The organism is Companilactobacillus sp. FL22-1 (assembly GCF_043951805.1).
Lineage (GTDB): Bacteria > Bacillota > Bacilli > Lactobacillales > Lactobacillaceae > Companilactobacillus.
In genome coordinates this window covers 57,672-115,342 of the sequence record NZ_JBINJY010000008.1, presented here as the reverse complement: position 1 = coordinate 115,342, position 57,671 = coordinate 57,672, and the positions used below count along the sequence as shown (strand labels likewise).

Sequence of the window (57,671 nt, the reverse complement as noted above, 5' to 3'; positions counted from 1 at the left end):
CGATCTTTGATTCATCTTTGATTACTAATCTTAGACGAGTGGCACAATGTGCTGCAGCTTGGATGTTGTTTGACCCGACATCAGCAAGTACACGCTTAGCAACTTCTTTGTGGTTCATAATATCACTCCTCAAAATAATTAATTGAAAACGCTTCCGGCACAATCATAATAACAAGTTTAAAATATTTGTCAAGCGTTCGTCAAAAAATATTTTGAAAGATATGTCAACTAAAACAGAGATTGTAAGCTAGTGGCAAATTGAATTGACATAAAATTAAAATAAATTGTCATACGTTTGACAATTATATGTAAGCGGTTTTATAATATACTTAACAAGTTAAAGAACAAAGAGGATCGAACATGATTTGGACGAGAGAAAAAAGATATGCACCATATGCAAATTGGTCCCAGGAGCAATTACAGGACTTAGAACAACAAGTAAGTACATCTAAGTGGAGGATGAATCATCACATTCACCCTAAGTCAGGATTATTGAACGATCCTAACGGTTTTTCTTACTTTAATGGTCAGTGGCACTTGTTTTATCAAACATATCCGTTTGGAGCGGTTCATGGTTTGAAGTCTTGGGTTCATTTGACTTCAAAGGATTTAGTTCACTGGCAAGATCATGGCCTGGCAATTGAACCTGATTCGAAATTCGACTCTCATGGTGCCTATACTGGTACGGCTTTACCTATTGATCAACGCTTATTCATCATGTACACCGGTAATGTTCGGACAAAAGATTGGCAAAGACAGTCCTATCAGATTGGGGCTTGGATGGATGCCAACAATCAAGTGACTAAGTTAGAGCAACCTTTGTTGACCAACGCCCCTAAAGGTTATACGACTTCGATTCGTGACCCTTATTTGATTAAAAAAGACGATCAATATTTTGCAATTATCGGTGCTCAGACTGATCAAGAAAGAGGAGCAGCCTTAGTTTATCAATCTAATGACCTCAAAACCTGGAACTTTGTTGGTCCATTAAACATTCCCACTAAAAAAACAGGCTATATGGTGGAATGTCCCAATCTGATCTTTGTTTCCAATCGTCCCGTCTTTTTATATTGTCCTCAAGGATTACCGAAATCAGTCTTTGATTACAAGAATATCTATCCAAATTTATATATGATTGGTGATCAAGTCGATTTGAAGACGGCCCAGTGGTCGGGAAGCACAAAATTGTATCAATTAGATGATGGCTTTGACGTCTATGCAACTCAAGCCATCAACGCACCTGATGGAAGAGCCTTGGAAATCAGTTGGATCGGTTTACCAGAAATAGATTATCCTACTGACACCCAAAATTGGGCTCACTGTTTAAGCGTGGTAAAAGAATTAAGTTTAAAAGATGATCATTTGTATCAAAATCCCGTCGCCGAAATGAAATCACTTCGTAAAACTAGTTACTTGATTGATAAGCAAACCGAAGAAATCAATTTATCTAAGACAGGCAGCTTTGAGATTGAATTGACCATTCCTAAGGATAGTCAATTAACACTTTCTATCAGTAATCAGCAACAGCATGGCAGTTTAAAATTTTTCTTGGACGCCGATCAAGGTACAGTTACCGTTGACCGACAAAATACAGGGCGGGCTTTTGGAGAAAAATATGGCCAGCAACGCAAGAGCCAAGTAGCAGCACATCAAACTCTCAAGATCAGACTGATCATAGATGTGTCGGTCTTTGAATGCTATATTAATGATGGATACTCAGTCATTACCGGGAGATTCTTTTTAGATGACCGACCTGATAAGATCAGCTTACAAGGTCAGCCAAAACAAGTCAGTGGTAAAGTCTGGGAATGGTAAAAGTTAATTATTGAGGTAGACCAATGAAACCAAAATTAGAAGATGTGGCTAAGTTAGCCAACGTTTCACCCACAACAGTTTCGCGCGTGATCAACAACCATGAACATTTAAGTCAGAAGACCAAGGATAAAGTATATTCAGCAATGAAAGAGCTAAATTATCAACCAAATAATTTGGCTCGCTCCTTACAAGGTAAAAATACGAAATTGATTGGAGTTATTTTCTCTGATATTAAAAATCCTTTTTTCGGTGAGTTAGTTTCAAGAATTGAAAAGATTTTATCGACTAAAGATTACAAGATGATTTTATGCAATAGTGCTGATGATCCTGAAAAGGAGCGGGCTTATTTGTGGATGTTGATGGCCAATCAAGTTGATGGAATTATCGCTGGTGCCCATAATTTGGGAATTGAAGAGTATCAACAGTCAGGTTTGCCAATTCTTTCCTTCGACCGCTATTTATCTGACAATATTCCCATCGTCAGTTCTGATAATTACCAAGGTGGGACTTTAGCAGCCCAAGCTCTATATCAAGCTGGAGCTCGAAAAATCGCCATCTTTTCTGGGAAAAATCATCAGGATTCTCCAACGAATGGTCGTTTATTAGGTTATCAAGCTTATTTGCAAAAGCAGGGCTTGCCAACGCATATTCACGAATTGCCTTTTGAGTTATCGCCCAATATGAAGAGTATGGAAATCAAAGCCATCTTAAATAAAATTGATTATGATGGTATTTTTTGTACCGACGACTTGACCGCCACGATGACGATCAATTTGGTTCGAAAATTAGGGAAACAAGTCCCTCAAGATTTGAAAGTGGTCGGTTATGATGGTACCGGTTTGATTCAAGATTATTTTCCCGATTTAACTACGATTGGACAGCCGCTTGCTGATATAAGCTCGCTATTGGTCTCGTTATTGTTACAAAGAATTGAAGATCCCGATTGTACATTAGAAAAAGAATATATCTTGCCGGTTAAATTGATTAAAGGAATTACAGCTTAAGGAAAGGGATTTTATCATGGATTCAGCAGCAATCGAGTGGTGGCAAAAAGCGGTAGTATATCAAATATATCCACGTAGTTTTCAAGATACTAATAACGATGGCGTCGGTGATATTAAAGGAATTATTGAACATCTAACTTATTTGAAACAATTGGGAGTCGATGTTTTATGGTTAAACCCAATTTATAAGTCGCCTAATGATGACAATGGTTATGATATTAGTGATTATCAAGCAATTGCCAGTGATTTTGGTACGATGGACGAGTTTGATGAATTACTGAAAAAAGCCCATCAAATTGGTTTGAAGATCATTATGGATCTTGTCGTAAATCATACTTCCGATGAACACCCTTGGTTTAAGGCTAGTAAAGCTAGTTTGGACAACCAATATCGTGATTTCTATTTTTGGAGAAGCGGTAAAGATGGTAACCCACCTAACAATTGGGATTCAGCCTTTGGTGGGACAGCTTGGAAATTTGATCCGACGACGAAACAATATTACTTGCACACCTTTTCCACAAAACAGCCTGACTTGAATTGGGAGAATCCCCAGATGCGGCAAAAAATTTATCAGATGATGAATTGGTGGTTGGATAAAGGAATTGATGGTTTTCGTATGGATGTTATTAATCAAATTTCTAAACGTCCCGGATTACCAGATGGTCCACTGAAGCCACACAGTAAATATGGGGATGCGCGAGTTACTAATGGTCCCAAAGTACATGAATATTTACAAGAGATGAACCGAAAAGTCTTGTCTCGCCCAAATATTATGACTGTAGGTGAGACCCATGGGATTACACCTCAAGACGGTTTGAAATACGCCGGTTTTGACCGCCATGAATTAAATATGGTATTTGAGTTTCAACATTTACGTTTAGATAATAGTCAGCATGGCTTTGGTAAATGGAGTACCCGTCGGGTTCCCTTAGTAGAATTGAAGCAAGTTTTTAATAAGTGGCAAGTTGAATTGCATGGTAAAGCTTGGAATAGTCTTTTTTGGAACAATCATGATACACCACGTGTCGTTTCCAGATTTGGCAATGACAGTCCACAATATCGAGAACTATCTGCTAAAATGTTGGCAACTTGTTTACATTTAATGCAAGGAACTCCCTTTATTTATCAAGGTGAAGAGTTAGGAATGACTAATGCCCATTTTCAGAAACTGAGTGATTATCGGGATATTGAAACCTTAAATGCTTATCAAGACAACGTTGTTCGTGATAATTTATTGGAACAATCCGATATGATGGCACGTATCCAAGCTAACTCGCGTGACAATTCCCGAACGCCAATGCAATGGAATGGAAAGAAAAATGCTGGCTTTTCACAAGTTGATCCGTGGATTGACGTTAATTCCAACTATCAACAGATCAATGTTGAAAAAGCTTTAGCAGATCGAAATTCGGTTTGGTACTATTATCAGAAATTGATTGAATTGAGACATGATTTTCCAATCGTTACACTAGGTGACTTTCATTTGTTACTGGCAGACGATCCTAATCTTTTTGTTTATCAACGAAATTGGCAAGGAAAAACTTGGTTAGTTATTTGTAACTTTACTGAAAAGACGCTGACTACTTCCTTGAAAATTTCTGAACAGTCAAAAACGATCATCAGTAATTATGCTGATGACCGAGGTAATGTGCTTCGTCCTTATGAAGCTAAAGTTTATCAGGTTTAAAAAATCCCAATTTAATCTAAAAAACGCTCGCTGATTCTAAATTCTAAAATCAGCGGGCGTTTTTTTCAGTGCAAATATTTAATTATTAATAACGATTCAACAAGTCAACATAGGCGTCGACAATACTTTGTAAGAAACCAACAGTACCTTCTGCAACATTGCCGTTCTCATCCAAGACATTTGTAACATTACCAATGTATGCTTCTGGTTGTTGTAAGGTAGGCATGTTCAAGAAGACTAATGATTGACGAAGAGCATGGTTAGCACCAAATCCACTGATGGCACCAGGTGAAACGCTGACAATAGCAGCAGGTTTTTTATCCCAAGCACTTTGGCCATAAGGACGTGAACCAACATCGATTGCGTTTTTCAAACCACCAGGGATTGAACGGTTGTATTCAGGTGTTACGAATAAAACTCCGTCAGCTGCTTTGATTTGATTTCTGAATTCAGTATATTCTGCTGGTACACTTTCAGGTGTATCGATATCCTCGCTATAAAGAGGCAAATTACCAATTTCAACGAAATTTACTTCATAATCGCTAGGGAATAACTTCATCATATTCTTAGCAATTTGTCTTGAAAATGATCCTTTTCTAAGACTACCAACTAGTACGGCTACTTTTTTTGACATTTAAAAATTCCTCCAAATCTTTCGATGATTCTAAATTAGCACAAAACATTTTATACACCAAATATTTGTTCTCGCAAACAAATATTTTTCATGAGAGCGAATTCAACAATTTTGTGCAAATCAACATAAAATTTGTGCATTGACGGTTTTGCTCATATTGTGAAAGTATAATTATAGTTAATTGACAAAAGTTACAGAAGTATTACAAATAAAGTCTCTATCCGAATTTTCTTATTGTTCATGTAATCTGTTTGTTATATTCATCTTGTATAGTGTCATCTGGTAAACATACAACCGGGGAGAGATTAGTTGCTAAAGCAAATTAAATTAGATGCATTACTTATCATTGGTTTGATAATTACAGGGGGAATGGGATATACAGTTGCCTATGCTTCAGATTCATCAGCACAACAAGTAAGTAATACAACAGATTTTCAAAAGACATTATCTAACTTAGAATCGAATAATTTAGATAGTGGCGATGCTTATACACTAAACAAAAAAGTATCGTTATCAGACAGTAAGGAATTTATGCCTGGTATCAGTCACAGTGAAAAGGACCCAAATATGGAGGATGTGACTTCAGAAACTCCAGAAGTTGATCACGCTCCAGTCCAAGATTCACAACCTGAACAAATTGAAGCTTCACAGCAAGCTATTACACAAGCTGCTGCCGAACCACCAGTTGAAATGCAATCAACAGGTAAAAATGTTGGGACATTTAAAATCAGTTTTTATGATCCAGCTGTTTTAGGATCAGATATGGGTTATTCAGGAGTTGCCACAAATTTAAGTGTTATTCCACGTGGGTCACGTTTAAAGATCACTACAGCTCAAGGAGATGTCTATTATCGAACAGTTAACGATACAGGGACATTTGCCTATGACAATCCATACCAAATCGACATGGCAATGCCAAATAGTATGATTCCTTCATATGGAATTACTAGCGCCACTGTTGAGATTTTAGGTTAATACATTCGAATAGTTTTCACTGACTTCTATATTGATAGAAGTCTTTTTTTTTAAGTTTGAAATGATTGTTGTAGAATAAAATTAAATTGAAAAAAGAAGGGTATAAAATGAAGGCATTTGGTGTTACGAACAGGCAACTCGACAGTTTTCAACAATTTGACAAAGAAAAAGAACTTCCTACAAAGCGTGATCTGTTAGTTAAAATTGAAGGTATTTCAGTTAATCCGGTTGATGTTGCTACCCGTAAGGGCATTGCAGAGGAATTAAGCAGACCCAAAGTTTTAGGATATGACGGTTACGGAGTGGTCGATGCAGTTGGACCAGAAGTAAAGAACTTTCAAGTTGGTGAAAAAGTTTTCTTTGCTGGAGATTATACTCGAGATGGTTCAAACCAAGAATATGAATTGATCGATGAAAGAATCGTAGCTCATGCTCCAAAGAAAACTTCATTAGAGCAAAGTGTCGCCATGCCATTGGTTACTTTGACGGCTAGTGAATTATTATTTGAAAAATTAGCAATCAATCCGGCCAAAGACAATCGTAATCAGACCATTTTAATTATCAATGGAGCTGGGGGTGTTGGTTCAATCGCAACCCAATTAGCCCATTTGGCGGGTCTGAGAGTAATTGCGACTGCCTCAACTGCTGAAAAAGTGAACTGGGTAAAAGGTTTGGGAGCGGATTATGTCGTCAATCATCACCATGATCTCATTAAACAAGTGCATGATTTAGGAATTAACAATGTGGACTATATTATTGGTCTCAGTGATAATGATCCCCATTGGCCAGAAATTGTCGAATTGATCAAACCGTTTGGAACTTTCGCTACAATTACTAATTTACGTACATCTCAAATCGGTGATTTAAAACAGAAGTCAGTCAATTTTGTTTGGGAATGGATGTTCACCAAAGCTAAATATGGTTTGGACTCAATGGCCGATCAGGGGGCTTACTTAGAGAAGCTAGCTGATGGTTTGGATAGTGGCATGATCAAGTCCACCGTTACTAAGGTCTTTGAAGGCTTTACAATCGCTAATCTTAAGCAGGCAACGGAATTGGTGGAAGCTGGTCATATGATGGGAAAAGTTGTTATTAAAGCTTAATTGAATCGAGGCGTTTGAAATGAAGAATGTTTTAATTACTGCAAAGATTCCCCAGGCGGCAATTCAAATTTTGCAACAAGCAGGGCTCAATGTTGTCAGTTATAGTGGAGAAGATTTGATCACCAAAGCAGAACTATTAAAGTTGATTGTTGATAAGGATTATTTGATTACTCCTTTGTCTACGCAAGTTGATCAAGAGGTAATCGATGCTGATCCTAAATTACAATTTATTGCCAATTTTGGTGCCGGGTTTAATAATATCGACGTGAAGTATGCTCGTCAAAAGGGAATTCCCGTGACTAATACGCCAAAAGTTTCAACAGTTTCCACTGCTGAAGTCACGACTGGTTTGATTATTTCCCTGACTCATCGAATTGTCGAAGGTGATCAATTGATGCGTTCTACAGGCTTTTCAGGCTGGGCACCACTATTCTTCTTAGGTCATGAGTTAGCCCGCAAGACGTTAGGCATTTTGGGAATGGGACAAATTGGTCAAGCGGTAGCTAAGAGAATGGCAGCCTTTGATATGAAAATCATTTATACTCAGCGTCATCAATTAGCCCCAGAAATTGAAAAAGCGTTGAATGCTCGATTTGTTTCGATGACAGATTTGATTTCACAAAGTGATGTCTTAACTTTGCACGCACCATTGACTCCGGAAACTCACCATATTTTAGGAGCTGAACAATTTTCCCAGATGAAAAATTCAGCTTATCTGATCAATGCTTCACGAGGACCTGTGATTGATGAAAAAGCACTCTTGGCGGCCTTACAAAATCATCAGTTAGCTGGAGCAGCATTAGATGTGTATGAGCAGGAACCAGCAGTCGCAACCGGTTTTAAAGAATTAAAGAATGTAATTTTAACACCTCATATCGGTAACGCCACAGTTGAGGCTCGGGATGCGATGGCTAAAATTGTGGCTGACAATACGGTGTTGGTCGCACAAGGCAAAGCTCCGCAATATATTGTGAACTAAGAATTTTGAATATAATAAATACCAAAAAAAAACGTAATTTCTAATCGATAGTGACTAGAAATTACGTTTTTTGAATTAAATCAAATTAAAATGTTTCAAACCGTTAACAATACCACCGTTAACGTTTTCAGTGGTAATATAAGTAGCAGCCTCTTTAACTGAATCTATACCATTGCCCATTGCAACACTGTAATCGGCAAATTTGATCATTGGTAAGTCGTTTGTTCCATCGCCAAAAGCATAGGTTGGTTTATCTTCTAAGCCTAAATCTTTCAAGAGGTGCTTAATGCCACTCATCTTGGAAACGCCTTTTGCTACAGTATCAACCGAATAATAGCCAGTATTGTAAAACTGCAATTCAGGGAATTTAGCTTGATAGTCTGCACCATCGTCAGGAGTCAAGATGACAAACATCGGAATGTCATCTTTCTTATAGAAATCAGGATCTATTTCTGGGACTTCTAATTTGAGAGTGTGAAAAAACTCGTCGATAAAGGGAGTTTCATTACTTAGAAAATTACGTTCCGGTGTATGCATAAACAATGAATCGCCTAAATCATTGGCCATATCACTAACTTTTTTAATCAAATCTGGTTTAAGATTATTTTGATAAATAATTTTATCTTGTGATTGGACAAATGCGCCATTTAAAGTAATATAAGTATCGATACCGGTTGTACTTGTGACAGCGTCAATTTCGATTGGTGCCCGACCAGTACAGATGACAGGTAGATAATTATTAGCTTCAAGTGTTTTAACTGCTGAAGCCACTGAATCATCGACTTGAGATTCCGCATTCAAGAGGGTTCCATCTAGGTCAAAGAAGACAGTGCCACGATAATTTTTTTGCAAAAGATCACCAACTTAACTTTATTTTGTATACTATATGGTAACAATTATTTCGTTAACGAGGTAGTCATAACCACAAATTCTTTATTATAAATTTGGAGTGATATTAATGAAAATCTTAATGATTGAGGACAATAAATCTGTTTCGGAAATGATGGGGATGTTTTTTCAAAAAGAAAAATGGGAAGCAAGTTTTGCTTATGACGGTAATGAAGCGGTAGAAATGTTTAATGAAGATCCCAACAAATGGGATATGATCACTTTGGATCTGAACTTACCCGGCAAAGATGGCATGGAAGTAGCCAAAGAGATCCGTAAAGTTTCAAAAACTGTTCCTATTATAATGTTAACTGCCCGAGATACGGAAAGTGACCAAGTGCTTGGTTTGGAGTTTGGTGCAGACGACTATGTTACAAAGCCTTTCAGTCCTATCACGTTGATTGCTCGAATGAAAGCAATCCACAGACGTGATGAAAATTTAGCCGAAAAATTAGCTGAAAGTACGCCAGTTGTTGCCGAAGTTGAGGAAGCTGACGATGGCTTCGACATCAATACCGGCTTCTTTAAGTTGAACTCAAGCACTCGTGAAGCCTATTTAGATGGTAAGGAAATTCCTGATTTAACACCTAAGGAATTTGACCTCTTAAAGACTTTAGCAAGTAAGCCTAAGCAAGTTTTCTCACGTGAACAATTACTTGAACAAGTTTGGGATTACGACTACTTTGGTGAAGAAAGAACGGTTGATGCACATATCAAAAAACTTCGTCAAAAGATCGAAAAAGTTGGACCACAAGTTATTGAAACTGTTTGGGGCGTCGGTTACAAATTTGATGATTCAGGAGCAAAAGCTAAAGCCTAATGAAATTAATTTATCAAAATATGCTGAGTTTTTTGATCGTTATTCTGACGACACTTGGGATTATTTTGTATTCAGTAACTAGTGCCTCAACTAGTTGGGAATATAATCGTACCTATAAAAGTTTGGAAAGTTATGCTGGGAATCTCGAGAAAATTGCCTTGAAGACCGATCCCAAAACGGGACAGATTCACAATATTACCGGTGATAATATTCGGACTGTGGAGCAAGTTTTATCGGAGCGTAACGTCCAATTTGCGATTTTTGATTACAATAATAATCAAGTTTATCCAACACCACCAACGAATGTTAAGTTGCATTTGAAGCAGTCGTATTGGAATAAATTGAAGCAAGGTAAAACAATCCGTAACGTTCAGAAACCGCAGAATACCTCTGGCAATCCACGGTTGCGAAAAGATGATAATCGCAGTTATGTATATGTGCTAACGCCTTGGTTCCAAAATGGAAAAATGATTGCTGCAGTTTGGGCTGGTTCAGATGTTTCAGAATTGCAATCAAATATCGGTGAGATTAATCGACGCTTATACTTTGCTTTATTGATTTCACTGTTGGCAGCAGTTATTTTGAGTTTCTTACTCTCAAGATACCAAGTCAATCGAATCAATCGTTTACGAGGAGCCACTAAAAGGGTTGCTAATAATGACTTTTCAGTCCATATCGAAAGTAAAGGCCGGGATGAATTGGATGATCTGGCAGATGATTTCAACCAAATGGTTAAATCATTGGAAGCTTCAGATACAGAAATCAAACGTCAAGAACAACGCCGAAAGGAATTTATGGCCGATGCTTCACATGAAATGAGAACACCTTTGACAACCATCAATGGTCTTTTGGAAGGATTAGCCTATGATGCGATTCCTGAGGAGTCCAAAGGTCAAAGTATTCAATTGATGCGCAACGAAACTAAGCGTTTGATTCGATTAGTTAATGAGAATCTTGATTATGAAAAAATCAGAACTAACCAGATTACGATGGCTAAACGAATTTTTGATGCTAATAAGCCTTTGCATGATATCACCTCACAATTAGAGAAGAAAGCTAAGTCGTCAGGTGATGAATTGATTTTGAAACCATATGATGGTGAATTGAAGACTTATGCTGACTACGATCGGTTTGTTCAAGTCATGTTCAATATTATGCAAAATGCTATTCAATTTACTAATGATGGTAAGATTTTTATTAGTGGTATGCGTAATGAAGAACGCCACGCCGCCGTCTTTACAGTTTCAGATACTGGTATTGGAATGTCAGAAAACCAAGTGAAGAATATCTGGGATCGTTATTATAAAGCCGATCCTTCACGAAAGAATCGTAAGTATGGTGAGTCCGGTCTAGGTCTATCAATCGTTCACCAGTTGGTAGAAAATCATGGTGGTGAAATTGAAGTTAAGAGTAAGCTCAACGAAGGAACTACTTTCATCGTGACACTATTCGACGAAGGTTATGAACATAAACCAGAAGAAGAAAAATAACTTGTTTTCTCATTGAGGAGGAAAATTGATGAAGTATGAATGGCGCAAGCAAGACGTTGGTTATGCAACCAAGCAAAAACCAGTCATTTTAACAATCCCTAAACAGAAATATCTTTCTTTGCACGGAGTCGGCAACCCTAATCAGGAGCCATTCCAGCAAAAAGTACAAACGTTATATCCAGCAGCGTATGGTATCAAAGCAGCTTATCGAAAATTCTGTCAAGGTAAGGCAGTGGAGTACGATGATTATGTCGTCTTTCCTTTAGAAGGAGTCTGGTCACTGACTAAAAAAGGTCAACAGTTGGATCATCTCGACAAAGATGAATTCGTTTACGATATTATGATCCGGATTCCAGATTTTGTCCCTGATGAATTGATTCAGCCGACTTTAACAGCGGTCAAAGAAAAGAAGAATATGCCCGAAATCGATCAAATCGAGATCAAGGAATTTCCAGCAATGGAAGTTGGACAAGTTTTACATCATGGTAAATATGATGACGAACCAGCTTCTTTTAAAAAGATCGACCAATTCGTGGCTGAAAATGGGAAGAGCCGAGCTACTAAAATTCATCGAGAAATCTATTTATCTGATGCTCGACGTGTGGCACCAGATAATCTCAAGACAATTTTGAGATACCAAATTAAATAATTATCAACAAAAGAGAGGAGTCAGAGACATAACTCCTATTTTTCAAGTAAAGAAGCAATTGCTAATTCCAAATCATGGAATTAGCAATTGCTTCTTTTTAGTTTCATTGTGATGATCTAATAATTTGGTAATTTTTTTTAATGTTAATGGCAATTAGAACTAATCTAATCAGTTTTAACTGATTGAGAGGATAGACAGATGTTTTTATATTTAAAATGATCTAATAATTTAAGATTTCTTTTGATTATTATCATTAATGATAAAGTTTTTATTATTTTAGATTATATGATCAAGTTGGGGAACGACTTGTTGTTAGAAAAATATTCTGAGGACTTGGTACGGAATTAAGTTGTATTTGACTAAATCTATTTATTTCTACGATAAAAAGGGGGAGCTTTACATTTAAAAGGAATGTTCGCTTTTTTAGAAAGGTGGTTCACTAGCTGCACCGATTTTTATTGTTACATTGAACTTTTTAAGCGCTTTCATCACTGCTTTAATAGAAGCTGAAAGGGAAAGGAGGTATTTGAGTATGGGAGTAGTCAAACAAGAATTAACTTTCTCAAAAGTAGATTGTAATAATTCTAATGAAATTATTCATTATTTAGCTAATAAGCTTTTCCAGGACGGCGATGTAACTGCAGATTTTGAGCAAGCAGTAAAGGATCGAGAAAAAATCTATCCTACGGGATTACCAATTGGAAAAGTATCAGTAGCCATCCCACATACGGATGTGAAATACGTAAAAAATTCGTCAATTGCAATTGCAACTTTGGAAAGGCCAGTTGAATTCAAAAACATGGCTAATAATAAAGAAACCATTGACGTTAGTATCGTGGTAATGTTGGCAATGAAAGAACCACATAGTCAAGTAGATATGCTCCAAAAACTCATGAAGTTATTCCAAAATCAAGAATTATTGGAAAAAATTTATAGTTTAAACGATAGCAGTGAGATTTTTGACATAGTATCTAAACAAATTGATTAGTTATGGGGTGAAAATAAAATGAGTAATATTATTAATTTTATTATGTATATTGTTAGTCTTGGACCAACGGTAATGATTCCCATCGTTATGTTGATTTTTGGACTAGCTGTAAAAGTTCCATTTACTAAGGCCTTACGTGGAGGCCTAATGGTAGGTATTGGATTTATAGGGCTTAATGCAACTGTTTCTATTTTGACAGAGGTTATGAATCCAGCTATTAAAAATATGATTTCTGTTATGCATTTAAATCTGCAAGTTATTGACGTGGGTTGGCCTTCTGCCTCTGCCATTGCGTATGGTACTGCTGTTGGTGTAAGTATGATTCCCTTAGGAATTGCAATTAATGTTATTATGTTATTAACAAAAACAACTTCAACAATTGATGTTGATATCTGGGATTTTTGGCATTTTGCATTTAGTGGTTCATTAGTTTACGCACTTACAAAAGATATTTTTCTAAGTTTATTCTTAGCAAGTGTAAATATGATTGTAATTATGGTTATTGCTGATAGAACTGCTCCACTTTCAGAAAAATATTTAGGACTACCAGGAATTTCTATTCCTCATGGATATGCAGGTTCATTTGTCCCAATTGCATTAGTAATCAATTGGATTATTGATAAGATTCCTGGAATTAATAAGATCCATCTTGAAGCAAAAGATTTTAATAAAAAATTTGGCTCATGGGGTGAACCCACATTATTAGGATTCATTATTGGTGTTATTATCGGTATTCTTGCTTATGGCTTTGTTCCTGGTATGACCGTTGCAACAAAGCTTGGAAAAATTATGCTAATGGGTGTCACACTTTCAGCAGTTATGATTATTACTCCAAAGATGGCTGCCTTATTATTGCAAGGTGTTGTTCCAGTTTCCACTAATATTCAAAAATTTACTCAAAAGAAATTTTCAGGAAGCCGTAAGATTTATATAGGTATGGATACTGCCGTTGGTATTGGGAACCTAGTCGTTCTGGCTTGTGCAACATTGATGATTCCAGTAGCACTATTGTTTGCATTTATTTTACCTGGTAATCAATTCCTTCCAACCATCGGCCTGGTTGGATTTGTGTTTATGTTTCCATTAATAGTTGCTGTAACACATGGTGATTTTTTCCGTTCCTTTATTATCGGGGCTGTTAATGTAATTCTTGGTTTATGGATTGGTACTAATTTGGCACCGCTCATTACGAAGAGTGCTCGTGCAGCCCATTTCACAATTCCAAAGGGTTCATCATTAATTTCAAGTATTGATTATGGTTCAAATCCATTTCCATGGTTATTTGTACAAATTGCTACTCATAAGATAATTGCTTATGCAATTGGTATTGTTCTCATTGTTGGTTTAGCTCTATGGAATCGTAAAAAGATTATCGAAGAAGAAAATGCAACGGTCACAACCAAAGAAACAAAATAAAAAGAGATTAGGAGATATTTATTATGAAGAAAATTTTAGTAGCATGTGGCGCAGGGGTTGTTACAAGTACGGCCGCAATGAATAAATTACAAGAAGAGTTGGATGCACGTGGTATTTCTCAAGACGAATATAAATTGGGACAATCATCAGTTGCTGAAGTGGAAAACTTATCGAGCCAATATGATATGGCTATTACAACAACCCAATATGACAACGATGCAATTAAGATTCCAGTGATTAATGGATTACCACTTTTAACAAATATTGGTGTGGATTCCGTTATTGACGAGGTTATCGCTAAATTAGATTTGAAGTGAAATTATTTTAAATAATCAAATCGAAAGATAGTTCTTCGGAACTATCTTTTTTAAAATTATGGATTTAAGGTGATGAGGATGAGAGGTAGTTTGTCTAAAGGTCCAAACAGACTATTAAACTATTTTTTTAAAATAAACAAATATGTAAGTTTAAAAGAAATTATGGGTTTATTTGATATTTCCAGAAGAACGGCGTTTAATTGGTTGTCAGATATAAATGGATATTTAAATGAAAATGATGTAACTGAAATAGAGAATATTCCAAATCATGGATATAAATTACCTGATTACTCAAAAAGAAAACTAGAACATATCGATAGTATTAAAAAAACAAAGAGTAGTGAATTAGATAAAACAGATAGAGTTGCTGAAATAGTATGGTTATTAGTTAGTAATCAAAGTAATATTTCGATAAATAAGTTATCAGAAGAATTTGATTGCTCTAGAAATACAATTATTAAAGACTTTAAAGAGATTAAGCAACGTTTTGTTGGCATTAGCATTGTTAGTTCGAATCGCGGAAGAAGAATTGCTAATAGTGAACGTTATATTAGATTAATGATTTATGAGTTGATACAAAGAAATAATCAATGTATTAAGAGTCATATTGTAAACCTGGGCTATGATTGGGACTCGTACTATAAAATTGTTATCGATAGCCAGAAGTCCCTAGAGATGAATTTCTCTGAAAATTCGACGATATTATTAACCTATTTGCTTATTTTTTCATCCTGGAGAATCAAAAATAGTAATATCATAACGGACGAAAATGGTTATTATTGGATTGCAGAAAATACGCATGGAATACTAACTACAAGTGAGAGAATAGTTAACGATTTGTTTGATAATGTTTATTATGCAGGAGAGATTATTTTTCTTAGTAAAATTGTACTTTGTTCGCAAGTTATGGATATTAATTGTGTGAACTTGAAGCTTTATAGCGATATGGAAGAAATATCTAAAAAGATAATTTTTAGGTATGAAAAATTAACAAATGAAAATTTAATCAATAACTCCTTTGTAAAAATATTGAGTAATCATTTATATGCTACATTCTTCAGAGTTAAGTTTAATATGCCTTACGTATCAAATGAGGTCGATGAAATTAAAAAGAAATATCCAAAACTAATTCAATTTACATCTATTGCTTGTGAACCCTTAGAAGTATATTTAGACGTACCGATTCCTGAAAACGAAATAGCGTTAATTTGTTTGTATTTTGGTTCTGGAGAAGATAATGAATATTCTAATATTGGTGAGAGTGACAGAATTCAAAAAGCGGCTCAGTCAGAAGTACTTTTGGTTTGCTCAAGTGGTATAGGAACGTCAGAAATGCTGTATTCTGAATTGAGCAAAAAGTATCCGTTGATAAATTTTTCTATGCCACTTGAAATTAAAGACTTAGACATGATTTTTAAAATAAAATATCAATCAAAATTAATCATTAGTACGGCCTCCATTGAAGAAAATAGATATCCCATTCCTACAATAAAAGTAAAAGCAATACTGACCAAACATGATCAAATTGTAATTGAAGATGAGTTTAGAAAGTATTTGCCTTTAAAGATTGAACATAATACTGATGTCATAAGTCATTTGATGAGTATAATTGGCGACTATGCGAATATTACAGATCCAGCACATTTAAGAGAAAGCTTAGATGGATTTTTATATCCAAGCGAAGATATAAAGAAAGCCAATTTAAATAAGCCTTCTCTGAGGGAGTTACTTACCATTCAGAATATTAAAATAATGCATACAACCGATAAGACCGATTGGACCGACGTTTTACACACTGGCTGCTTGATGTTGAATCAACGTAATGTGATTGATTCACACTATGAAAACGAAATTATAAAATTAGTGAAAAAATATGGACCGTATATGCTTATATCTGATGATATTTTTCTGGCTCACGCCTCTCCAAAGGAAGGCAGTAAAAAAGTTGGTATATCAATGGTCTTGTTAGATAATCCTGTCACGGTAAATGCAAAAGGACAGAGGGTTGAAATTAGATGCATGTTTGTTTTAGCACCTGGTCTAAACCATGAACACGACCGTGTTCTTGAAGAACTCATTAGTATCGTTCGTAATACAAAAAAATTCAATCAAGTTTTGAACTCGAAAGATAAAAATAAAATTAGAAGGTTAATGTTTTGAGTGTCGAAGTATCAAATGGGAGGAAATAACAAAATGTTAGATTCATTGAAAGAGTATGTCTACAAACAAAATATGCGTTTACCGAAATTAAATCTTGTTAATTTTACATGGGGAAATGTCTCAGCAGTAGATAGAGAACATAAACTATTTGTAATAAAGCCGTCAGGTGTTGATTACGAAAAAATGGGTCCAAGTGACATGGTTGTGTGTGATTTTGACGGTAATGTTGTTGAGGGTAAATTAAACCCTTCAAGTGATACTCCAACACATGCATATTTGTATAGTCACTTCGATAAAATAGGGGGAATTGTGCATACGCATTCACCATGGGCGGTTTCTTTTGCACAGTCAGGAATGGATATTCCCGCTCTTGGAACGACGCACGCTGATACTTTCTATGGTTCAGTGCCAGTATCTGACGCCTTAACTAAGGAAGAGATAGAATCAGCGTATGAATATAATACCGGTAGGGTCATTACTAGGACATTTAAAGAAAGGAATATCGATTATATGGCTGTTCCGGCAGTTCTTGTTCGTCAACACGGTCCTTTCACATGGGGAGTAACTGCAGAGAAAGCTGTTTATAATGCTAAGGTTTTGGAAATAGTCGCTGAAATGGATTATGCATACCATGCAATTAACTAGAAAAGATTGTAAAGTTCCTCAGTATTTGTTGGATAAACATTATTATCGTAAACATGGAAGCAGTGCATACTATGGACAAAAAAATAATCAATAAATTGAAATAGTAAGAGAGATACACATTTGGAATGCTAAAGTGTCTCTCTTTTTTATTTGGGAAACATAAAATAAGTTTATGAATTTTATATGACTTATACCACTTCTTAAAATACATAAAACTGTCGTAAAAATCATAAAGAAACGGTATATAATCATATAGGCCGATTGAAAGCGGATACACATGATTATATGATTGTCTTGTAAAGAGAAATCATATAGATATTTGGAGGCACAGTTCGATGGCTAAAAAAATTAATGAAGTTACAAAGGAAAGTTGGATTTTAAATACATTTCCAGAATGGGGTACATGGCTAAACGAAGAGATTGCTAATACAAAAGTTAAACCTAATACATTCAAAATGTGGTGGTTAGGGTGTACAGGTATTTGGTTAAAGACTGCTGAAGATACAAATATTCTGGTAGATATGTGGTGTGGAACAGGTAAGAGAACACATGGTAACGGTATGATGCGTAAGGGACATCAAATGCAACGTATGAGTGGTGTTCAAAAAATGCAGCCAAATCTTAGAAATCAACCATTTGTAATTGATCCATTTGAAATTAAGGATGTTGATGCTTTGTTTGTAAGTCATATTCATTCAGATCATTTGGATATCAATACAGCTGCAGCTGTGAATCAAAATTGTCCTAAGGCCAAATTCTATGGTCCCGAACAAGTAGTTAAAATTTGGCAAGGATGGGGTGTTCCAGCAGAAAAGACAGTTGTTGTAAAACCAGGAGACGAAGTTAAAATTGGAGAAACAACAGTTAAGGTTCTAGAAGGTTTTGATAGAACTGCATTGGTAACAGAAGATGATCCCAATGTAAAACTAAAGGGTAAGATGCCTCAAGATATGAATAAAATTGCTGTTAACTATTTATTTGAAACAACTGGTGGAAACCTATATCATGCAGCAGATTCTCATTATTCAAACATGTTTGCTAAACACGGGAATGAAAATCATGTTGATGTTGCTTTAGGTGCATATGGCGAAAATCCAAGAGGTATTACAGACAAATTGACATCTTCGGATATTTTAAGAATGGCCGAATCATTAAAAACCAAAGTTATTATTCCCGTTCATTATGATATTTGGACAAACTTCATGACAGATCCTAAAGAAATTATTGATTTATGGAAGTTCAGAAAAGATCGTTTGCAATATAAATTCAAACCATTCATTTGGCAAGTTGGTGGTCAATTCACATATCCAGATGACAAGGACAGAATGGAATTCAACTATGATCGCGGATTCTCAGATACTTTCTCGATTGACAATGATACACCATTCCCATCATTCCTATAGAAATATAAAGAAATGCGGTGCATAAAATATGATGTTAGAAGAAATGCTAAATAAGGACTTAGTTGAAATCACTGATAAAGAACCAAATGATTGGCAAGATGCATTAAAAATTGCGTCGAAGAAGTTAGTTGAGCATAACTATATTAAAGAAGGCTATATTGACGAAATTATTCAGAATGTTAAAGATAATGGACCGTATATAGTCATTGTTCCAGGAGTTGCAATGCCACATGCCAACGCAAAGAGCGACAATGTATTAGGTACAGCAATTGGATTTACTAAATTTAATAAGTCTGTATATTTTGGACCAGAATCTAATGCAAAGTTATTTTTTACCTTAGCTGCAAAAGACCCAAAGGAACATTTGAATAACATCGGTGAATTATCAGATATGTTAATGACAGATGGTTTAATTGATAAATTAATGGATATTCAAACTGTTGATGATTTAAAGAAAATAATTGGATCAGATTAAAGAAGACGGGTGAATAGGATGGATAATTTCTTAGATATTCTTTTGAAAATATGGGATTACTTCGCAACTAATATCTTAACTCAGCCAGCTTATATGATAGGTTTCATTGTTTTACTTGGTTATATCCTTGAAAAGAAACCCATTTATGAATCCATTGCGGGATTTATGAAGGCTGTTATTGGATATATGATTTTAATGGTTGGTTCTGGTGGTTTGGTTAATAGTTTTAGACCCATTTTAGCAGGATTGAAAACAAGATTTCATTTAACTGCGACAGTTATTGATCCATATTTTGGACAAAATGCTGTTACAGAGGGGGTTGTGAAAACTTTTGGTAGAACCTTCGGAGACGTTATGTTATTACTTCTTTTTGCCTTCGTATTTAATATTTTGTTGGTCAGATTCCAGAAATTTACAAAATTACGTTCTGTTTTTACAACAGGTAATGTGCAGGTTCAACAAGCTGCTACTGCGTTTTGGCTTTTGTTATTCTGTTTCCCACAAATGGGAAGGATTGAAGTTCTTTTAGTAATGGGTGTAATCCTTGGATTGTATTGGGCAGTGGGTTCAAATATGACAATCAGATATACACAAGATTTGACTGACGGTGGAGGATTTGCTGTTGCACATCAACAAATGTTTGGTATTGCTTTAGTATCATGGTTATCAGACAAGATAAAAAAACACGATGAAAAGAATCATAAAGAGCCAAAACGATTGGAGGATATTGAATTACCAGGATTTTTAAAGATTTTTAACGAAAACATGGTTGCAACAGGTATTTTGATGTTATTCTTCTTCGGAATTATTATGTTGGTTCTAGGTCGTCCTTACTTTAATGAAATATATGCATCAACTAAAGGCGCTTCAGGTTTAGCGCCTGATGGGAGTTTCTTCTTCTATATTTTAACAACATCATTAGGATTTGCTGTTAACCTTGCAATTCTACAATTAGGTGTCCGTACCTTCGTTGGAGAATTAACAGAGAGCTTTAGCGGTATTTCTGATAAATTATTACCGGGCTCAGTACCTGGTATTGACGTTGCAGCTACATTTGCTTTTGGTGAACCCAATGCTGTAACAATTGGATTTTTATTCGGTGCTTTAGGCCAATTCCTAATGATTGGTGCCTTAATAGTCTTACATTCTCCAACAATTATTATTGCAGGATTTATTCCATTATTCTTTGATAATGCTGCATTCGGTGTTTATGCTAATAAACGTGCGGGTGCTAAAGCTGCGATGATCTTGCCATTTTTCAGTGGATTAATTCAAGTTGGCGGAGCAGCATTGATAGCAAGCTGGGTTGGATTATCTAAGTTTGGTGGATATTTAGGTATGTTCGATTGGGATACCTTGTGGCCAATCTTCACTGCAATTATGAAATTCTTAGGAATTGCAGGTATTGTTGTAGTGGTTATTATTTTGGTAGTTATTCCACAGTTAGAATACCGTAAAGATCCAAAGAATTATTTTTTGATGGTAACAGATTATGATAAATATAAAGAAAGTGTAAATAAAAAGTAAATTAATTACATTTGGAGGTTTATTATGAAAATTTTAGTATCTTGCGCAAATGGATCGGGTACAAGTTTGATGATGATGAGAAGTGTAAAGAAAGCTTTTGAAAGATTAAATATTCCTATTACAAATATTGAACATACAAGTATCGCGGAAGGAACAAGTACGGCAAAGCAGTATGATGTTGTATTTACACCAATGAATTTTGTAAATATGTTTGATGATGCTAAGTCCAAAGGGGTAGTGGTTGTCGGTGTCAAAAATGTTCTTAGTGATAAAGAAATAGAACAACGTGTTCGTGAAGAAACAGAATTTGTTAAATAGGACGGGTAATATATGATTATGAAACCAAATTTACAAGTAGCATTAGATAATAATACTTTGGAAAGTGCTTTGTCTGACGTTAGAGAAGTAGGTAAAATTGTAGATATTGTTGAAGCCGGAACAATTCTTATTCTCCAGGAAGGAACAAAAGCTGTTAAATCATTGAAAGCCCTGTTTCCAAATAAGATTGTTATTGCTGATACAAAATGTGCTGATGCCGGAGGAACAGTTGCGAAGAATATGTCGGAGGCTGGTGCTAATTGGATGACATGTATCTGTTCAGCAACTATCCCAACAATGGAAGCAGCTAATAAAGAGATTGAAGAAATCCAGGTTGAGCTATATGGTAATTGGACAAAAGAAGATGCTCAAAAATGGTTAGACGCAGGAATTTCGCAAGCAATATATCATCAAAGTAGAGACGCCTTGCTTTCTGGTGAAACTTGGGGCAAAAAGGATCTTGATAAAGTTAAAATGCTTATTGATATGGGATTTAGAGTTTCAGTTACTGGCGGCTTGACAGTGGATACTTTGAAATTATTTAGTGGTGTTGATGTTTACACATTCATCGCAGGACGGGCTATTACAAAAGCAGATGATCCAGCTAAAGCAGCGACTGATCTTCAAAACGAAATTAAGCGTATATGGTGTTAAAAAAGATTAGTTTGAGGATGATTGTATGAAAAATTCATTAATTAATGTGCAGGAAAGAAGAAGTCAGCTCCTTGATATAGTTAATAAATACCAATCAGTAACAGTAGAAAAACTGGCGGAAGAGTTAGCAGTCTCTGAAGTTACTATTCGAAGAGACCTAAAAGTGTTATCGGAAATGGGAGTAGTCGATTGGCGCAGTGGTTTAGCAACTGCCATAAATGGGAAAATGTTACCTTCAGATACAGGCGATGTAAAAATTGGTAGCAGAGTGGACCAAATAAAAATGAAAATAGCTGCAGCAGTTCCCAGTTTTATCACAGAATCTAGTACTATTTTTGTTAATTCCAGTACGCTTTGCTGGATGGCTGTTAATCAACTGGCATCAAAGAGATTAACTATTATTACAAATAATGCACATGCAACTGAATCAGTACATCATCCTGAAACGATAATAATTTTGACTGGTGGAGAGATTCGATATCCAAAAGAATCATTAGTAGGTGGAGTAGCCATCGAATTACTATCGAGCATGCAATCTGATTATACTATTATAGGTATTGACGGGATAAGTGAGAGTGGTGGGTTAACAACACAGAATCTATATGAATCACAAGTAAATGCAACGATGGTTAAACGTACAAAGAAAAAAGTTATTTGTTTAGCTGATTATCGCAAAGTTGGCGTCACAAGTAATTATCACGTTGCTGATATTGATGATATAGATATCTTAATTACTGATAGTTTTGCTAATGAAAAGGTTATTAAATCTCTCCGTAAACGCGGAATTCAAGTTGTTCAAATTCAACTTGGTCAGTAGGAGATGTAGTAATGAATTCTCTAGGTATATATGAAAAAGCATTGCCCAAAGATTTAAGTTGGCATGATCGGTTGGAATTAGTCCATAACTTGGGATTTAATTTCTTAGAGTTATCCATTGATGAAAGTGATGAACGGCTGAAACGATTGGATTGGACTAAACAACAACGTGAAGAAGTGAGAAATGCCATTTGGGATACTGAAACAAGAATACATACAATTATGTTAAGTGGTCACAGAAGATTTCCATTAGGCTCGTACGATTCAGATGTTAGAGAGAAATCATTAGAAATGTTGTATAAAGCTGTAGATTTGGCCGTTGATTTAGGAGTTAGAAATATCCAAATGGCAGGATATGATGTTTATTATGATGAAAAGAGTATCGAATCCCGTGAGTATTATATGGAAAATTTAAAAAAGTGTGTTGAATATGCTTCTGGACATGAAGTTATGCTAGATATTGAAACTATGGACGACCCTTTTTTAAATTCAATATCAAAAGTAACACGGATTAAGAAGGAGATTCATAGTCCATGGCTGCAAGCTTATCCAGACTTGGGTAATATTACCGCTTGGCCACAAAACAATATTGGTGATGACTTGGAAGATAATATAGATTCCATTGCAGCTATTCATTTAAAGGATACATTGCCAGTAACCAGGACATCTAAAGGACAATTTAAAAACGTTCCTTTTGGTGATGGAACAGTTGACTTTAAAGGATGCTTATCAGAGCTAAAGAGGTTAGATTATAATGGTGCTTATACAATTGAGATGTGGAGTGAAAGCTCTGACAATCCTATTGCACAGGTTCAACAGGCTAAGAACTTCTTTGATAGTATCTTTAAAGAAATTGGAATAAATCAGGAGGCTGTCGAATGCTTGAAGAATTAAAGGAAAAGGTTTATAAGGCTAATATGCAGCTACCCAAACTTGGATTAGTGACATTTACATGGGGAAATGTCTCAGGTATTGATCGTGAAAAAGGTCTTTTTGTAATCAAACCATCAGGTGTCGATTATGAAACATTGACTCCTGATGATATGGTGGTCATTAATTTAAAGGGTGAAGTAGTGGAAGGAAAATTGAATCCATCGAGTGATACACCAACACATACAGTTCTTTATAATGAATTTCCCAATATTGGTGGAATTGTTCATACGCATTCACCTTGGGCAGTTTCATTTGCTGAAGCTGGATTAGATTTGCCAGCGTTAGGAACAACGCATGCGGATACCTTTTATGGAGATGTACCAGTTTCAGATGCCTTAACTGAAAAGGAAATTAAACAGGATTATGAGAAAAATACTGGGGATGTAATTGTTAGAACTTTTAAAGAACGTAATATTGATCCCGATGCAGTTCCTGGGGTTCTAGTAAGACAGCATGGACCGTTTACTTGGGGCGCAACACCAAAAAAGGCGGTATACAATGCTAAAGTTATGGAAGTTGTTGCTGAAATGGATTATCACGCTTTACAATTAACGCGGGATGATATCCGAGTTCCACAGTATCTTTTGGATAAGCATTATTATAGGAAACATGGTAAGAATGCTTACTATGGTCAAAAGTAAATAAGGTAATAAAGTATGAGCAGGATATAGTAAAAAAATAGCTCTGATTAAATCAAAATTGGTTTAATCAGAGCTATTTTGCTGTGGGTGCAATGAAGATGAAAAAACAATTGATGAATTCCGTTATTATTTGAAATTCTCAATGTCCTTTTTACTTGGAATTAGGAATGTTCCTTCTACCCCCATTGTTGTGTATATGAAAATAAATTACTTTTTGTTCAAATATGACCAGCTATCGATTGGCGTTCGATCGTCTTGCAATTGAACAGCATCTGTATTGTAGAGGTCAGTTGTTGATTTGTCACCGTTTTTGGAATACAGACTAGTTGACTTGCTACCTAGGGTTTTGCGAAGATTTTCCATTTGTTGAACTTGGTTTTGATATGAATAATTGGCAGGATTGACTGGGGTAAAGCCTGCTGGTGTGTAAAAACGTAATAAATTCTTGTTGTTGATATTATCAGAAGTTTTTAGTTTCAAGTCGACTTCTTGAGACCATTTATCAACTTTGTTCAACAATTCTGGATTGTCACGAAGATCAATTTGTTCACCGGTATCATTGGCGTAGACCTGAGTTTTAGAACCGCCATTGCGATAGACCGTATAGTTTGGAGTAATAAAGTCACGGTTTCTAAAAGTTACGATCTTGCTATGTTGATTTGAAAATAGGTCGGTTCCCAATTGAACATATTGTTTAGTATTTACGCCCGCTAAATGCAAAATAGTTGGCTGAACATCAATTTCTCCACCATAAGTGTGATTAATTCCACCTTTGAGTCCATCCATGTGAATCATGAACGGTACACGTTGCATTTGAGTTTCATTAAATTTAGTCCAAGTTTTTGGTGACTTGCCAATCATGCTGGAAAGGTCTTTATGTTGTTCACTGTTGAGGCCGTAATGATCGCCGTATAGTACGACCATCGTATTCTTATCTAGGCCAGAGGCTTTGAGATAGTTGAAGAATTCCTCGACTGACTTATCTAAATAATGAGCAGTTTTAAAATAGGCGTTGACGCGAGGATTAACGTTATCAGATGTTTGAAAATCTCCATTATCCTCATCGGAGAATTGATATTGAACATGGTTGGTAATTGTTAAGAATTTAGTGTAGAACGGCTGTTGCATTTGCTCAAGATACTTGACTCCTTCAGCAAAAAGCAGTTTATCTTTAACACCGTAGCCATTGAGCGACAAGGTGTCAGGGTTCTTGGTGTCGTAATAGCTTTCATCGAAGAAATAGTTATAACCCATGTTCTTATATGTGATATTTCGACCCCAGAAACTGCCGATATTACCATGGAAGACGGCACTAGTATAACCTTTTTGTTGCTGCAAGATGGCCGGAACTGATTGGAAGGTGTTGTCTCCACCTAATTTTTGGAAAAAGGAACCTTCAGACAGTCCGAAGAGGCCAGATTCCAACATCGTTTCAGCGTCACTAGTTCTTCCACCACCAACTTCATTGAAGAAGTTATCGAAAGAAACTGTATTTTGATCATTGTAGAGACTATTTAGAAATGGAGTAACTTCTTGACCATTGATTTTCATTCCAATCAAAAACTGTTCAAAACTTTCCAAGTGGATCACAATAATATTTTTACCACTGGCCTTGCCAAAGTAGTCCGAATTGGGAGCTGCATAGTGATTGTGTGTGTAATCTAGGACTGAATCGATCTCAGTTTCTGTTGCACTAGAACGAACTTGATTATTTTGAATCGAACGGACAGAATCATAAGCTAGAAAACTGTTGATCCCGATATATTTTACGATGTATGAGTGGTCAAAAGTTTTTCCCAACAACTGGGGACGATTGGATTCTGAACCAGCTAAGTCGGCTGCAAAAAGGGCGATTCCAAGACATGTTGTGGCTAAGGCATTAACTTTTCGAAATGGCCGTTTATCAATCTTGATGAAATGGATGGCAAATAAAATAATAATGACGACCAAATCAATGAAGTAAAATAAATCTCCTAACTGCATAGCACCGGCGGTACTTTTTCCAAGTCCTTTAGCAACTTTCGAGACACCAGTAATGATACTTATCGATAAGAAATCGGCGTTTTCGCGAAAGTACAGTACATTGGAATAGATAAAGAGCGTATCGGCAATATATATAATTCCCATCATAATGTAAGACAGTTTTGGCTTGTTAAAATAAAGTGCTAAGCTCAGGAGCAAAACTGTTGTAGCAAAGGGATTGACGATGACAAAAAAGTATTGCCACAAATTATTCATTGTCAATGTGAAGCCTGTAAAATAGGCTAAAACTGACTTATACCATAAACAAAGCGCCAATAAAGCTAAAAATCCGAGTCTCGTGTTTAGGATGGATTGAATTTTTTTCATTTTTTTCCTCATAAATAAATTAGTTCACCGGTTAATGATACGTTATTTGAACAAATAAAAAAAGACTGGCTACCTTTTCAGGCGCTGATCTGAACCCTTAAGTTTGGACATTTAATTATGTTGCTTTTAGAACGGAAAGTTCTCGGTGATTTACTGGTGACTTTCCGTTTAGTTTTGTCTTGGTACGTCTATATCCATATTTCTTTGTGTATTTTGGATCAGATTGTCTAATCTCATCCATTGCTTGAATGATTTTTATCGTAATCAAATACGCGTCCCTTATGAGTCCGTGCGTAATAATATGTATTTCTAGGTATTGAGATAGCTTTCAAAACAACCTTAATTGGAACTTGAAATAATTGCCTTAAATCAGTGGCTATTTTGGAGATTTCTTTTGTGCTGATTTTTTCTGAGCTAAGGGATCTATTTTTTTAAGAATTCATTTTGAACTTTCAATATAGTATTCTCTTGCTTAAGTCTCTTGATTCCTTCGGTTTATTATTTCAACTTTGAACTGAATAGAATAATTTAAATCCATCTTACGTGATTCAAGTCCTTTAATTCCAGTTAATTCAAAATTATGAACCCAATTAAGGATGGTACTCTCTTGAGTGATTCCATGTTTTTTCGCCAATGTTGTGGTTAAGTATTCAGTTACCATTTTGATTTTAAAATCTAAATTAAATTTGACCATAAGAAAAACCCCTTAGTTTGGTTTGTGTCCAAACTAAGAGGTTCACTTCATGACAGTCTTTGGAGAAAAGATTTTGTTATTTAGTTGTATCGTTTTCACCTTTTAAAATGCTGGACCAACTATCGATTACAGTCCGATCGCCGTTTAATTCCGGTGCATCAGTATTATAAAGGTTGGTTGTCGACTTATTGCCGTTCTTCGAATAGACACTAGTTGATTTTAATCCAAGTGAATTTCGAGTCTGAACCAGTTTTTGAATTTCATTTTGATAACTGTAATCTTTTGAATCGATTGGTGTAAACCCAGTTGGGGTATAGAAACGTAGTAAATTTTTGTTATTGATTGTATCGGACATCTTTAGTTTTTGATTGACCATATCTTGCCACTTAGCCACCTTTTTCTTCAATTGCGGGTCCGAATCTAAGTCAATCAGCTCACCAGTACTATTCTTGTAGACTTCAGGGTTGCCATCGCTATCTTTTAGTACTGTATAGTTTGGTGTGATGAAGTTTTTGTTGCGGAAGGCCACGACTTGGCTGTGCTGCTTGGATAATAGGTCACTGCCAAGTTGAACATATTGACTTGTGTTGATTCCCGCTAAATGTAAGATCGTTGGTAAGACATCGATCTCGCCACCGTAAGTGTGATTGATACCGCCTTTAAGTCCTTTCATGTGAATCATAAAAGGAACCTTTTGCATTTGCGAATCATTGAAGTCTGTCCAGCTACTATTGTCTACGCCTAATAATGGTGCTAAAGCGGTATTTTGACTGTCTGAGAGTCCGTAATGATCACCATAGAGGATTATCATAGAGTTATCATAAATGCCGCTAGACTTGAGATAATCGAAGAACTCTTTCAAGGCGTTATCGAGATAGTGCGCCGTTACAAAGTAGTTATTGACAGCACTATTATCGGTATTAGGAGCTTGGAATCCATCGTTATCCTCATCTGGCAATTGGAATGGGTAGTGATTAGTGACGGTGATGAATTTAGCATAGAAAGGTTGTTGCAACTGTTCGAGATATTTGACACTTTCAGAGAGCATCAATTTATCTTTCATACCATATTCCAAGCTAGAATCATCAGTCTTGTTAAAATAACTGGAATCAAAGAAATAATTGTAACCCATATTCTTATAAACATTGTCACGATTCCAGAAACTGCCTATATTTCCATGGAAAACAGCACTAGTGTAGCCTTGTTTTTGACCCAGGATTGCTGGAGCCGCTTGGAAGGTGTTGTCGCTGCCGAGTTTTGAGAAAAGTGAACCTTCGGGCAAACCGAACAAGCCCGTTTCTAGCATATTTTCGGCATCTGATGTCTTTCCTTGACCGACTTCATGATAAAAATTATCAAATGACATGGTATTTTTATCGTTATAAAGACTGTTTAAAAATGGAGTGACTTCTTGACCGTCGACTTTATCATTGATCAGGAATTGTTGAAAACTTTCTAAATGGATGATGATGATATTTTTGCCCTTGGCTTTGCCAAAATAGGCTGGATTGGGCTTAGCATAATTTTGCTTGATGTAAGTAAGCACGTCATCCATGTCAGTACCGACGGCTTCTGAACGGACCTGATTGTTTTGGACTGTTTTGATTGAATCGTAAGTTAAAAATGTATTCAGTCCTAAGTACTTTACAATGTAAGCTCGATCAAAAGTTCGTCCTAACAACTGGGGACGGTTGCTCTCGGCAAGTGTCAAATTAAAAGAGAACAAGAAAATCCCCAAAAAAGTGGTCGCAATTGCGGTCAATTTTCGCATAGGACGTTGATCTAACTTGATAAAACCAGTTAAAAATAACACCCCAATGATGATGAAATCCAGACCATAAATAACATCGTGGACTTGCATCATATTGGCGGCACTGCCACCCAGACCTTTAGAAACCTTCGAGACTCCAGCAATCGTATTGAAAGATAAAAAGTCGCTGAATTCACGATAATAAAGAATATTGCCATAAAGCAAAAGTGATTCTAAAAAGTAAATTACACCCATAACGATGTAAGAAATTTTAGCACGGTTGATGTATAACGATAGACTCAATAAAATAACTGCTGTAGCGATAGGATTAAGGATCAAGATCAAATGTTGTAACGGGTCCGAAACGCCTAATGAAAAATCGAGATAGTAGGCGATGACCGTTTTGATCCAGAGGAAAAAGATTAGAAGACCCATGAAACCTAGTCTTTTGCTCAAAATACTTTTAAATTTATTCATAGAAAATCCCTTGTTTATAAAAATTCTTTAATAATTCTGTAGAAAAGCTAAATAAATTGCTTAATTGTTAGTATAATACGTTATAGGTAAAAAGTGGGAAAGAATGAGTGAAATGATATTTTTAGGACCGTTATACAATTACATATATCAACTATATGCAATGAAAATCAATCATTTTCCATTGATTCGGCTTTCCTTTTATGCTGTTGATAAAGCAATATTATATACCTTATTTTTTATTATCCTAAGGGTTGTATGGGTAAAAATTAAGCACAAAAAAACACATCCAAGCCGAGAAATCGGTTTAGTGGCTTTTGTGTTTTACGTGCTCCTGCTTTTTGCTTTGACAGTTTTTCGGGATGGCTATTTCATTTGGCAATTCAAATTTTATTTCCATCGACCATTATCCGAAATTAATATAGTTCCACTCGTTGAAACCTTTAAATTATCAAAAGGGCAATCGTTAGTAGACTTTTTTTATAATTTATATGGTAATATTGTGTGGTTCGTTCCGATGGGAGTATTTATTCCGGCATTGACCAAACGAAAACTTGGTTTTTCCCAAGTGGTTTTGATCGGTGCTTTGATTTCAACCTCGATTGAAGCTCTGCAGTTCATTTTGAACACTGGAGTAACAGATATTGATGATGTAATCTTTAATACTCTCGGTGCGGCGGTCGGATATTTGGTATATTTTGTTGGAAAATGGATAAAAAGTTCCAGAAAAGTTTGAAATTTTCTTCGAAAATGATTAATATAGTTTTGACGATATATATGGAGGAGAGAAAATGACACAAATTAAATTTGATGATTCAAAATTAGGCAAGTTTGTTCATGAGAACGAACTTGGCGAGATGCAAGCACTTGTTACTGCTGCTGATGACGAACTACGTAAGGGTACTGGTGCCGGTGCTGACTTCCGTGGTTTCATCGACTTGCCTGTTAATTATGACAAGGATGAATTCGCTCGCATTAAAAAAGCTGCTAAAAAGATCCAATCTGATTCAGAAGTATTTATCGGAATTGGTATTGGTGGCTCATACTTAGGTGCACGTGCTGCAATCGATTTTCTAAGTTCATCATTCTACAATGTTAAAAATGAAAAAGATGTTCCCGAAGTTTACTTCTGTGGTAACTCAATTTCTCCTAACTACATTGCTGACTTACTAGAAGTTATCGGTGACCGTGACTTCAGTATCAACGTAATTTCAAAATCAGGTACAACAACAGAACCTTCAATCGCTTTCCGTATTTTGAAAGCTAAGTTGATTGAAAAGTATGGTGTTGATGGTGCTAAAGGCCGTATCTATGCTACAACAGATCGTGCTAAGGGTGCTTTGAAGACTGAATCAGATGCAGAAGGCTACGAAGAATTCGTTGTTCCTGATGATATCGGTGGTCGTTTCTCAGTTCTTACAGCTGTTGGTCTATTGCCAATCGCCGTTGCTGGTATCGACATCGACAAGTTGATGGAAGGTGCTGCTCAATCACGTGAAGACTACTCATCAGCTGATCTTACAAAGAACGATGCTTACAAGTACGCTGCTTTGAGAAATATCTTGTACCGTAAAGGTTACACAACAGAATTGCTAGAAAACTACGAACCAAACGTTCAATACTTTGGTGAATGGTGGAAGCAATTGATGGGTGAATCTGAAGGTAAAGATCAAAAAGGTATCTACCCATCATCAGCTAACTTCTCAACTGACTTGCACTCACTAGGTCAATATATCCAAGAAGGCCGTCGTAACTTGATGGAAACTGTTGTCTTGATCGACACACCAAGACATGACGTTACAATTCCTGCCGAAAAAGATAATCTTGACGGTTTGAAGTACTTGGAAAACAAGTCAATGGACTATGTAAACAAGAAAGCTTACGAAGGTGTTGTGCTTGCACATACTGACGGTGGTGTTCCTGTTATGTCAGTTCATATCGAAAAACAAGATGCCTATAACTTAGGTTACTTGATGTACTTCTTCGAAATTGCTGTTGGTATTTCTGGTTACTTGAATGGTATCAACCCATTCAACCAACCAGGTGTTGAAGCATATAAGAAGAACATGTTCGCATTGCTAGGTCGTCCTGGTTATGAAGAACTTGGCGAAGAATTAAACAAGAGACTATAATTTTTAACTAAAAAAGTCATTTCTGAAATTCAGTAGAATTTTGGAAATGGCTTTTTTGTCGTTACTGGAGATGTTTTCGCTCAGATGTAGCAAGCGAATGCAGAATGCCCCTACTTGACGATGATTTAAAACTAAAACAATAGGGCTGATTAGCATCAGTCCTATTGTTTACTCTTTTGTATAAACGATTTCATGCAATAAACCGAATTTAGTCTGTTCGGCAATCCGATCAGCTGTTTCCTGAAAACCATACATTTCAAAAAAGGCTCGAGCAGATAGATTATTTTTCAATACAATTAAATTAAGTGAATCATAGTCCTTAGACAAAATATCTAAAGCGCTTTGAAATAGTTTTTGACCGATCCCTTGATGTTGAAATTTAGGCAAAACGTAAAATGAATAAATTTCACCAAAGCCGTAATATTTTTGTCTACGAGCGGGCCCAAAGGTACAGACACCAATGGTTTTTTGGTTGTCAGTGGCGATTAAAGTATTGTTCCATCTAGTCTTAGGATTCCAGGTCGTTTTCAGATCTAATTGATCCAAGAGCAATTCAGGAACTAAACCATGGTAGGAATAACGCCAAGTTTGATAGTAGACTTGTTTGATGGCTTCAAAATCAGAACTTCTATTTGTTCTTGATATTTTAATCGAATCAATCATATTAATCACGACTTTCAACCGAGCTGTTTTCAGCAGCAAAGACACCTAATTTACCAAAGACTAAACCAAGCACGAACCCGGCAAGGGTTAATGTGACCCAACCGAGGCCTTGGCTAGCCATTGGCACGTATTGATGATAGAAGTTCAAGGCAGCTTTAACAACGGCTAAATTAGTTACAGCAGCGGGTGAAGTATTTAACATGTCAAAGATAGCAGGTAAAACGGTAAACGCAATTGTCATTTTATAAACGACCCCTGCATATGGTTTGGCATGGACAGTCAATGATACCAGGATCAAGGCAAGTGAAAGTGGGTAGAGGAGCATAAGGACTGGCAATGACCATGCGATGATATTATCAAGTCCAGCGTTGGCAACTACGAATGAAAGAACGGTGGTAGTTCTTAACCAAGCTAAGTAGCTAACTTTAGGGAACAATTTGTGGAAATCTTGTGCGAATGAAGCAACGAGTCCCATTGCAGTTGTGAAGACTCCTAGAGTGACAAGAACGCCTAAGAAGGCAGCTCCAAAGTTACCAAAGTAGTAATTGACGATTTGTGATAAAGCAACGCCGCCGTTAGCAGAGAGAGTTAATTTGCTCAAACTGAAAGCACCTAATAAAACTAATCCAAAATAGACCAATACTTCTAAGGCGATACTCAAAGATCCGGCTTTAGCAGTTAAACCAGATAATTCTCTATCTTTGTATCCTAAATCTTTAACAGCGTGAACAAAGGTAACACTTAAGGCTAATAGCGCAACGGCATCAATAGTGTTGTAACCTTCAAGCAAACCACTGACGGTGGAATTAGTTTGATAAGCTTGAGTTGGCATATGGTTCAAGCCACCCATGGGATGTAAGAAAGCAGCCACAAAGACTACGGCCAATAATACTAAGAAAATCGTATTGAGATATTTTCCAACGTATTTTAATAAGCGATTTTGATGAACGGTCAAAATATAAGCTAGAGCAAAGAATGCAGCCGTAAATAAAAACATCCCGACGGTGTCATATTTTTTAGGCAAAAATGGTTGAACGGCCATTTGAAAAGCTGTCGCTGCAGTACGCGGAGTACCAAAGAAAGGTCCGATAGTTAAGTGGACTAAAACTAAAAACAATGCGGCATAGAATTTTCCAACTGGTCTAGCTAAATCGTATAAACCGTCACTCTTAGTAACGACAACTGCCAAAATGGCTAATAAAGGGAAAAGCGAACCAGAAATTGCGAATCCAAAAGCGGCCGAAAGCCAGTTATTACCAGCTAATTGGCCTAAATGAACTGGAAAAATCAAATTTCCAGAACCAAAGAACATTCCAAAAATTAATGAACTAACTACTAGTAAATGAAGTACCTGTTTCTTATTTGTATTTTTTCCTGATAAATCGTAATTGTCTTCCATAAAAAATCCTCCTAAAAATGGTGTTTCTAATCTGTGTAATGCCACTAATGTCAGAATCCATTTTTAACCACCTCACTTTTTCTTAAAAAACGTAACGAATAACCTCTAAGTTTTGAATGAGAAACATAAGTATTCTTCAACCCTTGCTAATAAAAAAGAGATAAAAAAAGCCCTCTTCCAGCTAAGGAAAAGGGCTCGAGTCGAACGGTACCACCTTTTTTGAGTATTCAAAGAACACTCGCTCGTTTAACAGACAAAGAATCTATCTGCTAGCCAAATAATGGTGGCAACCACGGTAACCTACATTTCGGAACCGAACTCAGAAATGATTTTCGAAATTCTCTTGACGATCACTTTCCACTCGACGTGACTCACTAAGCGTACTTGAGATTTCTACTTTTTTCTTCAACGTTTTATTGGTTCGTATTATAGTCATCTAAATTTTAAAAAGCAAGAGTATTTTTAATCAAATTACATTTTTTATAATTTATGTGGTGTCCGATTGAGAAAATGTTTGGCGCCGTCGATCACGTGAAAATAAGTTGCTAAGCTAAACATGTCAGGATTGAGACTCCGTAAAAATGGCCACTCACGTAGCGAACCTTTAAATAAAGAATTGTTTTGTTCGATAAATTTCTTGCTGACCATTTGCGGTTGGTCCATGAAGAGACCAGATTGATACAAATAGTTTGAATAATCAAAGAAATATTTAGCAGTACGTTGTTCGCCAATGTTATTTCTTAAAATCTTTGTCCGATCACCGATGAAACCTAGTGAGTTGCGGACAACTTGGCGGCTATTGTCGGATTTAGACAAATAAGCAAAGAGCTCTTCAAAGAAATGTTGATAAGCATGAATCTCACCACTACTCAAATAGGCTCGGGGATGATTCTTGAAAGGATATTTCCAATTGTTAAGATTGTATTCCCATTTTTGACCGATCCAAATTGTGAACGGTAATTCGTAGAAAACCTGCGTCATATCTTGTTCAAAACACTCATTGATTATTTCCGAGTAATCATTACCTAAGAGTCGTTTGATTTCATTATTCATGGTTGGATTAATAAATTTAGTTCCATCCGTATCATCGGTTAAATCTAGTAATTGTTGCCAAGTGTCAGGTGTAAATAAGTTTGGCTTGATATTTTGGACGAGCTTCAAATTGATTGGCGCCGAGTTTAAAGTGTAGCCGGCATCAAAAGAATGATCCATCAGTTGTAAAGTTTGAACAAAGTGACCGCCTAAGGAATGACCAATGCCATATATCAGTGACTGGGAAGCAATATGTGACTTTAAATAACGGACAAAGTCACGAGCTACTAGTAGTTGCCGGTCTTCTTTAGTGTTGCCAATCAAAATAGAGTTAACGTTATAATCCCAATCTTTATAATTTTCAAGAATAGAATTTTCAAAACGCTTACTACGGGACTTGATTTTCTTATCGACGCTAGCTTCAGTACCTTTAAAGGCGATGTAACACTCTTTGACACCGTCAATTATTAATTCAAAAGCAATACAAGAGAATCCACATTCTGCCGCCTCAGGGATGATATCGCGTACGTCGTAAGAACGGATATATTCTGGTAAGCGGTTCGTCAAACTGTAAATCAAAAATTTCAAATAATTTTCGGGACGAAATTCTTGATACAAGTAACGATCATAATCGAATTGCAGTAATTTTGTCCGGAATTCTGAATTGTGGAGCAATTCGCCAGCCTGATAAGGTTCATGACGAATGTTCAGTGGCAATAAATTATTTAATAGCAGGATTACATAGATTTGATTTAAATAACCTCGACAAGGATTGATCTGTTCGTCTTCAATCATTTCAATCAATTGTTTAAGTTTATTAATTTTACGATTACGTGAAGGCATCGTGAAATTATTTTGGCTGTGAGTCTGATCTAAGTTTTTAAGTCTCAATGCTTTATCGATCAATTGCGGGTGGATAGTTGAATCCTTTTTAAATTGAGGAGCTCGTAAGTCGATAATTTGGTTAAGAACTAGATTAGTTAAACGAGTCTTTTCTTTGTTCAAATATGAATAACTGAAATAGAGTCGTTTATTTTGAGGCAGCAGTTGTTTGCTGTCTTCCTTGCTGAAAGTCAATGGAAAGTTTTTATGGGCTCGAAAATTGAGTAAATCGAGTTGATCATAAACGTGATTCAAACGGTTTAAATTGCTTAATAATTCTTTCATGTGATCACCTCTCATCATTTTCATTTTAACAAATTGTTGATATATAAGGAATTAAGAACAATTTTAAAAATAGTTCACAAATGTGGTACTTTACACTTGTGTTATATCACATATGTGCTATAATAGTATTTGTGGAGGTTGGAGAAAGATGAAAATAGACATTAAATCATACATAGAAGACAACGGGTTAACAATATATGTGATAGCCAAAAAGAGTGGCTATGGCTATACGACCCTGCATAAATCTTTCAACAAAAAACAATCTTCCGCCACATCGATCAATTTGCGTGATATAGAGGCAATCGCCAAGGCGCAGGATACGCAAATGTGGAAAGTTCTGCGTGAATTGGAGATGCATTATCTAAAGTGAGGAGGCTTTTTATATATGGCAAGATCATTTTGGGACGACGATCCATTCAACAGTAATATGGACGAAATTTTTAACAATTTTATGAATCAATCAAGGGGCAATTCACAGGCAAAGTATTATGTTAACGGCCATGAATTAACTCCTGAAGAATTAGCAAAATATCAAGAAGCTCGAGTAGCTGGTCAAAACATTCCAGTTACTGACAGCGATAGTAAACAAAAAAATGGCACAATGTTAGACAAACTCGGACGTAACTTAACTCAAGAGGCCAAAGATGGTTTACTTGATCCAGTTATTGGCCGGGATAAAGAAATTCAAGAAACAGCTGAAGTTTTAAGTCGGAGAACGAAGAATAATCCAATTCTTGTTGGTGATGCTGGTGTAGGTAAGACTGCTGTCGTTGAAGGGTTAGCTCAAGCTATCGTCAAGGGCAATGTACCAGAAGCAATTAAAGATAAACAGATTATTTCCATTGATTTATCGTCACTAGAAGCTGGAACACAGTATCGTGGTTCCTTTGAAGAAAACATTCAGAATTTACTCAAAGAAGTTAAAAAGGCCGGTAACGTAGTCTTATTCTTTGATGAAATTCATCAGATCATTGGAGCCGGTTCATCAGGTTCAGATTCAGGTAGTAAAGGTTTAGCCGATATCATCAAACCAGCTTTGAGCCGTGGTGAGATTTCAATTATTGGTGCAACGACACAAGATGAATATCGTAATACGATCATGAAAGATGCTGCTTTAGCCAGAAGATTCAATGACGTAACGATCAATGAACCAAGTAAAGACGCCACCTTGGCCATTTTGAAAGGTTTAAGAAAAGTTTATGAGAATCATCATCATGTCAAATTACCAGATGAGGTCTTGAAAGCAGCCGTTGACTACTCGGTTCAATATATTCCTCAAAGATCTTTACCAGACAAGGCAATTGACTTGATCGATATGACAGCTGCGCATTTAGCAGCTAAGAATCCGGTCACCGATAAAGTCAGTTTGGAAAAAGATTTGAAACAGGCACAAAAAGATAAGGATGAAGCTGCTGCTAAAGAAGATTACGAAAAGGCTGCTAACTTGAAGAAACAGATTGAAAGTATTCAAGCTAAGTTGAATCAGGATGATACAAGCAGTGAAGAACCAGTAGCTAGCGTCAATGATATTGCTGAATCAGTTCAAAGATTGACTGGCGTACCAGTTTCTCAAATGGGAGCTAGTGATATCGAAAGACTCAAAGGTATGGGTAAACGCCTTAAAGACAAGGTCATTGGCCAAGATGAAGCCGTTGACATGGTCGTTAGAGCCATTCGTCGTAACAGAGCTGGCTTTGATGAAGGCAATCGTCCAATCGGTAGTTTCTTATTCGTTGGACCTACCGGAGTTGGTAAGACTGAATTGGTAAAACAATTAGCTCAAGATATGTTTGGTTCCAAGAATTCGATCATTCGTTTGGATATGAGTGAATATTCTGATTTAACAGCGGTTTCTAAGTTGATTGGGACATCAGCTGGTTATGTTGGCTATGAAGATAACGGCAATACTTTGACTGAAAAAGTTCGTCGTAATCCATACTCAATTGTTTTATTGGATGAAATTGAAAAGGCTAACCCTCAAGTGTTGACCTTATTACTTCAAGTAATGGATGACGGTCGTTTGACTGATGGACAAGGAAATGTCGTTGATTTCAAGAACACGATCATTATTGCTACTTCAAATGCTGGTTTCAGCACTAAAGGCAGCAAGAATGAAAAATTAATGGACAAATTAGCACCATACTTCAGTCCAGAATTCTTAAACAGATTCAATGGTATCGTTGAGTTCACGCATCTATCTAAAGATGACTTGAATCAAATCGTTGAATTAATGTTGAACGATGTTAACCGTAATTTAGCTAAAAAGGGAATTAAACTAGAAGTTACTCCTGAAGCTAAGGAATGGTTGATTGACGAAGGTTATGATGAAGCCATGGGTGCAAGACCATTACGTCGTGTGATTGAACAACAAATTAGAGATAAAGTTGCTGAGTTCTATCTCGATCATATTGACGTCAAGGATTTGAAGGCTGATTTAGTTGATGGCACGATTAAGATTTCTGAAAAATCTGCGGTTACTAATTAATAATTAACAATTTAAAATTGCTGTATTGCTGGGATGGTTTTTTGGATTCTAGTGATGCAGCTTTTTTTGTGGTGGTTCACTGCCGTCTTCCGTTCGGCTCTGAGGGGTCTGGAACGCCATGGGCATCGCTTTGAACCAATTGAAGTTCGCAATTGTTTCAAAGTCGAGCCTTGTTCTAAGTGTGCTTCGCCCACTAAGAACAATTTCATGGCTGAGACCCCTCAGAGCTCTCACTACAGCCTAGGATGTTAAAATATGTTTGGATATCCCTCAAGTGAACAAGTTCAAGAGCAGTAGCAAGTTCAAAGGCTAAAGATTAAGGTCAAAAGCTTAAATGCTTAAGGTCTTAAAGATTTAAAGGCTTAAAAACAAATAGAACCTATATTTTTTATAGAAATTAAAAAATGTATTGAATTGATATGATTATGTCAGTTCAATACATTTTTTGTCTTATCCTTTATCTTTTGCCCTTAAGCACTAGGGGTTTCCAGCTTCCACTCCTACCAAGCAAAATAAGGAACGTAGGATTCCTATAAATATCACTAACAAATCAAATACGCAGTATCCTAGTCAGGAGCGGAAGTTCTGGGGGATATCAGTGGTGAAATTTTACTTAATTGGCGATCTTTGCCAATTTAGTAAAAGGTCGAGCTTGAAGACCGTCAGCTTGCTGAGGGGCTCCAAGTCGGCCCACCACGTTCCATATCCCTCAGAACTAGAGCGGATGACGGCAGTGAACCACCAATAAACGCCTCCCAAAGTAGTACAATGAATGCAAAAAGTTTAGGGTCGTGTTATGAAGTGACTTTGTTAGAATTGAATCTGATTTTAATTGTTACAGGAATTGTGGCTGGTATTGTTAGTACAGCTGCGGGTTTGGCTTCGTTGGTTTCTTATCCAGTTTTGTTAGCTTTAGGATTACCTCCAGTAACTGCAAATGTAACCAATACCTTGGGTTTGCTGTTCACTAGTGTGGGAGCGGTGGCGTCTTCGCAAAAGGAATTGAAGGGTCATGGTAAGAGTTTGGGACTAATGCTGCCACTGACGCTTTTGGGTAGTATTGTCGGAGCTTTTTTATTGTTTTTGATTCCAGAAGCAACTTTTGCCAAAATCGTGCCTTTCTTTATCTTCGTAGCCGCAATTTTGATTTTTTTTCCGCATCGCACTCGGTTGTCGGGTCAAGAAGTTAAAGTTCCTTCGATGGGGAAAAAGCTTTTGACTTGGTTAGCCATCTTTCTAATTGGTAGTTATACGGGTTATTTTGGTGCTGCTGGTGGAGTTTTGATGTTGTCATTATTGGCTTGGACTTCGAATGTTTCTTTTCCTGAATATAACGCTCAAAAGAACTTGGCTTTGGGATTGGCTAATGTGGTGGCAGCGGTGATCTATGTTACAAAAACACCAATTCCTTGGAACCATGTGATCTTTTTGGGGATCGGTTTTTTGATTGGTGGCTTCTTGGGACCTAGAATCGTTCGTCATTTACCAGCCCAATTGTTGAAAATTTTAATCGGTATTGGAGCTTTGATTTTGGCTGGCAGTTTATTCGTTCAGGCCTATCATCTTTGAGAAAAAAACTCAATTGAATGTTTTTTCAACCATTAGACGATTCTTAGGGTAAAAGACGAACGTTACCTGCTGATTTTAGAAAATGGATAGCTAATCTGCTGATTTAATTACTAAAATAATAGCAAAAGCCGAACTATATTTATAATTAATGATATAAATGTTTCTAACCTACTTGTCAAAACCCGAATAATCTGTAATACTAGATAAGTTCAAAAAAGAGATTATTTTTTTAAGGGGCGTTTATAGTGAATTCATTAGACAATAGAGGGAATTTAAGTTTCTTGGAACGTTTATTCCATCTTGAAGAAGCCCAAACGAATGTTAAGCGTGAGATCTTAGCTGGTCTGACGACATTTGTTTCGATGGCTTATATTTTATTCGTTAATCCTCAGGTGTTAGGGGATTCCGGTATGAATAAGGGCTCACTGTTCACGGCAACGGCTTTGACAGCGGTTGTTGGTTCGGTATTAATGGGGATTTTAGCTAATTATCCAATTGCGATTGCTCCAGGTCTTGGAGACAATGCCTTTTTCAGTTATTCAGTGGTAATTGCCATGGGAATTCCTTGGCAAACTGCAATGGCAGGGGTTTTTGTTGCCAGTTTGATTTTCTTAGTTTTATCGTTGATGAAAATTCGTGAGGTTGTCATCAATGCCATTCCTAAAGATTTGAAGTTAGCTGTGGCAGCGGGCTTGGGAATATTTATTGCCTTTGTCGGCCTGCAAGGTGGCGGTTTAATTACTGCTAGTAAGTCTTCTTTAGTAGCAATCGGTTCATTTGCTAATCCGACTACTTGGTTGACGATCGTTGGTTTGTTGGTTACAGCCATTTTGATGGCTCGAAAGATTCCTGGTGCTATTTTTATTGGTATGGTCTTTACGACGATCGTTGGTCTAATCACCAAGTTGATTCCAGCACCAGCACATATTGTTTCTGCCATTCCTAGTTTAAAGCCAACTTTTGGAGTTGGTGTGGCGCATATCGGTGATATTAAAGAACCACAGCTCTGGGCGGTAGTAATTATCTTCTTGTTAGTGGCTTTCTTTGATACGGCGGGTACTTTGATTGGCTTAGCCGAACAAGTCGATGTTATGCAAGATGAGAACGGGAAGATGCCTAGAATTGGTCATGCTTTGATGGCTGATTCAATTTCTATGGTCAGTGGGGCAGTCTTTGGTACTACTCCACCAACGGCCTATGTTGAATCTTCTGCAGGTATTGCAGTAGGTGGTCGGACTGGTTTGACTTCAATCACGGTGGGGGTATTGTTTGCCTTATCGATGTTCTTCTCACCATTATTGACAGTTGTGACAAGTAACGTTACGGCCCCAGTTTTGATTATCGTAGGTACTTTGATGGCACAATCGATGAAGGGAATCCAGTGGGATCGATTTGAGATTGCCCTACCAGCATTCTTGACGATTGTTGGTATGCCTTTGACCTACAATATTTCTTACGGAATCGCTTTTGGATTCTTAGTTTATCCAATTACGATGTTAGCTGCCGGCAAACGTAAAGAAATCAATCCAATTATGTATGGATTGTTCGTAGTTTTTGTAATTTTGCTATATATTATCAATATCTTGCCAAAAGCTAGTTTGGCATAAAAAAATAATTCAAGATTTTAAGCATAAAATAAGTCCTATAGTGTGGCTAAACGCCAGATTATAGGGCTTTTTTTGTCTTAAAGACCAATTTCAAATGCAAAAAAATTGCTTAGATAGCTCTTTTAATTACACTCATGAAATTTCGAAAAGGAATATAATGAAAGGGTAATCGCTTACAAGGAGGGGTAAACAAGTATGAAAAAAATTATTAACAAAGTAGAGGACATCGTACCAGAAATGATCTCAGGACTGGTTAGAACAAATTCTGATCTAGTTAAACAAATTTCAGGAACGACTGCGGTTGTGAGAAATGATCGTAAGTTCAAAGAGTCTAAACAAGTCGGAATCGTCTCTGGCGGTGGCAGTGGTCATGAACCTTTGCATGCTGGATATGTTGGTGATGGAATGTTGAGTGCTGCAGTTGCCGGTGAGGTCTTTACTTCACCCACTCCTGACCAAATTTATGAGGCTATTAAAGCTGTCGACCAAGGACAAGGCGTTTTGTTGATCGTGAAGAATTATTCTGGCGATGTGATGAACTTTGACATGGCCAAAGAGATGGCTGAAGCTGACGATATTGAAATTAAGACAATTGTTGTAGATGACGATATTTCAGTTAAAAATAGTGAATTCACTCAAGGTAAACGTGGTGTTGCTGGAACGGCTCTGGTCGAAAAAATTGTTGGTGCGGCCGCTCGTTCAGGCATGGATTTAGCCGATTTAGCAGCGTTGGGTCAAAAGGTGATCGATAACACTAAGACGATTGGTATTGCCTTACAAGCAGCCACAGTTCCCGCTGTGGGCCATCCTGGTTTTGAATTGGCTGATGATGAAATTGAATATGGTATCGGTATCCACAATGAACGTGGTTATGCGGTCGAAAAGATTCAGCCTGCAAAGAAATTAGCCCACGAATTGATTGAAAAAATAATGAATGAATTTTCTGATTCAGAAGGTGATTTCGCTATTTTAGTCAATGGTATGGGTGCTACGCCGTTGATGGAACAATATATTTTTGCCAATGATGTCTTAAATGAATTAGAAAGCGACCAGATCAAAGTTTCCTTTACTAAAGTTGGCAACTTGGTTACTTCGCTTGATATGCAAGGAATTTCTTTAACAATTATGAAAGCTGACAGCGATTGGATCAAATACTTGCAAGAACCAGTCAATACAATCGCTTGGTAAAGAGGGAGATTTGATGAAATTAGAATTAGCAGCTGCAAAAAAATGGATTGATTTATTCGTACAACAACTTGAAAATCAACAAACGACTTTAAATGAACTCGATACAGCAATTGGTGATGGCGATCACGGAACCAATATGAAACGTGGAGCTATTGCTATTGGTGAGTCATTCGAAAAAAAGAACCCAGAGAATCTTGCTGACCTTTATAAGGCAACCGCCTTTGCGATGATCCAAAAAGTTGGAGGAGCTTCCGGACCATTGTATGGAACTGCCTTTTTGGATATGTCTAAAGCAGTAAAAAGTGAAAATATTGAACTAGCTGATTTGATTCAAATTGGGACTGATGGGCTCAAACGTCGTGGTGAATCCGATGTCGGTATGAAGACTATGATCGATGTTTGGCAACCAGTTAGTGATGCTCTAGCGGCTAATAAGTTTGATCAAGCAGTGATTGATTCCGCCTTAGAATCAGTGAAGGGATTAGTTGCTACAAAGGGACGTGCTAGTTATTTAGAGGAGAAATCAAAAGGTCATATAGATCCAGGAGCTCAATCGAGTGCCTATCTATTCATTGCTTTACTCGAAGTGATGGGAGAATAAATATGAAATATGGAATTTTGATTGTTTCGCATTCTTCAGATATCGCCAAAGGTGTTAAGGCACTAATATCACAAGCAGCGCCTGATTTGTCGATTACAGTTGCTGGAGGAACTGACGATGGAGAAATCGGTTCTTCTTTAGAAAAAATTCAGCAGGCCGTTGACGATAATACTGGTGATGAGATCTTAGCCTTTTACGACTTAGGCAGTTCCAAAATGAATTTGGAAATGTTATTAGAAATGACCGATCGGGTAATTCATAAATATGATGTCGCTTTGGTTGAAGGAGCATATACAGCGGCTACTTTAGCCCAGGTTGAAGCACCCTTAGCCACGATTGAAGATAATCTGAAAAAATTAATCATCAAATAAAAAAAGATATCTAATTCAAATACGAATTAGTGCGTTAGTCCTTGTCAAGTTGACAACTGAAATAATATAAAATTGAATATGTTTCTAAATGGCCATATCTCGGTATTCTGCTGGGGTATGGCCATTTCTTGTATGTGATCTGCTTATTTCATTAAAGTAGTGAATCCCATCATTCTCTAATCGAACTAATTCCTCAAATGTCTTCGGAGTTGGGTGTATGTCCATCCATCGAAGCTTGAATTCACTCCGCCAACGTTCCATTGAGGCATTGTCATATGGCGTTCCCGGACGAGACATACTTCTGGTGACGCTATGTTGATCAAGGAAATTATTAAATGAGTTCGATGTAAAGGCGGCTCCTCGATCTGTATGTACCATCGGATGAAATTATATTATTTCATCTGACAACCACAAAGGGATTATCGCAAATAATAAGCTAATCTTTTTTTAATGTAAATAGATTTTTTGACATTTTATATAATGATGTCACTGTATTACCATCGTTGGTTCTGAAGGGAACAGTGTATATAAGTCAAAATTAAAAAATAATTATTGGTTTTTAATAAAATTAGAGTATTATTACAACAATACCTTAGGAAGGAAGTACTGATATTGAAGACTAATCCAGAAAAAGTTTCATTTAATGTATCTCCAACAGATTTAGGATATGTCGATTTGCTCATTTCAAGGGGAATATATACTACGAGAACAGACTTTTTTCATAATGCTATTAAAGATGAACTGACAAATAATCAGAAACAAATAGGAGTATTGTCTGAAGAATTACATCCTAAATATGATAGTTCGATAGAATTAATTATCGGAACGTATAGTTATTCAGATGAAGAGATATTAAATTTAATGAGAGTAGGAAAAACTAATTTAGTAGTCATAGGGAAGTTGGATTTGACGAGGGTCACAGATACAAAAAATTATATGAAGCAATACATACCATTCGTGTTTTTGGAAAGTTTAATGCATCAGAGGAGATTTTCTTGCATTATACAAATTAAGTGATAGATGGGAGGAGTATTATGAAGAATAAGTCGAATAAACAACTCTGGCTATCCGTTTTCAGTTTGCTTACAGGATCAATTGCCAGTGAGGTTTTCACATTTGCATTGGGGATGTATATTTTAAAAATATACAAATCTAGTTTTCTATTTTCTATGATAATTTTGACTGGACCAGTGGTATCACTGCTTTTAAGCCCACTAATTGGACATGTTGTAGATAATTTTTCACATAAAAAAATTGTAATGATATCACAATCGGTAAGTATTATTGTAATGGCTATTGCAACACTACTGATTTTCAATTGGTTTAATAAATATATCTTCATACTGTTAGTCATTATATTATCAGGCATACTTGAGGCCTGTGATGCCTTTCAGTCAACTGCTTATAAAGCATCGACTACGGGGATAGTTGTCAAAGAAGATCAACAAAAGATTATTGCATTAGAACAAGGTGTGAATATTGTAGTAACTTTATTGAGCCCAATTTTAGGTGGGGTGTTGTATGCAATACTGCCAATAAAGTATTTCTTTTCTTTTGATTTAATAGGTGAAATTTTAACGTTGTTATTAATTATTCCATTAAATTTCCAATTGTTTAGTACCTTGAAGACAGCAGTTACACAAAAAAGAAAGCACATTCTCGAGGATTTCAAAGAAGGTATCAGCTTTATCATTAAGGATAAGATTTTAGTTTCTTTGACAGTTTTCAGCGTTGTGATAAACCTTTGTCTAGCTTCTATCAATGTTGGTGTTCCCTATATTTTGTTGACGAAGTTATCCATGAATACGAGAGAATACGGAGTCATCCAAGCCCTTCTGGCTCTAGGAATGTTAGGTGCAAGCTTGATTTGGAGCACTGTAAAGTTGAAATCTTCTTTGTTAAAAACTACAGGCTTATTTGGATTACTGGTAACGTTGAGTTTGATTCTGTTTTGTTCGCCAATAGCTTCGAGAAGTTATGTAGGTATTACCTATGGAATAGCGATGACAATTTTAGGATTTGCAATTGTATCAATTAATATGCCATCTTCAATTTACGTAAGAACACAAGTAGAAGAGGATTATCAGGGAAGAATTAATATATTTTTTAATTCGACTTTGGGAATCTTAACACCCATTGGAACGGCTGTATTTGGAATACTATTTGAAAAGGTATCAGGCACAATATTATTCTTTGTTTCAGCATTAATAATATTGTTGATGTCAATTTTGTTAATTACTGAGAATAATGTAACCTCAAATGAGGTACATACAAAATTCTGATAAATATAAAATTCTTTCTCATATTTAGCTATATAAAGTTAATCGATATACAAAAAATCGCCTAATCACATTACATGATTAGGCGATTAAAATTAACTGAACTCCAATTCATTGGGTCCACTTCAAATACGAATTAGGTCTCTTTTGATGTTAACCATTATATTTAGAAAGTTTAAATTCAACGTGGTCTTTATTCTTTAATTTTTTCTTGTCGGCGGAAACGTCAACTTGTTTCTTATTGACTGTGTAAGTCCAGTAAATCTTTTTCTTGGCATTTTGTTTGTGACCGTCGATTTTGGTAATAAAGCCGCCTTTGTCAGTAACTTTGAAAGCCTTCTTCAAGCCAGTAGTTACTGAGGCACCTTTCTTAACTGTGACAGTTTTTTTAGCAATCTGTTTGGTATTTTTTTTCAAGGTATAAGTTACCTTGATATTCTTAGTTGAACTTGCTTGAACTGTTGTAGCAGTGGCAGGTGCAAAGACGCCCAACAGCATAAGCAATGAAGCTAAGAAAGCCGCAAATTTTTTCATATTAATTTTCCTCCTCATATTTTCACAACAGATTTAATTATAGCAAATTAAAAACCTTCTGAATCAAATAGATTTTTTCAGTGAATACGTTAAAATAAGAATATTATGTAAAAAGAGGTGGCAAGATGAATCTGTTGATTAAAAACTTTCGAGAAAATATCAATAGTTTGACTAGTTTTATTTATTTGGTCAACGTAATCTTGATTACCTTGCTCTACAACAATCCCGTCATTTTATTAGGTATCAGTTGTTCGTTAATAATTATGGCGAGCCTAACACGAAAGGAAAAATTAAAAAGTTATGGTCAGTTTTCAATCGTAATCTTTATCGTGACCGTTATTTTTAATCTGTTGTTAAATCAAAGAGGAAACGACCTATTATGGCAAATTCCTTTCGTCAGAATCACTAGCGAATCGTTGGTCAATGCGTTGACGTTGGGCCTTTCATTCGTAAATTTATTATGGGCCTTTTATTTATATGACAGTATGATTCGAATCAAAAGTATTTTTGAATTATTGGCCAATCTGTTTAAAAGTATTGCTATTATTTTTATTTTAACGGTAAAATTTATTCCTGAGATTATTCAGATTTATCAAAATACCAAAGCAATCAGTCGATTTCGCGTAGCAATTATGGCTGAACGTCGTAATTGGTTGAAGAGAATCAGACAGACAATTGATTTGAACGAAGTTATCTTGAATAAAGCTATTGCTAATTTTATGAATGTTTCGGATACATTGATTCTGAAAAGGTATGACACTAGACAACGTCACTTTGGCCGAATTGAATTTAAAAAGTTGGATTGGTTTGTCGTAATTTTAAGTGGAGCCAGTCTCTTATTTAATTCTGTCATGACAATCATGAAGTTCGGTAAGATCAACTTTGGATCTGCTGATTTAGAGATATCGTTTAGCTTAGTAAGAACAATTTTACTTGCTAATTGTTTATTTATTTTATTACCGTTGTTAATAGGAGGCATGAATTACTTATGGTGGAAATTGCACAGTTCCAAGACTACAGCTTCCAATACAATAACAGCCAAAAATTATCGTTAGATAAGATTAACTTTTCACTTGCACAAGGTGACTTCATAACTTTGATCGGTGCTACTGGTAGTGGCAAGAGTACTTTCTTGAAGCAGTTTTTGCCTAAGTTGGCAGCTGGAAGAGTTATTTCGGGACAGTTAGTCAAGACGACTCAAAATATTAGCTATGTTTCCCAATTCGTTGATAATCAGATGATCATGGAAAATCCGCGGGATGAATTGAAGTTTGTTTTGGATAACCAAGGCGCGAGTGAAAATGAAATTCAATTAAGAATCACGGAGATTGCCAGCTTTTTAGGAATAATTGACTTATTGGACCAACCGGTTAAACAGTTGTCGGGTGGGCAAAAGCAGTTGGTCAATCTAGCATCGGCTTTGATTTTAAAACCGGATCTTTTGTTGTTGGATGAACCGACTGCTCAGTTGGACCCAGTAGCATCCGAGAAATTGTTGCAGATGGTTCATAAAGTCAATGTGGAATTCAACATGACGATTGTCTTAGTTGAACACGAATTAGAGCAGGCCGTAAAGTTTACCAAACGTTTACTGATCATGGAAGATGGGCAATTGTGCCTTAACGAGCCGATTAATAAGGCTTTACCACGATTGTTTGAGAATAAATCATACCGCAATTTTTTGACGCAAATAGACCGTCTGGCCTTGGAACTGAATTTGGATGTGCAGTTGCCAATTAATAACCAAAATTTAAATCATTCTCTGAAAAATCAGCTTGCAAGTTTCGTCAGTCGAGAAGTTTCACAATCCCAAGTATCGAGTCCAGTTTTGTTAGCAGCAAAGAATATAAGCTTTCGTTTTGAGTTTAATGGCCGACAAATTATTGACAACGTAACGCTGCAACTTGAGACGGGACATTCCTACTGTATTGTCGGTCCAAATGGGATGGGGAAGACAACTTTATTGAAAGTGTTGACTCAACAATTAAAACCACAGTCTGGTAAGTTAAGCCTTAACGGACAAAGTTATGATCAGACTTTTTTTCAACAAGTCTTCGTACTTCCCCAAAATCCGGCCGATTTATTTATGAAGGAAACTGTGGCTGAAGAACTTTCGTTTCAAATCAAGCAGAGCCATAGTTCCCAAACCATTGCAGAGATTTTGGGGCAATTTTCCTTAACTGGCTTAGAGGAGAAGAGTCCTTATGATCTCAGTGGCGGACAACAAGAATTCTTGGCATTAGCCTTAGGATTTATCAAAAATCCCGCAATTATTTTCTTAGATGAACCGACAAAAGGATTAGACCCCAATAAAAGAATCGAATTAGGTCATTTGTTGCACAAGTTTCAAAAACAAGGTGGCACGATTTTAGCCAATAGTCATGATTTATTGTTCGCAGCCAGTTATTTCGACCAAATTGCGATGATGTTTGCGGGAAAGCTGAGTGAATTTGCAGAACCAGTCACTTTTTTCAGTGATAAGTTCTTTTATACGACGGAAATAAACAAAGCCTTACGGGATATTTTTCCGCAGGCTTTAACTTGGAAGGATGTTTTAAAACGTGAATCGTAAATCAGTATCGTTATTAGCAGTGGCATTAGTTGTCTTATTGTTGATGGTAATTTTTGCCAGTAAAAATTATCTCTTGTTTTCATTTGGCTTTTTAGTGGTCACAATGGGGATTTATTTCTGGCGTTTTGAAAAGTCAGGTCATAATTCAAGAGAAGTTGTCTTTATTGCAATTATTTGCGCTTTAGCGGTAGTTGGTCGCATTATCTTTGCGGCGCTTCCAGCGGTTAAACCAGAGCTGTTTATCTTAATAATGGGTGCCATTGTCAGTGGACCAGAGACAGGTTTTTTGATGGGCACGATTATTGCTTTGACTTCCAATATGTATTTTGGACAAGGAATCTGGACGCCTTGGCAAATGTTTGCCTTAGGTTTGATCGGTTTGATTTCAGGCTTGTTGATGAACCGAAAACTTCCTACTTGGCTGTTGGTTGTTTGGGGATTTTTTAGTGGCTTTTTGATGGGATGGATCATGGATATCTACTATATCATTGGTTTTGTTGACCCAATCACGATTAAAAGTGTTCTTGCTGCAATTCTGGCCAGTTTTTATTTTGATTTTGTGCATGCTTTATTTACAGCTGTTTTGTTATTAATTGTTGGAAAAAGGTGGATCAAGCTGTTCAATAACTATAAATTGAAATACAACTTGTTCCCTGACGGTAATTAAAAAAGAACAAACCATTTTGGCTTGTTCTTTGCGATTAAGGAATCAATAAGTAAGCGAGTGAACCAACGATCCCTCCAGCGAGAGGTCCTAAGATTGGTACCCAACTGTATGACCAGTCGGAATTACCTTTGTTGGCAATTGGTAAAATTTGATGAGCAATTCTGGGACCAAGATCTCGGGCGGGATTAATAGCATAACCAGTCGTACCACCAAGGGAGAAACCAATTGCGGTGATCAATAACCCGACGACGATTGGGTTAAGACCTTGAGTGAATTTTCCACGGGTGAAGGCTAGTAGGGCAAAGACTAGGACAAATGTCCCAATAAATTCACTAAGAAAGTTGAAGAAATAATTACGAATGGCTGGTCCAGTAGCAAAAACCCCTAAAATAGTTGCAGGGTCATCTGTTTCTTGCCAGTGTGGGTAATAATTGATCCAAACAATAACTGCACCCACGATTGCTCCTAAAATTTGAGCAATGATGTAAGGAATGACTGATGACCAAGGGAAAACACCGGCTATTGCCATCCCAACAGTTACAGCTGGATTTAAATGAGCAGGGCTCAAGAAAGCGGAACAATAGATTCCTAGAGTTACGGCTAATCCCCAGCCTAAAGCAATGGCGATCCAACCAGAACCTTCAGCTTTTGATTTCTTCAAACTGACAGCAGCGACTACGCCATCACCCAATAAAATCAAAACCAAGGTACCGATGAATTCACCGACTAATTGTAACGCTAAACTATCTTGCATAAGCTTTCCTCCTATAATTCACATGACTGCGCTTACATGTTATTATTATAACCAGACGCCAGTCCAAACGCCATGAAATACTTTTGTGAAGGATTGTTTCGGCGATAATTTGTTTAGGAGAATTTTAAAAGGAGTATTTGAAAATGAAAATTTATACACGCACTGGCGATAAAGGTCAAACTAGAATCATTGGTAATGATGTTTTATATAAGTCAGCTCCAAGAATCAACGCTTACGGCACGATTGATGAATTGAACTCATTAGTTGGGGTCACGATTGCCAATTTATCTGATCAGACCGAGAAATTACATCAAGAATTGGAAGAAATTCAACAGTTGTTATTTGACTGTGGGACTGATTTGGCAATTTCAGCAACGGATAAGAAACATGAATTTATTTTTAAAGATGACAATGGCTCAGTCGACTGGTTGGAAAAAAAGATTGATCAGTATACTGACGCTACGCCTAAGATTCAGAAGTTTATTTTGCCTGGTGGCTCCAAGACCGCTGCAAATTTGCATTTGGCTCGGACAGTTAACAGACGTGCTGAAAGAGAAATCGTAGCTTTGATGCAGGAAGAACCGATTAATGAATTTGTCTTGAAGTTTATTAATCGCTTATCAGATTACTTTTTCGCTGCAGCAAGATATAGCAACGTTTTAGATGACGTTGAAGATATTCAATACCGTAACAGTAAACCGGTTTTTAGATAGGAGAAAGTTATGCGTTCGGAAAAAGAAAAAATGTTGGCGGGCGACTTATATATTGCTCATGATCCACAATTACGAACTGAGTTTCATAAGGCCAAGCGATTGACCAGAGAATTAAACCACACGACAGAAGATCAGCCACAAGAGCGTCAAAGAATTATCAAGGAACTCTTCAAAGCAAGCGGCAAGGGCGTTTATTTGGAACCGCCTTTTTATACCGACTATGGTTGTAATACTGAAGTTGGCGATAATTTTTACGCAAATTATGAGTGTGTTATTCTCGATATTGCTGAGGTAAAGATCGGCAATAATGTCTTCTTTGGCCCCCGCGTGGGACTCTATACGGCTGGACATCCAATCGATGCCGTCATTAGAAATGAAGCGTTTGAATTTGGCAAACCAATTACGATCGGCAATGATGTTTGGGTTGGCGGTAATGTCGTTATCAATCCCGGTGTCACTGTCGGCAATAATGTTGTCATTGGTTCAGGTTCGATTGTGACAAAAGATATTCCTGATAATGTGATTGCCGTCGGAAATCCTTGCAAGGTTTTGCGAGAGATTAACGATGATGAAAAGAAATTCTGGCAAGCTGAAAAGCAAAAATACTATGAAAATTAACTGATTAATTCAAATTTTATGTGAACACGAAAAAACAACCTTGATTAAGAAAAAGGTTGTTTTTTGTTATATCATGAAAACGGGACAAAACACGTTTATGCTACAATGTTAAAGATAAACAATGTTCTAGTCTCATTTTCTAAATTTCTATATAGGGGGAGGATAATCAAATTTTGTTTTTGTAATTTGATTATGGTTATATCCTACCAACCGAATTTGAAATATCTGTTGAGAAGATGAGACGAAAGCTTAAACAAATTGTGAAGATTATTTGATTACTAAATTCCAAAAAGTTCTTCTAAATGTTGAATAACGCCTTGTTGGTTATTATCGACAGTCTCAAAAGGTGCAGTCTCTTTAACATCTAGTGCTGCATTTTTCATTGCTACACCGTGGCCCACGTAACTCAACATTTCTAGGTCGTTGCCACCGTCACCAAAAGCGCACATTTCGTCTGGTGAGATATTTAGCTTGCGAGAAAGATATTGTAGACCAGTTGCTTTGTTGACATCAGCTCTGATAACGTCGATGTCACCGTGACCACTAGTAACGATCGAAACTTCAGGACCAATTAAATCAGACAATTTCTGCATATATTCTTCAGTTTGGTCTTTGGGACAGTTACATGAAAATTTGAGAATACCATCGTCAATATCGGAGAAACTGTCAACCGAAGTTAACTCTGGAAAATAAAAATTGGAAATTTTGTAATATTCAGGAGTAGCAGACTTCAAAATATAAGCAGATTTTTGGCCACACATAATACCGGTGACATCAGGCAAGCTGTTTAAAACAGCAATCGTTTTTTGCAAAGTGGCCTCATCGAATGTATCTTGTTGGAAAACCTCTTCGTGACTGCCGATCAAAGCACCGTTTTCAGCTACAAAGAGCGTTTTAGGAAAGTCTTTAAAAAAATTACGTAATTGATAATACTGATTACCACTAGCTGAAACGAAAGTTATCCCGTGCTCAGTCATGTAGTCATAAACACGCTGGAAGCGAGCGTGATCAAAGTGCTTATCGTCGGTTAAAAATGTTCCGTCCATATCAGTTGCAACTAATTTAATTGTCATAATTATTCCTCTCAATTTAAACATTATAGTAATGATTTTATCTGGAATGATTGGTTCGTAGCAATTGATTTTAGCAAATTAATTAAATGAAAAATTTGGCAATTGCATGAGCAATTCCTTCATTATCATTGCTATCCGTAACATAAGTTGCATGTGACTTAACTAGCTCTGTACCGTTGCCCATAGCGATTGCTGTACCGGCAAAGTCAAACATTGGCAAATCATTTTGCTCATCGCCAAAGACCATGACCTCGTCGGGTGAAATATTTAAAATATCGGTGAGCAATTTAAGGCCACTGCCTTTATTCACATTTTGGTGCATTAAATCGAGGAAGTTTTTGCCTGCCCGAACGACATAACCGATGTCGCCAAAGGTTTTTTTGACCAGCGGTTCGTAGTTATCGAGTTCTTCTTTTTCACCTACGATTGCCGCTTTAGTTATTTCAAAATCCGCCGGTAGTTCGTCTGGAGTTCGTTGATAAATTCCAGCACTATTTTCATAAGCTTGAACAACGGCGATACGATTGATATCTCGATCGGAAGTAATAACTCTGCTTTGGTCATCTAACACGTAGTAGGGCATTTTGTTACTAGTGACGAAGTCGACAAACTGACGATAGACTTGATTATCGAGGGTTTGACGTTGCAAAATCGAACCGGAAACTGTTTCAATAATGGCACCGTTGTTGGTGATTACGTATTGATTATCGCCGTGTAGTCCTAAATCTTGCAAGAATGGGCTGACTCCGGCCAGTGGTCTGCCAGAGCAGAGAACGATTTTAACCCCTTGTTGAAGCAGGTTTTGAAGTGATTTCTTAGTTTGGGTAGTGATTTGTCCTACCGAATTCAATAAAGTATCATCGATATCTAAAGCAACAAGTTTGATCATATTTACTCCTTAATAAACTTAGTTAAATAAGCAGTGATATTGTATCAAATAAGTAAAGCGGTTTCAAACACGTGCTGAATCGGATAAAAGCTGCTTGGCAGAAATTTGTTCGTCATTATCAAATAGTTGTAAAATGGTCAAAGAGTTTTGTTATCAAAGTGATAGTTAGGCCTTTAAACTCATAAGAATACTCCTAAATGATATTTTTCAAACCGCTTTTAACAAAAAAAATTATTGAATATTAATTTAAAATATGTTTAAACAACATGTATAATGAATCTAATTATATAACTATCAAATTTTACAAGGATGGTGAACCATGCTAAAAAATGATTACAATATTGAACTAAAACGTCTAAGTCAAATCAAGCCAGTTGATATCCCTCATTTGAACGATGTGACCATGATTGTTAAAGACCGTATTGATAAACATTCATATGAACCGATGATTTATGATCATCTGAAAACATTGCCAGACGACCCTAGTTTGCCCAACGACTTAACTCAATTAAGAGACGGCAATAATCATGAAGACATTGATCAAAAAGAATATCAAAATGTAGTGGTTGAGGATGAGTCGATTGATGAATTAGGAAGAGAAGTCAGATATCTAAAGATTCATCAAAAACCAGTTAAAGATTCGACCAAGGCATTGATTTATTTGCATGGTGGGGCCTTCTATGGTGGTACGCCAGAAGATACTTTGCCATTTTTAAAACTTTTAGCCACAAAATTTCGAGGAACTATTTATAGCGTGGATTATGGAATTGCCCCAGAAAATCCGTATCCGTCTGCCATAGAAGATGTTTTATCAGTTGTTTCAGCTCTCAAGTCAAACTACACTTCACTATCACTTAGTGGCGACTCAGCTGGAGCGGCGATTGCTTTAAGCGTCAGTCAGCTCTGCAATTTGATGGGATTGTGCCAGATCGATAAACACATCTTGTTCTATCCTACAGTGGTTCACGGTTCGGACCATGAGGGTGCGCTTTGGGACGATAAAAAGATCAATATTGTTGATGCTCAAAGAAGAGCTTTGCATAACAATTACACGCAGTTTAAATCATTGGATACGATCATGACAGACTATTACACGGCCCACCAAAAGTTTGATTTGTCGTCGCCAATATTATCGCCACTATATGCTGATCCAAAGATTTTTAAGAATGTTTTAGTCTTAACTGGTGAATTTGATCCATTCCGATTGCAGGATGAGACTTTCATTCAAAAAATTGGTATGGCTGGATCTCAGGCTAAATATATTCGCTATGGTGGCTTAGCTCACGCATTCTTAAATTATGTCAACCAGATTCCAGCTGTGGAAGACAGTTTGTTAGAGTGTGCTAAAGAGCTGAATGATTAGAAAATACTTATTTTGAATATCTAAAAACAAAAATACCCGTTGATTCTCTGAAATCCAAGAATCAGCGGGTATTTAGTTTGAAAAAATTTGTTGCGAATTGTTCCAATCAGCTATTTTCGATAGTTTCAGTTTCTAACTGATCCTTTTGTTGACGGAGTTTTTTCAGCTCCATTCTCCAAGTGCTGACTAAGACTAATACAGAACCGATCCAAGCTAGTGGGTTGGCCATTGCCGCACCATAGAATCCAAACAAGCGGATCAAGACGATTCCGGCAAAAATTCTCATCAAAAGTTCCGCAATTCCGGCAATTGTTGGTGCCTTTTGGTTACCAAGTCCTTGAAGGGTGTATCTGACAATAAACAAGATTGACAGGATAAAGTAACTAGAACCGTTGAAGTAGTAATATATTTGAATTAAATTTAGGATTACATCTTGACTGCCGTTCATAAAGAGCTGCGAAATGTTTTGTCCAAAGATAATTAAGAAAGCGCCAATCACCAAACTAGAGGAAACGGAAATAATAATGCCGGCTTTGACACCTTGTAAGATTCGATGGAACTTTTTGGCACCTAAATTCTGAGCGGTATAGTTTACCAAAGCTAATCCAAAACTGAAGGCTGGTAATGTGGCAATCTGCTCGACACGTCCAGCGACAGTATAAGCAGCTACCGCATTAGCTCCCAGTGTATTCAACATAACTTGTAAGATAATTGAACCGATGGCAATAATAGACGATTGAAAACCCATTGGTAAACTGATTCTTAGTAGTTCTTTGATTTCTGCTTTATCTATTTTAAAGTCGCTTCTACTCAAGATTAGATAAGGAACGTGACTTCGAATATAAAAATAGAGAATTACAAAAGTGATTGTTTGTGCGACCACAGTAGCCAGTCCTGCACCAGCAACTCCCATATGTAGTAAGAGAATGAAAACCAGTTCCAATAGGATATTCAAAACGGTACTTACTATTAAGAAAAATAGCGGTACTCGAGAATCGCCTAAAGCGCGCATGGTATTTCCTAAAAAATCGAAACCTACAAAAGAGAATATTCCTGCAAAGATGATTTCCAAGAAGATAAATGAATCATGAATCAAAACTTTTGGAGTCTGCATTGCTATAAGCAGAGGATAAGCTATCAAGAGCGCCAGGATAGTAAAGATAACAGCAATCCAAAAGGAAATGATTATCCCTGAAGCAAAGCTTTTTCTAACCCCACGTTCATCGCTTGCTCCGTATTTTCTAGCAGTAAGAATCGTCAAACCACTGGTCATACCTTGAGCAAAGCCAATAACTAAAGCAGTTAATCCCCCCGTTGCACCAACACTGGCTAAAGCATCAACACTGATTGTTTTCCCAACAATTAAAGTATCAATGAAACTGTAAAATTGTTGGAAAAAGTTACCTAGTAATAAAGGAATCGTGTAAAGAAATATGACTTTCATAGGTCTGCCTTGTGTCAGATCTATCATAAAAGTCCCCGTCCTTTTTTTAGAATACGAATATTTTAGCATGTTTAATTATTAAGTCTATGGTAATAACTTATAAATCAAGATAAATTTAAAAGAATAATTTAAAGACAGGCTCAGGCTTGTTTTATAGCACAAAAAAGCCTCTGATTTCAGAATTGAAACCAGAGACAATCTGTATGTCAGTTAAAAGGTCAATTGAATCTCTTGTCCGGCAACTAAAGGTAATTTTTTGCCAGTGAAGATAACGGTGGCATCGCGGTCAGATTTAATAACAATATCGCCTTTGGTAATATGGAAACGATATTTCGTACCTTTAAAAATCAAACTGAAATCAATTTCATGCCACTGCTCTGGCAAATTAGGATTGATCTCTAATACCTCACCACGAGTATCTACTCCGGCGAAGAAAGTCGTAACGACATTTAAGGTTGCACCCATAACGCCGAGATGTAATCCTTCAGCAGTTGTACCGCCTTGAATATCATAGTAATCACTCGTTAAAGCTTCGTAAAATAGCTTCCAAGCCTTAGGATGATTGTTGATCTTCAACAGTAACATTGTATAAACGATTCGTGAAAGCGTAGAACCGTGAGTGGTTCTAGCCAAATAATAATTGATATTATCGGCCAGAAATCTGTCAGTATTGGTGATGGAGTAACCTAGATCAGACAAGATATCGAAAAATTCATTATCAGTCAGATTAAACAGAGCCATCAATGTATCGGCTTGTTTTGCGACTTGATAATTATCAGGATTATCGTCATTGGCTTTCAGAATCCGGTCCATTCGTGAGATATTGCCGTACTTTTGACGATATTTATCAAGATCGAGTTCTTTGAGATCAAAGTAGTTTTCAAATTGGCCAAGGATGTCATCTTTGAAATCTAATTTAAGACTTCTTCTGACATCATCCAATTTTT

At 36.5% G+C, this 57,671-nt stretch carries 54 protein-coding genes, 1 pseudogene and 1 other annotated feature (2 of these 56 cut by a window edge); of the genes and pseudogenes, 39 read left to right on the top strand and 16 right to left on the bottom strand.

All coding sequences use genetic code 11. The features are described 5' to 3' along the window. Window positions 1-118, bottom strand: the start of a protein-coding gene (locus ACG72T_RS08295) for a sucrose-specific PTS transporter subunit IIBC (RefSeq protein WP_395265730.1). 1,853 nt of this gene lie to the left of the window's left edge; 118 of the gene's 1,971 nt are visible here — the first part of the coding sequence; the start codon lies at window positions 116-118; the stop codon falls past the left edge of the window. Window positions 119-360: 242 nt separating this feature from the next. On the opposite strand from ACG72T_RS08295, the gene ACG72T_RS08290 reads away from it, so the two are divergent. From ACG72T_RS08290 to ACG72T_RS08280, 3 genes are read left to right on the top strand one after another with little or no spacing between them, the layout of a single operon-like run. After that, window positions 361-1,815, top strand: a complete 1,455-nt coding sequence (locus ACG72T_RS08290; RefSeq protein ID WP_395265729.1) for a sucrose-6-phosphate hydrolase — start codon at window positions 361-363, stop codon at window positions 1,813-1,815. Window positions 1,816-1,838: 23 nt separating this feature from the next. Beyond that, complete coding sequence (locus ACG72T_RS08285; RefSeq protein ID WP_395265728.1) at window positions 1,839-2,819, top strand: LacI family DNA-binding transcriptional regulator; 981 nt, start codon at window positions 1,839-1,841, stop codon at window positions 2,817-2,819. A 16-nt stretch (window positions 2,820-2,835) separates the two neighbouring features. Next, on the top strand, window positions 2,836-4,506 hold the full coding sequence (locus ACG72T_RS08280; protein WP_395265727.1) for an alpha-glucosidase: 1,671 nt from the start codon (window positions 2,836-2,838) through the stop codon (window positions 4,504-4,506). 85 nt (window positions 4,507-4,591) lie between these two features. Here the strand turns inward: ACG72T_RS08280 and ACG72T_RS08275 are convergent, their stop codons facing one another. Further along, a complete protein-coding gene (locus ACG72T_RS08275; RefSeq protein ID WP_395265726.1) occupies window positions 4,592-5,140 on the bottom strand; it encodes an NADPH-dependent FMN reductase in 549 nt (182 codons plus the stop codon). A gap of 309 nt (window positions 5,141-5,449) precedes the next feature. Here ACG72T_RS08275 and ACG72T_RS08270 point away from each other — a divergent pair, with 309 nt between their 5' ends. From ACG72T_RS08270 to ACG72T_RS08260, 3 genes are all read left to right on the top strand, one after another. After that, a complete protein-coding gene (locus ACG72T_RS08270) occupies window positions 5,450-6,115 on the top strand; it encodes a hypothetical protein (RefSeq protein WP_395265725.1) in 666 nt (221 codons plus the stop codon). Window positions 6,116-6,222: 107 nt separating this feature from the next. Next, window positions 6,223-7,218 carry a zinc-binding alcohol dehydrogenase family protein gene (locus ACG72T_RS08265; RefSeq protein ID WP_395265724.1) on the top strand — a complete coding sequence of 332 codons (996 nt, stop codon included), beginning with the start codon at window positions 6,223-6,225 and terminating at the stop codon, window positions 7,216-7,218. Window positions 7,219-7,237: 19 nt separating this feature from the next. Then, a complete protein-coding gene (locus tag ACG72T_RS08260; RefSeq protein ID WP_395265723.1) occupies window positions 7,238-8,197 on the top strand; it encodes a 2-hydroxyacid dehydrogenase family protein in 960 nt (319 codons plus the stop codon). A 75-nt stretch (window positions 8,198-8,272) separates the two neighbouring features. On the opposite strand, the gene ACG72T_RS08255 is transcribed toward ACG72T_RS08260, so the two are convergent. Beyond that, window positions 8,273-9,049, bottom strand: a complete 777-nt coding sequence (locus ACG72T_RS08255) for a Cof-type HAD-IIB family hydrolase (protein ID WP_395265722.1) — start codon at window positions 9,047-9,049, stop codon at window positions 8,273-8,275. Window positions 9,050-9,155: 106 nt separating this feature from the next. Between ACG72T_RS08255 and ACG72T_RS08250 the strand changes: the two genes are divergently transcribed. From ACG72T_RS08250 to ACG72T_RS08175, 16 genes and pseudogenes are all read left to right on the top strand, one after another. Beyond that, the gene (locus tag ACG72T_RS08250; protein WP_395265721.1) at window positions 9,156-9,905 is read left to right on the top strand and encodes a winged helix-turn-helix domain-containing protein; all 750 of its coding nucleotides are present in this window, start codon (window positions 9,156-9,158) and stop codon (window positions 9,903-9,905) included. Continuing rightward, a complete protein-coding gene (locus tag ACG72T_RS08245; RefSeq protein ID WP_395265720.1) occupies window positions 9,905-11,395 on the top strand; it encodes an ATP-binding protein in 1,491 nt (496 codons plus the stop codon). The genes ACG72T_RS08250 and ACG72T_RS08245 overlap by 1 nt, the downstream gene beginning before the upstream one ends. A 28-nt stretch (window positions 11,396-11,423) precedes the next feature. Then, window positions 11,424-12,044, top strand: coding sequence for a GyrI-like domain-containing protein (locus tag ACG72T_RS08240; protein ID WP_395265719.1), 621 nt, complete (start codon window positions 11,424-11,426; stop codon window positions 12,042-12,044). A gap of 532 nt (window positions 12,045-12,576) precedes the next feature. Next, on the top strand, window positions 12,577-13,032 hold the full coding sequence (locus ACG72T_RS08235; RefSeq protein WP_395265717.1) for a PTS sugar transporter subunit IIA: 456 nt from the start codon (window positions 12,577-12,579) through the stop codon (window positions 13,030-13,032). An 18-nt stretch (window positions 13,033-13,050) separates the two neighbouring features. Continuing rightward, window positions 13,051-14,448 carry a PTS galactitol transporter subunit IIC gene (locus ACG72T_RS08230; RefSeq protein ID WP_395265715.1) on the top strand — a complete coding sequence of 466 codons (1,398 nt, stop codon included), beginning with the start codon at window positions 13,051-13,053 and terminating at the stop codon, window positions 14,446-14,448. A 23-nt stretch (window positions 14,449-14,471) separates the two neighbouring features. After that, complete coding sequence (locus ACG72T_RS08225) at window positions 14,472-14,765, top strand: PTS sugar transporter subunit IIB (RefSeq protein ID WP_395265713.1); 294 nt, start codon at window positions 14,472-14,474, stop codon at window positions 14,763-14,765. A gap of 90 nt (window positions 14,766-14,855) precedes the next feature. Further along, window positions 14,856-16,925, top strand: coding sequence for a PTS sugar transporter subunit IIA (locus tag ACG72T_RS08220; RefSeq protein ID WP_395265712.1), 2,070 nt, complete (start codon window positions 14,856-14,858; stop codon window positions 16,923-16,925). A 33-nt stretch (window positions 16,926-16,958) separates the two neighbouring features. Next, window positions 16,959-17,664, top strand: a pseudogene (locus ACG72T_RS08215) (L-ribulose-5-phosphate 4-epimerase). A gap of 241 nt (window positions 17,665-17,905) precedes the next feature. Next, a complete protein-coding gene (gene ulaG / locus ACG72T_RS08210; RefSeq protein ID WP_395265711.1) occupies window positions 17,906-18,973 on the top strand; it encodes an L-ascorbate 6-phosphate lactonase in 1,068 nt (355 codons plus the stop codon). Between the two features lie 28 nt (window positions 18,974-19,001). Beyond that, window positions 19,002-19,448: a PTS sugar transporter subunit IIA gene (locus tag ACG72T_RS08205; RefSeq protein WP_395265710.1), complete on the top strand. Its 447-nt coding sequence runs from the start codon at window positions 19,002-19,004 to the stop codon at window positions 19,446-19,448. Window positions 19,449-19,466: 18 nt separating this feature from the next. Beyond that, window positions 19,467-20,975 carry a PTS ascorbate transporter subunit IIC gene (locus tag ACG72T_RS08200; RefSeq protein ID WP_395265709.1) on the top strand — a complete coding sequence of 503 codons (1,509 nt, stop codon included), beginning with the start codon at window positions 19,467-19,469 and terminating at the stop codon, window positions 20,973-20,975. Window positions 20,976-20,999: 24 nt separating this feature from the next. Continuing rightward, complete coding sequence (locus ACG72T_RS08195) at window positions 21,000-21,293, top strand: PTS sugar transporter subunit IIB (RefSeq protein WP_395265707.1); 294 nt, start codon at window positions 21,000-21,002, stop codon at window positions 21,291-21,293. 15 nt (window positions 21,294-21,308) lie between these two features. Beyond that, complete coding sequence (locus ACG72T_RS08190) at window positions 21,309-21,947, top strand: 3-keto-L-gulonate-6-phosphate decarboxylase UlaD (RefSeq protein ID WP_395265766.1); 639 nt, start codon at window positions 21,309-21,311, stop codon at window positions 21,945-21,947. 25 nt (window positions 21,948-21,972) lie between these two features. Beyond that, window positions 21,973-22,764 carry a DeoR/GlpR family DNA-binding transcription regulator gene (locus ACG72T_RS08185; protein ID WP_395265705.1) on the top strand — a complete coding sequence of 264 codons (792 nt, stop codon included), beginning with the start codon at window positions 21,973-21,975 and terminating at the stop codon, window positions 22,762-22,764. 11 nt (window positions 22,765-22,775) lie between these two features. Further along, a complete protein-coding gene (locus ACG72T_RS08180) occupies window positions 22,776-23,657 on the top strand; it encodes an L-ribulose-5-phosphate 3-epimerase (RefSeq protein WP_395265703.1) in 882 nt (293 codons plus the stop codon). After that, on the top strand, window positions 23,642-24,337 hold the full coding sequence (locus ACG72T_RS08175) for an L-ribulose-5-phosphate 4-epimerase (RefSeq protein WP_395265701.1): 696 nt from the start codon (window positions 23,642-23,644) through the stop codon (window positions 24,335-24,337). Before ACG72T_RS08180 ends, ACG72T_RS08175 begins: the two co-directional genes overlap by 16 nt. Before the next feature lie 207 nt (window positions 24,338-24,544). On the opposite strand, the gene ACG72T_RS08170 is transcribed toward ACG72T_RS08175, so the two are convergent. From ACG72T_RS08170 to ACG72T_RS08160, 3 genes are all read right to left on the bottom strand, one after another. Continuing rightward, entirely contained in the window at window positions 24,545-26,686 is a 2,142-nt protein-coding gene (locus ACG72T_RS08170; protein ID WP_395265700.1) for an LTA synthase family protein, read from the bottom strand. 472 nt (window positions 26,687-27,158) lie between these two features. Then, the gene (locus ACG72T_RS08165) at window positions 27,159-27,380 is read right to left on the bottom strand and encodes a helix-turn-helix domain-containing protein (RefSeq protein WP_395265699.1); all 222 of its coding nucleotides are present in this window, start codon (window positions 27,378-27,380) and stop codon (window positions 27,159-27,161) included. 76 nt (window positions 27,381-27,456) lie between these two features. After that, window positions 27,457-29,607 carry an LTA synthase family protein gene (locus ACG72T_RS08160; RefSeq protein WP_395265698.1) on the bottom strand — a complete coding sequence of 717 codons (2,151 nt, stop codon included), beginning with the start codon at window positions 29,605-29,607 and terminating at the stop codon, window positions 27,457-27,459. A gap of 103 nt (window positions 29,608-29,710) precedes the next feature. Between ACG72T_RS08160 and ACG72T_RS08155 the strand changes: the two genes are divergently transcribed. Together ACG72T_RS08155 and ACG72T_RS08150 are read left to right on the top strand one after the other, a co-directional pair. Next, entirely contained in the window at window positions 29,711-30,340 is a 630-nt protein-coding gene (locus ACG72T_RS08155) for a VanZ family protein (RefSeq protein ID WP_395265697.1), read from the top strand. 55 nt (window positions 30,341-30,395) lie between these two features. Next, window positions 30,396-31,736 carry a glucose-6-phosphate isomerase gene (locus ACG72T_RS08150; protein ID WP_395265696.1) on the top strand — a complete coding sequence of 447 codons (1,341 nt, stop codon included), beginning with the start codon at window positions 30,396-30,398 and terminating at the stop codon, window positions 31,734-31,736. 168 nt (window positions 31,737-31,904) lie between these two features. Here the strand turns inward: ACG72T_RS08150 and ACG72T_RS08145 are convergent, their stop codons facing one another. The 3 genes from ACG72T_RS08145 to ACG72T_RS08135 form a co-directional block, all read right to left on the bottom strand. Continuing rightward, the gene (locus ACG72T_RS08145) at window positions 31,905-32,399 is read right to left on the bottom strand and encodes a GNAT family N-acetyltransferase (protein ID WP_395265765.1); all 495 of its coding nucleotides are present in this window, start codon (window positions 32,397-32,399) and stop codon (window positions 31,905-31,907) included. 1 nt (window position 32,400) lies between these two features. Beyond that, entirely contained in the window at window positions 32,401-33,798 is a 1,398-nt protein-coding gene (brnQ, locus tag ACG72T_RS08140; RefSeq protein ID WP_395265695.1) for a branched-chain amino acid transport system II carrier protein, read from the bottom strand. Window positions 33,799-33,984: 186 nt separating this feature from the next. Beyond that, window positions 33,985-34,216 (bottom strand) — a binding site (T-box leader). Window positions 34,217-34,278: 62 nt separating this feature from the next. Continuing rightward, complete coding sequence (locus ACG72T_RS08135) at window positions 34,279-35,997, bottom strand: DUF6792 domain-containing protein (RefSeq protein WP_395265694.1); 1,719 nt, start codon at window positions 35,995-35,997, stop codon at window positions 34,279-34,281. A gap of 148 nt (window positions 35,998-36,145) precedes the next feature. On the opposite strand from ACG72T_RS08135, the gene ACG72T_RS08130 reads away from it, so the two are divergent. The 7 genes from ACG72T_RS08130 to dhaM all read left to right on the top strand — a co-directional run bounded on the left by ACG72T_RS08130 (window position 36,146) and on the right by dhaM (window position 43,818). Further along, window positions 36,146-36,367 (top strand): transcriptional regulator, encoded by a 222-nt coding sequence (locus tag ACG72T_RS08130; protein ID WP_395265693.1) that lies wholly within the window; start codon window positions 36,146-36,148, stop codon window positions 36,365-36,367. A gap of 15 nt (window positions 36,368-36,382) precedes the next feature. Then, on the top strand, window positions 36,383-38,482 hold the full coding sequence (locus ACG72T_RS08125; protein ID WP_395265692.1) for an ATP-dependent Clp protease ATP-binding subunit: 2,100 nt from the start codon (window positions 36,383-36,385) through the stop codon (window positions 38,480-38,482). Between the two features lie 768 nt (window positions 38,483-39,250). After that, window positions 39,251-40,051, top strand: a complete 801-nt coding sequence (locus ACG72T_RS08120; RefSeq protein WP_395265691.1) for a sulfite exporter TauE/SafE family protein — start codon at window positions 39,251-39,253, stop codon at window positions 40,049-40,051. Between the two features lie 242 nt (window positions 40,052-40,293). Further along, window positions 40,294-41,658, top strand: a complete 1,365-nt coding sequence (locus ACG72T_RS08115) for an NCS2 family permease (protein ID WP_395265764.1) — start codon at window positions 40,294-40,296, stop codon at window positions 41,656-41,658. A gap of 195 nt (window positions 41,659-41,853) precedes the next feature. Further along, entirely contained in the window at window positions 41,854-42,846 is a 993-nt protein-coding gene (dhaK, locus tag ACG72T_RS08110; protein WP_395265690.1) for a dihydroxyacetone kinase subunit DhaK, read from the top strand. A gap of 13 nt (window positions 42,847-42,859) precedes the next feature. After that, on the top strand, window positions 42,860-43,447 hold the full coding sequence (gene dhaL / locus ACG72T_RS08105) for a dihydroxyacetone kinase subunit DhaL (RefSeq protein WP_395265689.1): 588 nt from the start codon (window positions 42,860-42,862) through the stop codon (window positions 43,445-43,447). 2 nt (window positions 43,448-43,449) lie between these two features. Then, window positions 43,450-43,818, top strand: coding sequence for a dihydroxyacetone kinase phosphoryl donor subunit DhaM (gene dhaM, locus ACG72T_RS08100; protein WP_395265688.1), 369 nt, complete (start codon window positions 43,450-43,452; stop codon window positions 43,816-43,818). A gap of 84 nt (window positions 43,819-43,902) precedes the next feature. Here dhaM and ACG72T_RS08095 read toward each other — a convergent pair whose 3' ends face one another. Continuing rightward, window positions 43,903-44,196, bottom strand: coding sequence for a hypothetical protein (locus tag ACG72T_RS08095; protein ID WP_395265687.1), 294 nt, complete (start codon window positions 44,194-44,196; stop codon window positions 43,903-43,905). Window positions 44,197-44,430: 234 nt separating this feature from the next. On the opposite strand from ACG72T_RS08095, the gene ACG72T_RS08090 reads away from it, so the two are divergent. Both ACG72T_RS08090 and ACG72T_RS08085 read left to right on the top strand, forming a co-directional pair. Beyond that, complete coding sequence (locus ACG72T_RS08090) at window positions 44,431-44,835, top strand: hypothetical protein (RefSeq protein WP_395265686.1); 405 nt, start codon at window positions 44,431-44,433, stop codon at window positions 44,833-44,835. Between the two features lie 17 nt (window positions 44,836-44,852). Continuing rightward, on the top strand, window positions 44,853-46,100 hold the full coding sequence (locus ACG72T_RS08085; RefSeq protein WP_395265685.1) for an MFS transporter: 1,248 nt from the start codon (window positions 44,853-44,855) through the stop codon (window positions 46,098-46,100). Between the two features lie 150 nt (window positions 46,101-46,250). On the opposite strand, the gene ACG72T_RS08080 is transcribed toward ACG72T_RS08085, so the two are convergent. Beyond that, window positions 46,251-46,631 carry a DUF4430 domain-containing protein gene (locus ACG72T_RS08080; protein ID WP_395265684.1) on the bottom strand — a complete coding sequence of 127 codons (381 nt, stop codon included), beginning with the start codon at window positions 46,629-46,631 and terminating at the stop codon, window positions 46,251-46,253. Window positions 46,632-46,756: 125 nt separating this feature from the next. On the opposite strand from ACG72T_RS08080, the gene ACG72T_RS08075 reads away from it, so the two are divergent. From ACG72T_RS08075 to ACG72T_RS08065, 3 genes are read left to right on the top strand one after another with little or no spacing between them, the layout of a single operon-like run. Further along, complete coding sequence (locus tag ACG72T_RS08075) at window positions 46,757-47,686, top strand: energy-coupling factor transporter transmembrane component T (protein ID WP_395265683.1); 930 nt, start codon at window positions 46,757-46,759, stop codon at window positions 47,684-47,686. Then, a complete protein-coding gene (locus ACG72T_RS08070) occupies window positions 47,620-49,203 on the top strand; it encodes an ABC transporter ATP-binding protein (protein ID WP_395265682.1) in 1,584 nt (527 codons plus the stop codon). The genes ACG72T_RS08075 and ACG72T_RS08070 overlap by 67 nt, the downstream gene beginning before the upstream one ends. Continuing rightward, a complete protein-coding gene (locus tag ACG72T_RS08065; RefSeq protein WP_395265681.1) occupies window positions 49,193-49,870 on the top strand; it encodes an ECF transporter S component in 678 nt (225 codons plus the stop codon). The genes ACG72T_RS08070 and ACG72T_RS08065 overlap by 11 nt, the downstream gene beginning before the upstream one ends. A gap of 34 nt (window positions 49,871-49,904) precedes the next feature. Here ACG72T_RS08065 and ACG72T_RS08060 read toward each other — a convergent pair whose 3' ends face one another. Beyond that, window positions 49,905-50,624: an MIP/aquaporin family protein gene (locus ACG72T_RS08060; protein ID WP_395265680.1), complete on the bottom strand. Its 720-nt coding sequence runs from the start codon at window positions 50,622-50,624 to the stop codon at window positions 49,905-49,907. Window positions 50,625-50,767: 143 nt separating this feature from the next. Between ACG72T_RS08060 and ACG72T_RS08055 the strand changes: the two genes are divergently transcribed. Both ACG72T_RS08055 and ACG72T_RS08050 read left to right on the top strand, forming a co-directional pair. After that, window positions 50,768-51,337: a cob(I)yrinic acid a,c-diamide adenosyltransferase gene (locus tag ACG72T_RS08055; protein ID WP_395265679.1), complete on the top strand. Its 570-nt coding sequence runs from the start codon at window positions 50,768-50,770 to the stop codon at window positions 51,335-51,337. Window positions 51,338-51,346: 9 nt separating this feature from the next. Next, window positions 51,347-51,955 (top strand): sugar O-acetyltransferase, encoded by a 609-nt coding sequence (locus ACG72T_RS08050; RefSeq protein WP_395265678.1) that lies wholly within the window; start codon window positions 51,347-51,349, stop codon window positions 51,953-51,955. Between the two features lie 278 nt (window positions 51,956-52,233). On the opposite strand, the gene ACG72T_RS08045 is transcribed toward ACG72T_RS08050, so the two are convergent. Together ACG72T_RS08045 and ACG72T_RS08040 are read right to left on the bottom strand one after the other, a co-directional pair. After that, complete coding sequence (locus tag ACG72T_RS08045) at window positions 52,234-53,028, bottom strand: Cof-type HAD-IIB family hydrolase (protein ID WP_395265677.1); 795 nt, start codon at window positions 53,026-53,028, stop codon at window positions 52,234-52,236. 82 nt (window positions 53,029-53,110) lie between these two features. Continuing rightward, on the bottom strand, window positions 53,111-53,917 hold the full coding sequence (locus ACG72T_RS08040; protein WP_395265676.1) for a Cof-type HAD-IIB family hydrolase: 807 nt from the start codon (window positions 53,915-53,917) through the stop codon (window positions 53,111-53,113). A gap of 319 nt (window positions 53,918-54,236) precedes the next feature. Here ACG72T_RS08040 and ACG72T_RS08035 point away from each other — a divergent pair, with 319 nt between their 5' ends. Then, window positions 54,237-55,280 carry an alpha/beta hydrolase fold domain-containing protein gene (locus ACG72T_RS08035; protein ID WP_395265675.1) on the top strand — a complete coding sequence of 348 codons (1,044 nt, stop codon included), beginning with the start codon at window positions 54,237-54,239 and terminating at the stop codon, window positions 55,278-55,280. A gap of 106 nt (window positions 55,281-55,386) precedes the next feature. Here ACG72T_RS08035 and ACG72T_RS08030 read toward each other — a convergent pair whose 3' ends face one another. Beyond that, window positions 55,387-56,751, bottom strand: coding sequence for an MATE family efflux transporter (locus ACG72T_RS08030; protein ID WP_395265674.1), 1,365 nt, complete (start codon window positions 56,749-56,751; stop codon window positions 55,387-55,389). 183 nt (window positions 56,752-56,934) lie between these two features. Further along, window positions 56,935-57,671, bottom strand: partial view of a glycoside hydrolase family 65 protein gene (locus ACG72T_RS08025; protein WP_395265673.1) — the end only. 1,963 nt of this gene lie beyond the right edge of the window; 737 of the gene's 2,700 nt are visible here — the last part of the coding sequence; the start codon falls outside the window, past its right edge; its stop codon occupies window positions 56,935-56,937.

Excerpts from the sequence above, each read along its gene's own strand:
- ACG72T_RS08055 (WP_395265679.1), top strand. The coding sequence starts at position 50,768 with ATGAAAATTTATACACGCACTGGCGATAAAGGTCAAACTAGAATCATT.
- ACG72T_RS08030 (WP_395265674.1), bottom strand. The coding sequence starts at position 56,751 with ATGATAGATCTGACACAAGGCAGACCTATGAAAGTCATATTTCTTTAC.
- ACG72T_RS08235 (WP_395265717.1), top strand. The coding sequence starts at position 12,577 with ATGGGAGTAGTCAAACAAGAATTAACTTTCTCAAAAGTAGATTGTAAT.
- ACG72T_RS08275 (WP_395265726.1), bottom strand. The coding sequence starts at position 5,140 with ATGTCAAAAAAAGTAGCCGTACTAGTTGGTAGTCTTAGAAAAGGATCA.
- ACG72T_RS08150 (WP_395265696.1), top strand. The coding sequence starts at position 30,396 with ATGACACAAATTAAATTTGATGATTCAAAATTAGGCAAGTTTGTTCAT.
- ACG72T_RS08205 (WP_395265710.1), top strand. The coding sequence starts at position 19,002 with ATGATGTTAGAAGAAATGCTAAATAAGGACTTAGTTGAAATCACTGAT.
- ACG72T_RS08250 (WP_395265721.1), top strand. The coding sequence starts at position 9,156 with ATGAAAATCTTAATGATTGAGGACAATAAATCTGTTTCGGAAATGATG.
- ACG72T_RS08125 (WP_395265692.1), top strand. The coding sequence starts at position 36,383 with ATGGCAAGATCATTTTGGGACGACGATCCATTCAACAGTAATATGGAC.
- ACG72T_RS08170 (WP_395265700.1), bottom strand. The coding sequence starts at position 26,686 with ATGAAAAAAATTCAATCCATCCTAAACACGAGACTCGGATTTTTAGCT.
- ACG72T_RS08165 (WP_395265699.1), bottom strand. The coding sequence starts at position 27,380 with ATGGTCAAATTTAATTTAGATTTTAAAATCAAAATGGTAACTGAATAC.
- ACG72T_RS08135 (WP_395265694.1), bottom strand. The coding sequence starts at position 35,997 with ATGAAAGAATTATTAAGCAATTTAAACCGTTTGAATCACGTTTATGAT.
- ACG72T_RS08290 (WP_395265729.1), top strand. The coding sequence starts at position 361 with ATGATTTGGACGAGAGAAAAAAGATATGCACCATATGCAAATTGGTCC.
- ACG72T_RS08035 (WP_395265675.1), top strand. The coding sequence starts at position 54,237 with ATGCTAAAAAATGATTACAATATTGAACTAAAACGTCTAAGTCAAATC.
- ACG72T_RS08130 (WP_395265693.1), top strand. The coding sequence starts at position 36,146 with ATGAAAATAGACATTAAATCATACATAGAAGACAACGGGTTAACAATA.
- ACG72T_RS08175 (WP_395265701.1), top strand. The coding sequence starts at position 23,642 with ATGCTTGAAGAATTAAAGGAAAAGGTTTATAAGGCTAATATGCAGCTA.
- ACG72T_RS08095 (WP_395265687.1), bottom strand. The coding sequence starts at position 44,196 with ATGGTACATACAGATCGAGGAGCCGCCTTTACATCGAACTCATTTAAT.
- ACG72T_RS08185 (WP_395265705.1), top strand. The coding sequence starts at position 21,973 with ATGAAAAATTCATTAATTAATGTGCAGGAAAGAAGAAGTCAGCTCCTT.
- ACG72T_RS08155 (WP_395265697.1), top strand. The coding sequence starts at position 29,711 with ATGAGTGAAATGATATTTTTAGGACCGTTATACAATTACATATATCAA.
- ACG72T_RS08240 (WP_395265719.1), top strand. The coding sequence starts at position 11,424 with ATGAAGTATGAATGGCGCAAGCAAGACGTTGGTTATGCAACCAAGCAA.
- dhaL (WP_395265689.1), top strand. The coding sequence starts at position 42,860 with ATGAAATTAGAATTAGCAGCTGCAAAAAAATGGATTGATTTATTCGTA.
- ACG72T_RS08160 (WP_395265698.1), bottom strand. The coding sequence starts at position 29,607 with ATGAATAAATTTAAAAGTATTTTGAGCAAAAGACTAGGTTTCATGGGT.
- ACG72T_RS08195 (WP_395265707.1), top strand. The coding sequence starts at position 21,000 with ATGAAAATTTTAGTATCTTGCGCAAATGGATCGGGTACAAGTTTGATG.
- ACG72T_RS08280 (WP_395265727.1), top strand. The coding sequence starts at position 2,836 with ATGGATTCAGCAGCAATCGAGTGGTGGCAAAAAGCGGTAGTATATCAA.
- ACG72T_RS08265 (WP_395265724.1), top strand. The coding sequence starts at position 6,223 with ATGAAGGCATTTGGTGTTACGAACAGGCAACTCGACAGTTTTCAACAA.
- ACG72T_RS08070 (WP_395265682.1), top strand. The coding sequence starts at position 47,620 with ATGGTGGAAATTGCACAGTTCCAAGACTACAGCTTCCAATACAATAAC.
- ACG72T_RS08120 (WP_395265691.1), top strand. The coding sequence starts at position 39,251 with ATGAATGCAAAAAGTTTAGGGTCGTGTTATGAAGTGACTTTGTTAGAA.
- ACG72T_RS08040 (WP_395265676.1), bottom strand. The coding sequence starts at position 53,917 with ATGATCAAACTTGTTGCTTTAGATATCGATGATACTTTATTGAATTCG.
- ACG72T_RS08075 (WP_395265683.1), top strand. The coding sequence starts at position 46,757 with ATGAATCTGTTGATTAAAAACTTTCGAGAAAATATCAATAGTTTGACT.
- ACG72T_RS08260 (WP_395265723.1), top strand. The coding sequence starts at position 7,238 with ATGAAGAATGTTTTAATTACTGCAAAGATTCCCCAGGCGGCAATTCAA.
- ACG72T_RS08245 (WP_395265720.1), top strand. The coding sequence starts at position 9,905 with ATGAAATTAATTTATCAAAATATGCTGAGTTTTTTGATCGTTATTCTG.
- ACG72T_RS08060 (WP_395265680.1), bottom strand. The coding sequence starts at position 50,624 with ATGCAAGATAGTTTAGCGTTACAATTAGTCGGTGAATTCATCGGTACC.
- ACG72T_RS08050 (WP_395265678.1), top strand. The coding sequence starts at position 51,347 with ATGCGTTCGGAAAAAGAAAAAATGTTGGCGGGCGACTTATATATTGCT.
- ACG72T_RS08225 (WP_395265713.1), top strand. The coding sequence starts at position 14,472 with ATGAAGAAAATTTTAGTAGCATGTGGCGCAGGGGTTGTTACAAGTACG.
- dhaM (WP_395265688.1), top strand. The coding sequence starts at position 43,450 with ATGAAATATGGAATTTTGATTGTTTCGCATTCTTCAGATATCGCCAAA.
- ACG72T_RS08085 (WP_395265685.1), top strand. The coding sequence starts at position 44,853 with ATGAAGAATAAGTCGAATAAACAACTCTGGCTATCCGTTTTCAGTTTG.
- ulaG (WP_395265711.1), top strand. The coding sequence starts at position 17,906 with ATGGCTAAAAAAATTAATGAAGTTACAAAGGAAAGTTGGATTTTAAAT.
- ACG72T_RS08200 (WP_395265709.1), top strand. The coding sequence starts at position 19,467 with ATGGATAATTTCTTAGATATTCTTTTGAAAATATGGGATTACTTCGCA.
- ACG72T_RS08045 (WP_395265677.1), bottom strand. The coding sequence starts at position 53,028 with ATGACAATTAAATTAGTTGCAACTGATATGGACGGAACATTTTTAACC.
- dhaK (WP_395265690.1), top strand. The coding sequence starts at position 41,854 with ATGAAAAAAATTATTAACAAAGTAGAGGACATCGTACCAGAAATGATC.
- ACG72T_RS08145 (WP_395265765.1), bottom strand. The coding sequence starts at position 32,399 with ATGATTGATTCGATTAAAATATCAAGAACAAATAGAAGTTCTGATTTT.
- ACG72T_RS08180 (WP_395265703.1), top strand. The coding sequence starts at position 22,776 with ATGAATTCTCTAGGTATATATGAAAAAGCATTGCCCAAAGATTTAAGT.
- ACG72T_RS08080 (WP_395265684.1), bottom strand. The coding sequence starts at position 46,631 with ATGAAAAAATTTGCGGCTTTCTTAGCTTCATTGCTTATGCTGTTGGGC.
- ACG72T_RS08285 (WP_395265728.1), top strand. The coding sequence starts at position 1,839 with ATGAAACCAAAATTAGAAGATGTGGCTAAGTTAGCCAACGTTTCACCC.
- brnQ (WP_395265695.1), bottom strand. The coding sequence starts at position 33,798 with ATGGAAGACAATTACGATTTATCAGGAAAAAATACAAATAAGAAACAG.
- ACG72T_RS08230 (WP_395265715.1), top strand. The coding sequence starts at position 13,051 with ATGAGTAATATTATTAATTTTATTATGTATATTGTTAGTCTTGGACCA.